The following is a 56661-nucleotide window of genomic DNA, read 5'->3' as shown; positions in this document are numbered from 1 at the left end:
CTATACGGTTCCGGAGTTGACGGCGCTGCTAAACTCAAAGGATTTTTCCGTCGAGTGCTTCGGGGGCAGCCCCATTTCCAGACAAGGACTGAAAAACAAGATCTTCAGTGCCTTAAAAAAATTCGCGGTCACATTCAACCTTATCCCAGGCTCGATGAGCGGCAAAAAGCTTCTAAAAAGGCTCGTCTTCGGAAAGCTGGTCACTATGCCGAAAGAGCTGACCAGCTCTGAGTTAAAATACAAGCCGCCAGTATCCATTTCTGCATCTAAAGAAGATTTCGAACATCAAGTTTTATATTTCAAAGCTACAAAAAAAGGAAAACAATGAAACAGATCCCCTTTTTCAACTATCCTGCCCTTTTCGCAAAAGAAGAAAAGGACCTCATGCCAATAATTAATGATGTCCTCGCTCGTGGCGCGTACATCATGCAAAAAGATCTCTTTGAGTTCGAAGAGAATCTGGCAAAGTATCTCGGGGTTAAACACTGTATCGGCGTTGCCGACGGCACTATCGCCCTGATGATGGGACTTCGTGCCGCGAAAGTCACCGAGGGTGACGAAGTCATCGTCCCTTCGCACACATTTGTCGCCACCGCCGCAGCCGCGCACCACGTCGGGGCAAAGGTTGTCTTAGCGGACTGCGGAAGAGATCATCTTATTGATCCAGAATCCATTCTGAAAAAAATTACCAAAAAAACCAAGGCCATCATGCCCGTTCAGCTTAATGGCAGAACTGCCAACATGGACATGATCTGCAAAATCGCTGACGATCACGGGCTCAAGATCGTTGAAGACTCGGCCCAAGCCTTGGGTTCTAAATTTAAAGGCAAATTTGCAGGAACTTTCGGCGTATCCGGTTCTTGCAGCTTCTACCCTTCAAAGACTCTAGGCTGTTTTGGTGATGGCGGAGCTGTTTTCACGGACAATGACGAAGTTGCTGATTATATCCGCCTTCTTCGTGACCACGGCCGCAGCCCTACCACAGGCAATGTTATCGAGTGGGGCTACAACTCTAGATTAGACAACGTTCAAGCCGCTGTTTTGAATTACAAGCTAAAGACTTACGACCAAGCCATCACCAAACGAAGAGCTTTGGCCTCTATATATACAGAGAGACTGAGTGACATCCCTGAGTTGTTGTTACCTCCTGGACCAAACTCAGACCCAAATCATTTCGACATTTTCCAAAACTATGAAGTTGAAGCCGAACAAAGAGATGCTTTGCGCAAGCATCTTGACGACAACGGTGTCAAAACCATCATTCAATGGGGCGGAAAAACTTTGCATCAATTTAAAGATCTAAAGTTGAACGACGACGTTCCAAGAACTGAAGAAATGACGAAAAAGTTCTTCTTATTACCAATGAATACATCACTTGAGAATTCCGACGTTGAATATATCTGTGATGTGATTACAAAATTTTACAAAAAGAACTAAGGACTATTTTTACATGACAACTGTGAATGTCGAGGCCGGCCTCCGAACAAATGCAGAAAAAGTCGAAGCACAACTGATCAAGGAGTGCTTCGAGAAAAATCCAGAACCCTGGGAAAAGAAACTTGAAAACTTTCCCAAATACGTACGCAGACAGAACCTAACGCGTTTCTTGGCGTTGTATGAAATCTTTAAAAGAGTTCAGCCGGTAAAAGGCTCCATCATCGAATGTGGGGTTTTTCGGGGTTTTGGAACAATGACATGGGCGAAGCTTTCCGCCATCCTTGAGCCAGTGAACTTGACCCGACGAATTTACGGTTTCGATTCCTTTGCCGGCTTTCCTGCGGTTTCGGAAAAAGATCTCAATAACTTTTCAGCGCACGTAAAGCGCGGCGATCTGTATGCGGACTCGCAAGAAGAAATCTTAAAGTTGGCGGAAATCAACGATTCCACAAGATTCCTGGGGCACATCCCTAAGGTCAAACTGATCAAAGGTGATGCCACACAAACCATTCCGAAATTTATCGAAGAACATCCGCACCTTCTCGTGAGCCTTTTGTTCCTGGATTTTGACTTATACGAACCCACCAAGGTGGCTTTGGAGCACTTCTTACCAAGAATGCCTAAAGGGGCCGTCATTGCGTTTGATGAGTTGGATAATCCGCTATGGCCAGGTGAAACCATGGCCATGCTTGAGGCGACGGCGCAGAAGAAATTGCGCATAGAACGCCTTGATTTTGACCCTTATATTGGATTTGCAGTTATCGACTAATCGTTTGGATGGACGTTATGGATTTGGCCAGTCTCGCAAAGAAAATTCGCATTCACGCCTTAAGAATGACCAGCAAAGGTGGAAGTTCTCATATCGGCTCGGTATTCTCGATGGCAGATATCGTTGCCGTTTTATACGGCAAAGTTCTTCATGTTAACCCCGAGAATCCGAAAGACCCCAACCGCGATCGCTTCATCTTAAGCAAAGGGCACGCGGGTGCCGGTGTTTATGCGGCGCTTGCGGAAAGAGGTTTTTTCAGTACGTCGGTGCTAGAAACTCACTACCAAGATGGCTCTATTTTGAGTGGTCACGTTTCTCATAAGGACATTCCGGGCGTTGAACTATCAACCGGTTCCTTAGGGCATGGCCTGCCCGTCGGCGCCGGCATGGCCTACGCGGCGAAGCTCGATAAGAAAAAACATCGAGTCTTTGTTCTGCTCAGTGACGGCGAATGCGACGAAGGTTCAAACTGGGAAGCCATTCTATTCGCTGGCCATCATAAATTATCTAACTTAGTGGCAATCATCGACTACAATAAGATTCAAAGTCTGGCGTCGGTTCAGGAAACTTTGGCTTTGGAGCCTTTCGCCTCCAAATGGCAAAGCTTCGGCTGGAATGTCGTCGAAGTCGATGGACACAATCATCAAGACCTTGAAACAAAAATCACCGAAAATCTTGCGACGACAGAAAAACCTCTTTGCGTGATTGCCCATACGACCAAAGGAAAAGGTGTTTCTTTCATGGAAAACTCGGTTCTTTGGCATTATCGTACGGCTAAAGGAGAAGAGTTCGAATCAGCTCTGGCTGAGCTTGAGGGGAAAAAATGAGAGATCAATTTATAAAAACTCTGACCGAACTGGCAGAAAAAGATCCCAAAATATTCTTGATTACAGGGGACCTGGGCTTCGGTGTTTTAACTGACTTTGCCAAAAGATTTCCGAACCAATTCCTTAATATCGGAGTTGCCGAACAGAACATGGCTGGCGTCGCTGCCGGAATTGCTCTGGAAGGTCGAACGGTTTACATCTATTCTATTGGAAACTTTCCATCTTTGCGCTGTCTGGAGCAAATCAGAAACGATGCTTGCTACCACAACGCCAACGTTAAAGTCGTTTGCATCGGTGGGGGCTTCAGCTATGGCGCTCTGGGAATGTCCCATCACGCCACGGAAGATTTGGCTATCATGCGATCTCTTCCCGGTGTCAAAGTTTTCGCACCAAGCGATCTTTGGGAAACCGCAGAAGCGACGAAAGCCACCGCGAGTACCCCCGGCGTTTGTTATCTAAGACTGGATAAATCCAAGGCGGATACGGTGCCGTTAGAAAACGAATCTTTTAAATTCGGAAAACTTCGCACTTTAAAACAGGGTTCCAGTTTGGCTTTGCTTAGCGTGGGTGGTATTACCGAAGTGGCCTTAGAAGTTTCAAAAAAGCTCGACACTTTAGGTATTAGCAGCTCCGTGATTAGCGTGCACACACTTAAGCCTTTTGATGACGACGGTCTAAAAGACGTTATTAAAAATCATAAGTATCTTGTCACGATTGAAGAACACAATCTGACCGGAGGACTTGCCGGAGCGGTTGCCGAGTCAGCCCTTATGTCGCAAGCTTATCCATCACAATTCTTAAGAATTGGCTTGCAAGATACCTACTCGTCTGTGGTCGGAAGCCAGAATTATTTGAGAAAATATTATAACATGGATGCAGAATATATTCTGAACCGCATCTTGAAGATGGTTCATTAGAATAAATAGGAATTTTTTGTGAAAAGACTTTTAGATATTTTTGTTTCTTTTTTCGGTTTGTTGGCATTGTCGCCGATCCTATTGCCGGTGATGTTTTTCGTCTGGAAGGAAGATAAGGGATCGCCTTTTTACCGTGCCCCTCGCGTTGGCAAAGACGGGAAGATTTTTAGAATGCTAAAGATGCGCTCTATGCGCCTTAACGCCGATAAAACCGGTGTCAATTCAACCAGCGCCAGCGATCCCAGAATCACTCAAGTTGGCCACTTTATTAGAAAGTGGAAAATTGATGAAATTACGCAACTATGGAATGTGCTGGTTGGCGATATGAGCTTGGTGGGCCCAAGACCCAACGTGAAAGTTGAAACGGACGCTTATAACGAAACCGAAAGACAGTTGTTAAGCATCGATCAAGGCATCACAGATTTTGCTTCCATAGTTTATTCCGATGAAGGTGATATCTTAAATGGTGCCAGCGATCCGGACTATGCTTATCACCACTTGATCAGACCTGGAAAAATCAAGTTGGGTCTTTTCTACGTTCATAACAGAACGTTTATCGGGGATATTTGCATCATTTTACTGACTCTTGTTGCTCCGTTTTCAAGAGAAACCGCCCTCAATGGTGTGCAAAAACTATTGAAGTCTATGGGTGCCGATGACAACCTTCTGGAAATTGCCAGCCGAAAAACTCCATTAATTATTAATGGAGCCACTCGCTAAAGAGATTTTATGGAGATATTTAATCATATCTCCATAAACATTTTCTGCCTTGAATCTTTCGTTAAAAACTGAAGACGCATTGTTCTTCATTTTGGACAGCTCGCTCTTATTATTCAAAACACTTAAAAGCTGAGCTGTCAGAGCTTGCGAATCTCCCGCTGCATAAGAAACACCACACTGCTGTTCTCTTAAAAAATCTTCAAAGTAACCGCGCAAACTGGATACGACAGGCAGCCCTGCGGAAAGATATTCGATTGTTTTATTAGGGATATTGCCCTTAAATCCCACACTCTCATAGTAAGGCGCAAGTCCCACATCTGAGATATCCATAAGAGCTTTAATGTCGGCGGCCCCTACCCAACCAGGGAAAATGACAGAATCCAGGTCCTTTGCCAGATTCTTATACCTTTCTAGACTTTCTCCCGCGCCACAAATAACAAACAACGCAGAGGCATTTTTATCTTTAAGCTGTCTTGCAGACTCAATGACCGTTTCGATATCAAACTGTGCCCCTAGGGTCCCAAAAAAACAGGCAATCAAATCGGCCCTGTTTCTAGTGATTCCCTTACTTTGCCATTTCGTCTTTGCACTTTCCAGTTCCGTAGCGGAAATCTTTCCGACACTGTAGCCAAAGGGGAAGTACTTGTCCGTAGGGTTGGCTTTTCGATTTGCCAGATTTAATCCCCACTCCACAAAATCCGGAGCACAACCGGTAATTGCAGTCGCACGTCGACAAGAATGAATAGCCATCCATTTCATCGGAAGCAAAAGTAGCTTAGCTACAAATCTCAATTTTGCAGGCACATGTTCCAAAAATAAATCCGGCCACAAGTCTCTGATATCAAGAATGACAGGGACGCCGTGCTTTCTTCCGTAGGAAACTGTCGCCCAAGATAACTCTAAGGTCGGCAAAGAGCATAGAATCACATCGGGCTTCGACATGTTTCTACTTAATTTTTTAAACTGTCTAGCCACCAGAAGATGATCCCATATTCTGCGCAAAGAAATATTGGCGGAATAGCCGCAGCCGCGAAGTAATTTTATTAAAAAATTGTCCTTATACTGGATGTCCGTATTACTGGAAGCCCGGTGCTTTTTTTGGCTATGATCAAACGTCGAATTCCACCAGACCACCTCGTGCCCCGCTTCGCTCAACATATTTGCAAGAATACCGACTCTCAATAAACGAACACCGCCGCTATCCGTAGGCAGAGGTTCTCCCACTGTGACCAGCCAAACTTTCATACCACTTCTCGATTCCTAAACTTTTTGATTTTAACGAAGACGTAGCGCAGACACAAGAGAGCTAAAATTGGAAGAACTCCTTGCGCCAACAAAATCGCTTGAACAGAGGCCGAGGACCACCATAACCCCATCAACACCAGAGCGATGACGTAAAGCGATTCACCTAATTCTGAGCCATCACGAAAAACCTTAAGAAGGATTCGCAACACCAACACCAGTACACCCGCAAGAACAATTCCGAATATGCCAAATCGAGCATAAGCATCCGCATCAACAGACGCATAGGCTTGGACTGTTTCCAAGTAACGGTTGGGAAATCGTTCCGTATAGGCCCAGTGTCCCACGAGTCTAGCGGGATGTGTTTTGGCGGCGTTTTCTCGGTCTTTACTTTTTAAACCTTGAAGTCCGATAAAACCGTCCGAGTGCTCAGGAAAGTATTGGTACCATCGGCTTGAAACATCTGCCGGGCCTAAGAACACTCGATAAAAGGTGTAATTATAAACTCTTTCAGAAGCACTGAGGCGTTTTTCCAAGTCCAGCGGTGCTAGACGCGAATGGTCCCCGGGAGTGAAACGACTTCGAGGATCTTCCGGCGACAGCTTCAACTGATCGATTTCTGCCTGTGAGGCCTGCCAATTCATCACACTTAAAGGACTGTGAGTGAGGAAATCATAACCCTGATAAAGAAAGGGACTCATCAAGATTAACAAAACAAGATAGCCCAATAAACGCTTTTTAAAGGGCATCTGAAAGAAAATACTTAAGATGATAACGATACCTAAGAACACCATCTGGGTCTTTGCCAGACTCATAACGGCATACAAGGCGGCCATAATAAAAAACAGAACGGCTAATAAATATTTCTTTTTACGAAGTGCCAATACAATACTTACCGGAGCCAGAATATTGGCCGCCCAGTTGAATAAGAATTTAAGCAGACTGGAAACATTCAAAAGTTTTGAAGTGTCTTCGCGCATTCGGCTTAACTCTGTCGGGTCGGTCACACCATGCAAATACTTTTCGATAAGCGGAATATGAGGGATCAAACTCATATGATAAGACGTTATAAGAATGAAGAGACCGGCATAAAGCCAATAGGAGCTAAAGAACTTTTCTGCGGCCGGCATTAGTTTATTCGCACCGGAGTTCGGCTTTATCTTAATTGAATCCGCCACCAACAAACAGGTTCCTATAAAGACAATGCCGGTCATTTGATTCGCAATGGAAACGCTTGGAAAAGAGTCGAACTGAACCCAGAATGGTAAGACCATCAAGAGCAGCCATAAAAAGCTTGGCAGAATCTCAAGATCGTTCTTCCTGAAGAAGTTCCATATCAATCCCAATGCCATAAACAATATATAATAGAGCACAAAATCTTTTTGCATTAGCTATTGATTCCACCATTGCTGAGGGTAGACCTCGCCGAAGAGATCAAAGCACACCCCATAAACCAAAAAATCTTAAAATCAAATAAATCACCCGCGAACATTGATGTCAAAAAAACAAACAACATATATCCCTGTAAAAACACGAACGCCGGAAACTTATCTACAGCACGAGAAACCAATACCAAGAAAACAAACAGACAAAGACCAAAAAGAGCCAACCCCACCAGCCCCGTCGTCGATACCAATTCAAAAAAGATATTATGGGGATATCGATAGGTTTCCATGCCGCCCTTGGCATAATAATTCAGCTCCGTATAGGAGTAATTTCCAACCCCGCCCCCAAACCATCGATGTGCCTTAAAAAGATCGAAAGCCTCCATCCACATTCTTAACCTGGCCGAACCATCATAAATGATGGCGTAACGATCTACGAATCGCAGAAAGCCCGCAAACTCTTCCTGATAGTTGGGATAGTTGTCATAGAAAAAACTGCCAACCGAGATCATCTTTTTCTTCTGATCCACACTTAATTCTTCGAATTTCAAATCATTGCGGTACAGCAGCTTAACGTTGTCGGGAATAAACACAACCTCCGAGGAAGCGCTTTTTTCGACAGAGATATTGCTTATTTCGTTGATTCTGCCAACAAAACGAGTGCCGAAGGTTTTGACAAATAATGTGAACGTCACGACGCCCGACAAAACCAGAAGACCCGCTTTTTTATAGTCCCCCTTGCTTACCAGAATATAGGTTAAATAAACAATGGCGAGCATCGCTGCGGCGGTGGCCATTTTAGAAAGTGACGCAAAGGTCGAGTACAAAGTCACAACAGCAAACAGAAGATGCACGACCTGCTCGCGTCTTTTGGTACTTTTAAAAGCCAGGAAGACGGCGGCACAAAATACAAAAAACTCAATCCGATAAAAGGTGATCGGCCCACCAAAGGGCGCCCAACCACTGCCATTAAGATCGGGATTTCCAAAGCCCACCAGGCAAAGCATAAAAAGGACGCCGCCAAAAAGCTCGGCGGCCTTGCAAAAACGAACGATCCCCTGTTCGTCCTTAAATTGAATCGAGATCAAAATCAAACTGGCGATGACCACCAGGGAATCGTAAACGAGATCATTTCTGTGAGTTTCAGTTCCCCAGTTAAATAGGTTGATAAAGACGTAGGTCAGAAAGACGGCATACGTGCCGAAGAAAAACAGCACTCCTCGTTCCATCTTGAAAAGATCTTTGCGATTTTCCTTAAGAAAAATCATCGAAACAAAAATCCCAAGAATCGCCCAGATTCGCAGTTCTAACCACGGAACCCTGGCTGACTCATCCAAGAACCGGGCAAAAGAAAATTTGCCCGAAAAAAATACGACCACCATTAAAAATGCATTTAGAATCTGCAGAAAATGGCCGCCGAAGTATTGCTCCAAAGCCGTCTTTATGGCTGCGGGCTTTATGGCATTCATCATCAAACTCCTCCTACATTTCTAAGTCCGACTTTTTTAAGTACATTACTGACAATCAGAACGATCCATTCAAACTTCATCTTCCAAAGTATAAACAAATACAGCACGCCGATCAGAAGCTCATACAGGACCCAGGCGATCAGATGGTCACCGATGTACTGTTTAAGATAATAACTTACCAACAAAACAACCAGATTAAGAAAGAAGGCCACCCGCAGATGAACCAAATCTTCTTTCGAGTTGTATGACGTAATTTTTTTAAGAGTGCGGTAGGTTAAAAAACCTAACACATTGATCGAGACCATGATGGCAAAGGCAAATTTAAGAATCAGATTTCCTGGCCAAAAATGAGCTATTACATAAAATGAAATCACCAGGCACAGCAAAGATAAAACCGAATTTATGCTATTAAACGGCTTTACACTGACGGCGTCGATGATATTTCGAACCACAACATAAAAGCCATAGGCATTCAAAGACATAAAAACCAGAATCAGGACAGGAGCGGCATCCGCAAAGTCACTTCCCATCCACACCTTCAGTATCAAATCTGAAAAAATGATGACCTGAATGGAAGTGAATAACAGGATCTGCACCATAGCCCCCACCAAAATGTGCAGGCGCTTTTCAATTTTTCCGGAATGTCCCTCGGTGATCAATTTACTTACATGCGGCAGAAGAACCACTCCGATCGGAGAAAGTGCTCCACCGATCCCCACCAAAAGAGTCAGACACAGAGATAAATAACCCGTTTCGACAATGGAAAGAAAATGGCTGGCAATCATGGGGCCGATCGAAATCAAGCCTGCCGCCGCCAAGGGGGCTGGCACCCTGGGAAATCCATAGACCAGCATCTGACCGACCGTCTGAACCGAAATATGATTCATTCTGTAGGTCATTATCTTCAAAGAAATCAGTCCGAAGACAAGAGCAATAACAGCCTGAGCCCCGCCAATAAGGAAAAGTGCATCGCCCAGATTGCGGTAGTCATGCGACAACATAACGACGATCGGCAAGAGTCCAATATTCAACAGTTGCAAAAGATTCGCCAACTTGATGTTAAGACTGCCTCTTAAACAGGAGTAAAAAAAGGTATGAATGCAGGTTCCTACCAACAAAACCAAAAAAGGCAGCACGTACTGGGAAAACTCTTTATCGCCAAAGATAACCTTGGCGCTTGCTTCCAAATTTACTTGAAAGACAAAGAAAACAATGGCCAAGACTGCGGCTAAGATCAAAGCGGAGCTTGAAATTATTTTTTTAGACTCGTCCGGAGTTTTCGCCATGGCCACGTATTTGCCCAGGCCTTCCGCCAACCCCACCATGGCTAAAGGAAAGAAAATCGCCAGAGCTCGTCTTAACAACGAATAGATACCGACAACTTCTTTGGAAAACTGCTCCGACACCAACCGGTAAAACAAGAAAAAAGACACCAGGATGACGATTTCAGAAATAAAAGTTACGGCGGCGTCAAACATGACGACCGAGAACACGCTTTTACGAGAACCTTCACTCATTTTCATTTTCGTTTTCTTTGGTATTTACAACGAAGCCCCGGCGCTTATGTACACAAGGATGGTTTCTGTCGAAAAAGTGGCCAATGCAGACCGCGATGTCAGTCATCTAGGATTCCCAATTGAAGGCTAATAAATGAATTGCTTTCATGAATATTAGCTTCCCGAAGTGATGGGTTCAACCTCGCCTTTCAATATCTCTTTCCTCCGACGCCCCGTAGACATCGCATCACAATGGCGACTCTTGCATTCACCGAGGGCTTTGCAGTACCTTGAGCCATGCACAAATCAGCGAACATTCGCCAGTTCAGTTTACTCTTTTTAGCTCTCGCTTCCGTCAGCGCATTAGCTTCCTGGAAAATCTTTGATATGACGATGGTGGCACTCGGAATTCTTTTCCTTACCGCGCCTTTGCAGCATGCACGACTGTTCACTTCGTCATTAAAGCCCTTTAATTACGCGGTGCTTTCGTGGCTGGTTATCGTCTTTCTGGGGTATGTTTTCACCACACCACTTGGTTCGGATCAGTGGACGGACCTGCTTAGTTTTCGCTGGATACTGGGCTTCTATTTCTGCGTGTGTGCAGCTCACTATATTTCTATCTCTGAAGATCGATTTCAGAAGTTTTCTATCCTTGCCATCATCACGCTCAGCTTGGGGTTGCTGTGGCAGTTCTATGCCTACAATTTTCTTCCTCTCACGAAGGAATCAGACACCCGCTTCATGGGTTTTTTCCACAACACGAACCACTACTCACTCACGATCTCTCTGTTGTGGGCCTTCACTCTCGGATGGATCTCCTCAGACATGCGCGAAGGAATCCGCCCGGCCAAAGTGGTGCTTTTTCTTTTTGCCTTTTTGTGCTTCTGCCTGATTGGTTCTTTGGGAAGAAGCGCCTGGGTGGGGTGTAGTATTACGGCCTTATTCATGTTGTATTTTTATCGCGATAGTAAGCTGATTCGACGCTTAACTGTTGTTTCGTTTGCCGCAATGGCATTCATGTTCCTCTTCAATATTGGGTCCGTTAAGAATCGAATTATGTACTCATTCAGCCTTACGGATGAAAGCGCCACAGGGGTTCGCTTAATCCTTTGGCGCACCAACTGGGAAATCTTTTTGGATCACCCTCTCTTTGGCGTCGGGTTTTATGAAAATATACGACTCTTGCCTGAATACTATGCAAAGCTGGGGTTTAGTGGACTCCACTATTATGCCCATGCTCACAATCAGTACTTGGAGCTCTTATCGGGCTCTGGCCTTTTTGGGCTTTTCGGCTATCTGACTATTTTCGGTTTGGCTTTGCGCTTCTACTATCGCCATTACCGCAAGAACGAGCAGTTCATAAATCGGAAAATGGCGTTTGCAATGATGCTCGTGCTTTTAACTTTTCTGTTTGAGTCTTTGACGGAAAGTCCCTTTAACTTACGCGAACCCAGAAATCTTTTAATTCTTCTGGGAGGATGTACCTACGCTTGGCTCAGTAGACCTGCAAAATCCGCGAAGCTAGACTGAATCTAGCACGCGGTACAGTAAGGGAAGAATGCGATCACTGGAAAAATCGCGAGCTCGCTGCTGGGAAACTTCAGAAAAATGACGGCGCTTGTCCAAATCATCAATGTAATTGGCAATATGACCGGCTAAAACGTCGGCATCGTTTAACGGGAAAAGCAGACCTGCCTTTCCATCTTGAAGAATCTCGGCGGGACCCACCGGACATCGAGTGGCAATAACGGCCTTACCTAAATACATGGCCTCAACGATGGCTAATCCAAACCCTTCACGGTTGGCAGAGTGAACAAAAAAGTCCGCCTTTTTCATCCAAGGATAGGGGTTTTGTTTCGCTCCCAGCAAAAAAATCTGATTGTTCAGGCCGTACTTATCAATCAATGACTGCAGCTCTTCGCGCAACTCGCCGTCGCCGATAATATAGTGCTTGTAGGAATAGCCCCGCTCTTTAAGAATTCGTCCCGCTTCAATAATCGTTTTAAAATCTTTTCCGGGGACCAAACGCGCCACAGAAACGATATAAGTCTCTGACATCAATTTGCGATCCCCGACCGACAAATCACTTTCCTCGGTGGATTTCGCAAGAATCTTATCGAAATCAAAAGGATTGGGGATAATGCACAGCTTGTCCTGCAACTCAGGGAAGATGGATTGAAATTGGTCTTTCATTTCGTTGCATAAAAGAACAATTTTGTCGTACTGACGAATGCGTAGACGATACTTCAGACGCTCCCAAAAACCCATATGGGATTTATCCCCGTGCATCCACAGGATCATTTTTCGCTTCTTCAAGCGATAGATGATTTTATCCAAGACCGGCGAAAAATCGACAATCACATCCACTTTGCCAAGGCTGTCAACCGCTTCGTCAAAGCGCTTCGCAAACTTTGCACGGAAGTGGCAACTATGGGATTTGATTTCGGTCTGATCAAATAAGGTCTGAACATGAATGTGCGGCGGAACCTCTTTCAAAAGATAGTTCTCGGCCCCACGCCCGTCCCTGACGATCAACGAGATTTTATAGCGGTTCGGATCAATAGATTTCAGATAAGTCGTTAAAACGACTTCGGCTCCGCCAAAAGAGAGATGCTCAGTAACAAAAACAATGTGTTTGGGCTCAGCCATATCCATCAACTTCCATGTACGATCCTAAGAGCATCAAATTATCTCGATGTTATGTCAAAAGCATCCTTCACTGAGGTGAGTTATAAATTATGAAGTTAATTTTACTAATACAGAAAAATATGACTATATAGCGATATGTTGCAGAAAATTGACATCGGCTGCGGTCCTAACAAACAAAACGGCTTCTATGGAGTGGATCAGCACCCCTTTCCCGGTGTAGACAAAGTTTTTGATCTTAATTTACCTGACTGGCCACTTCCCTCTAATACCTTTAGCTTCATCCGGGCAAGTCACGTGATTGAACACGTCAAAGACACGCAAGTTTTTCTAAAGGAAATCCATCGCATCGCTATGCCCGGGGCGGAAGTTTTGATCGAAACTCCCCACTTTTCCTGGATTGATTCTTGGAATGATCCGACGCATTTGTGGCATTTTTCCAGCGGCTGGCATCATTGCTTAAGAAAAGGGCAGTACTTAAGCTTTGTGGTCGGCGAATTCGATATTATCGAAAGTAGAATTGAATTTAACAAGTCTTTCAGAAGTATCATTCCGCGCCTGATAACCAAACTTTTTGGGCAAGACACTTACGAGAAACACTATGCCTTTATCTTTCCCGCAAGAAATATTCACACCAGACTTAAAGTAGTAAAATAAGCTTAAGACTATTCAAACAGAAGATTGCCGTAGATTTCCTCTGCAAACAGGTCTTTCAAAGACGAAGGATCGGCTAAAACTTCGGATGATTCTTTTTGGCAGATATTTTCCAAATAGCTGTAGTAGTCATTATAAACACCAATGTTTTCTGATAAAACTCCTGGCAGGCAGTAAATCGGTTTATCCCGAAGTTCCTGCGCCATGGACTCGCCTTTTACCGAACCACCGACTGATTTGATATATAATGGGACTCGACCGTAAGTTAAACGCTGACGCCCTTTTAGATCTGAAAAAATAAAACCGGCACTTTCTTTGCCACGAGCCAAAAAGAAGTCGTCATTGAAAACGTGGCGTTTATAAAATGAAATGGTCATCGCCGGCTTGTGATCACCGAAAATCAAAAACAAAACTGGCCGACCTTTTTTCTGCGAGTTCTCAGTCACTTTTTCTTGGAACTCCAGGAAGTCCTTCATCGCCTTCGACATTTTTTCCTGATAGTCCGCTTCGCCCCCATCATCATCTTTGTCTTTATAAGGACCGTGGGTCGAAAGTGTGATCAAGAAGGCAAAGGTTTTGCGACCCACATTCAAATTCTTTTTATAAGCCGTCAAAGCGGTCTCATACATAACCCGGTCCGGGGGTCTATTTTCTTTATCACTCCAGTTCATGTGCTCCAGAAAGTAGGATTTTTGAAATCCAAACTTAGGGTGAATGACGTCCCGATGCCAAAAATAGCCCACATTGTTATGAGAAGAAAACGTCTCATAGCCCGCCTTCGCCAGCACGCGGGGAAGACCTTCTGCGTGCGTAGAGAAACTTTCCGCGAAGTATTGGAAATCAATGCCTTTGTAGCGCTGACTTGGAAGCCCCGTCAGAACTTCAAACTCTGCTTCCGCCGTCATCCCGCCATAAACCGGTGAAATGATATTTGTACGCGTAAACCCATGGTCCGCCAGTTGGCTCATAGGTGTGACAAACTTTCCCGACAAACTGGTGTAACAGGATTCACACAAAATCAAAAAAACATCAGGCGACTCGTCACCAATGTGACTTTTGGGCGAGCGCCCCACCTGATAGGTAACTTTCCCTTTAGCTGGCACCTGCCCCATTGGCAAAGTCATGAAAAGGTGATTTAAAACACCATTTTCTTTTATGTTCGTCGCAAAATTCCAATCGACATATTTTACTTTCACCAGTCGAAAAAGATAGCTGACGGGATTCAGGCTTATTTCCGTGGGATGTCGTTCCTGAACACAGGACGTCGTAAGCAACAGCATCACCGGAAAAAACAGAAGCTGACGCTTTTTGAACGTAAGACCTTTGAAAAAACAAAATAGCATCGCCAGGACGATCACCGGCACCAAAATATCCGAATAGCCCTTAAGAAACAAAGCTTGCCGCCAGCCAAAAACATCCGAAGCTTCAAAGGCGGTATTCGTGTAGGACATTTTCATCCAGTGAATGCGCAAAAATAAGGATTCAAGAAGAAAAACAAAACCGACAGCGTAATAAGGCTTTAGAATAAATAAGAACGAGGCGTAAAGTAACCAAGGCAAAATAAGTTTTGTCGGAATGATGAAGTCAAAAACATACCATTGAATAAAAAGACTCAGAATACTTAAAAACAAAAGTCCCCATAAACTCTGATTTTTCTGCGGCAGTCTGATCTTCATAATTTCAACCTGGTAGATATGCTACAAATTTCAGGTGTGTTTGTATAGCCTGCAAAGATTTTTTATTGTGGAGACGACTGAAGACCCGGTTTCAACATTTGAATTATGGCGTAGCAAGTTGGATGCACCCCGTCTTCCCAGAACTTAACTCCACCATCGTCCCCAGGTATACCGGAAAAATAATTGAGCACTTTTACATTTTCGCCTTGGAGACCTTCGACCAATTTCACCCACGTTTTTTGCAGATCTGCACTTCGTGGATCTTCAAGTTGAAGGCGCTTTTCAAAGTCCGGATGGTAGGGAGCAATATTAATGACAACCTCGATCCCTTTCGCCGCTAGCTTCTGAATTTGCTCTCTAAAAATCTGAGAATACTCAGGACTAAGATCCATTCTTAAAAAAGAACTGAAGCGAGGGTAAACAATACTCACCTCGACAGGCAGCATTTCCGCCGAAGTTTTACCGACGAAGCTCTCACTCGCACAGGCCTGAGGATCTAAATCATCGCCATTTCCCAACTTTCGAAACATTTGACTGCGCGCCAGCGAAACGGCCGCTTCAAAAGTATTGTGATCCACCAAGACCTTGGCCTTTTGCAAATATGTTTGCCAAGTCGTGTGGCTTTGAGCCCCGGGCAAGTGGCTGCTCAGTGCCGGATTCCACTTCACCTTGGCATCCGTGGTCATCGCTAGAAGTTCAAAATAGTCTGCCATCCAAATGACTTTCTTTAATTTCGGATTTGTTTCCAGCGCGATGTTGGAAAGTGCAACCTTCAGAAGCAGATCTGCGCCACCTTGGGAAAGATTGATGGTTTTTAAACCCGTAACTTCGCTGATCCATCTTGGCGACACCCGCTCGCCACGTGAGGAACCAAGAATAAGCACCTCTGCCTCGGGATTTGCCGCCAAAGTCTGAGCGGCCTGATAATACACGTTGTGCGTTCGGCGATTCAGATCAATACCTTCACAATGAAAGTAACACATAGGATCTTGGACATAATTGAAAACCGCGACGCCACCCACCAACAGCAAGCAAAAAAAAGCGAAGAATAGAAGAGAACGCAGAGCTGAATCCATCGATAACCCCTAAAACTGGAAGTATAAAAATGGCGATTCTTCGCCCATGTACATTAAACAAATCACAAACATGAACGCCAAAAGAAGAGCGTTTTTAGCTGAAGGCTTAAAAGATATTTGCCAGGTGTTTCGCGCAAACAATGCAATCGCAATTCCGACCACCAAGGCACCAAAAAATCGGTCTTTGTGCTTAAGCGCAATAAAAGACAAATCCCAAGTTAAAGCGCCGTTAAGCAGAAACACTTTTTTCAACCACTCCCCTGCTTGCGCCACCGAGTGGGCTCTAAAAAACACCCAGCCAATATTCACCAGCAAGAACGTCAGAATCCAGGATACCGCGGAACTGCGGATGATATTCCACTTCTGATCTTTACAAAATCGTTCGACGGCAAGGATTCCGCCATGAAAAACACCCCAAACAAGATAAGTCCAGTTCGCTCCGTGCCAGAAGCCCCCGATGGCCATGGTTAAAAGCAGATTTCGATAAGTCTTTAAATAGCCAGCCCGGTTCCCGCCTAAAGAAATGTACAGGTAATCACGAAGCCAGGAAGAAAGACTGATATGCCATCGCTGCCAAAACTCGGTAATAGATCGGGATTTATACGGCGAATTGAAGTTCTGAGGAAACTGAATATTCATCATCAACCCCAGCCCCACAGCCATGTCCGAGTAACCACTGAAATCGAAATAAAGCTGTGTGGTGTATCCAAACATCGCCAGGATCGCTTCGGCGTTTGAGGCCTGCCCCATATTCGCAACCAAAGGGTCCACGACGGCGGCGATGCGATCGGCAATCAACATCTTCTTCGCTAAACCAAAAACGAAGAAGTAACAGCCCTTCCAAAAGTTTTCCGAATGAAAGAGGTAGGTGCTGGAAGCTTCCAGTTGCGGCACGATGGTATTGTGACGAACCAATGGACCCGAGATCTGATGCGGGAAAAGAGTGACATAACCCGCGAATTCCAAAAGATGCGCGTGAGCATCCGAAGTTCTGCGATAAACGTCAATAACGTAGGACATTGATTGAAAAGTGTAAAAGGAAATACCGATCGGCAAAATCAAATTGAAAGTGGGCAGCAAGCTGGGATGCACGCCCACAGTCGAAAACAGTCCATTCAGGGAATCGGCGAAAAAATTATAATACTTAAAAAATCCCAAAATCGACAAATTGGCGATCATCGAAGTCAGCAACAGGGCTTTGCGTGCGCGCTGAGTTTTGGAATAATAGATGCGGTTGGCAATATAAAAATCCAAAACGACCGTAAATAGCAGAAGAAATACGTAAGTCGTGCTCCAGTAGGCATAAAAAAATACGCTAGAGAAAAACAGAAACCAAAGCTGCAACTTCTTTTTCGTGATCAGATAGTAGCCAAGCAAAGTGATCGGCAGAAAAAGAAAGATAAATTCGTAGGAGTTAAAAAGCATTACACTGGCATAACGAAGCTCTCGTAATTTGTCTACAAGGCCCTATATAACGCTTCGAGTGAAAACTTTTGTATGTTTATAAAAACACGGCCGGACGTGACCCTAAGTTAGGCCGAATAATACTCCCGCAGCACCTTCGTCAATTCTTCTGCAGAAGCATGGCCCGCGTAATAACCCTGATACCAGCCGGCGGTTTGTTCCAAAGCCGTCGTCAAATTCCATCGCGGCACCCAGGCTAATTCGCTCTTTGCCAGGCCGCTATCCAAGTGCCCGTGCAACGACAAGGAGGTCTTTGCCGTGGAGGACGAAACGGACGCCCACGTGGCTCCCCAAATCTGACTGAACTCTTTCATCACTTCCCCGACAGCTTCGTATTCAGAAGCCCCGATGTTGTAAGTCGAAGAAGACAGTTTGGGGCCTTTTTCTAATAGACCTTGCGCCACAGCTAAGAGGCCCGAGACTTGATCCAGAACATGGATCCAGGGACGAACTGACTGCGGATTGCGAACTTCAAAAGTCTTTTTTCCCAAGAAACTTTGTACTGCTTGAAAAATCAAAGCTTGCGAAGAAAAGTCCCCACCACCTATCGCAGAAGTCACCCGCGCCGTGGCGACGGCCACCTTGTGTTTGTTGTATTTGTCGGGAGAAAAAAAGGACTCGCGATAAGACAAAGCCACAAACTCGGAACAAAGCTTTGCAGTCGCAAAAATCCCCGAGGGGCCGACAGCGGACGTCTCCGCCGCAGGTGTGTTCGACGGAGAACGAAGATAGGCTTTATCAGAGCCCACAACCAAAACAGCACGGACCGAGGCCGTTTCACGAAGAAGGTCCAACAACTGTGCCGTTCCCATCACGGATTTAGAGAGAATTTCAAGCGGACGCTGTTCGCCTTCTTGCAAAAATCCACTTTCGCCAAGATGAAGAACCACATCTGCTTGGGCGAACTGCAAAGCTTGGCGCAAAGAATCTTCGTTACGAAGATCTCCGTAAGTCATTGCCAGAGATTGCCCCAGATTGGTCAGATCAAAAAGATTCGGAGATACATCTAAGGATTCGCCATAGCCAAAAACCTGCGCCCCCAGATACTGCAAAGACAGCGCGGTCCAAGCCCCTAAAAAAGAGTTCGGCGAGGTCAGAAAGACTCTCTTACCCTGCCAAAAAGAAGTCCGTACAGACTCGTCCATTAAGATCCCAGAAGGGCCTGCTCAATTCCCTGATTGTGATGTTCTGGCAAAACCCAATGCGCAAGAACACGGCCTTCAAATTTCCAATAGAAACCCACCGGGTCCGTATCGTAAATCGCCACGCGCAATTCGCCCTTGCCTTCGGTTGCCTTCATTTTAAGCAAAGTCTGCGCTAAAGATTCTTGATTCAGGTTCCCCGTTCGCGCGGCGGGGATGCAGTGCTCTTCATAAAGACGAGCCAACAAAGACAGCTCGACCAAGTTATACAAGGATTCGCGAATAAAATATTTATCAGAGTGCAATGACTTCATGAAGTTAAGCCTAACGAGGGATGAGTGTCGGAGGTATCTTTTTCCGCAGGAAACAATGCAGCAGGACCTGTCCCTGAGCATTTTCCTGGAGCTTACGACGACAACCCGACAAAACGAAACATTTGAGTCTTCATAAATGGTCTCGCTTCCGTAGCTGTGTCGCGCGGACTCCAAGAAATACTTCAATACCGTAAGTGATCCTTCAGTAAAAGAGTACTTAAGTTCCTGTAAGAATATACATGACGTTTCGAAGTTGCCAAAGGTCAATCACCGGGACTACTCTTTTTGACATGGAAACAGACGGAGAAAAAATCGCCATCTCAGCCAATGTCGGAGATGAACGAACGCAAAACGGAGTCATTTACGTGAAGTGGTTTTCACCGCCGGAAAGAATGTCCCAGGCAATAAAAAAACTGGGCTTGTTCTGGCTGATTGCTGTCGTATCGGTGGTGATTCCCGTCTTTCACTTCGTCAGTATTCCCTTGTTTTTCGGCCTTGGAGTTTTCTTTGCCCTCCGAAGTTATAAGAGCGAAGGGAAAGTGCTCAGCGGTTTGGTTCTGTGCCCGCACTGCCTGACGGAAGTAAAGATCAAACCGACAGAAATTCAGTGGCCGCTTTCCGAGATCTGCCAAAATTGCGCGCGTGTCGTCCGAATGGAAAAATCTGTTGTGTAACCACGCCTAAAACTTCTATGCTAAATGGGCATGAAAAATGTTTTTGGCCTTTTATTCTTTCTTCTTTTTACATCTCAAGCATATTCACAAGGAATGATGGAGGGCTTGACACCCCCAAGCCAGCAAAGAACTTTGCTTTCTTATACGGGGCTTTTTTTTGATAAAGCGGATTTTCCCCAAGAGCGGGCTTCAACGTCTTATCAATCCATGGACTTCAGCACACCCGTTTATCGAACAGAGCAACAATCTATCTCGTTAAACTTAAGTGGCTCGCAATACCTGGTAACACCGGCGCAGAGTGAAATTTCCGGTCTTTATGATATCAAATTCGGCCTGGGTTATACTCGTGTTATTGACGAAAAACGCCTTTGGTCCGTGAATGTCCGTTATGGTTCTGCCAGTGACAAACCTTTTGAAAGCGCGGATGTTTCGACCTTAGGAGTGACGGCGTTCTACTCCTATCCTGACGACGAATCCAGCCGTTGGCTGCTCTTGGTGGATTATTCCAACAACCGCCCTATTTTGAACAACCTTCCTTTGCCGGGTTTTGCCTATTTCTACAATCGGTCCAAAGAATTTCGTTCTGTGATCGGAATTCCCTTTGCGAGCTTTAACTGGCAGTTTGCTGACATGTGGGGATGGGACTTTTTCACTCTGGTACCCTGGGTGGTTAAGACTTCCGTTTATTACAAAGTGACTGACTTCGCAAAACTGTACACGGGTGTGGATTTTTCGCAGATCACTTACTATCTTTACGGAAGACAGAATAAGGAAGATCGACTTTTCTATGACGATAAGAAGGTCTTTATTGGTTTAAAATCCCCTATCAGCAAACAAATCCTTGCGGACTTGGAAGCCGGTCACTCATTCGATCGCCGCTTTTTTGTGGATGAAAACTACGTCATCAGTCCCGACAACGCCATTTCCATCGGCAATTCTTATTACTTAAAACTTTCTTTGAAGTTTATTTTATAAATAGACGTTTACCGTTCCGGTCGTTTTACTAGCCGAAGCGACCGGTGATGTAATTTTCCGTGCGCTGATCTTTCGGATTCGTGAAAATCTGATCGCTGGCGCCAAACTCGATCAAATCACCTAAATACATAAACGCTGTGTAGTCAGAAACGCGCGCCGCCTGATGCAGACTGTGAGTGACGATGGCGATCGTCACGTCCCGGCGAAGCTCGCCGATCAGTTCTTCGATATGACGAGTGGAAATAGGATCTAAAGCGGAGGTCGGTTCATCCAGTAGCAAAATCTCGGGCTCGGTTGCTAAAGCCCTGGCAATACACAGACGCTGCTGTTGACCACCCGACAAAGCCGTCGCCGAAGACGACAAACGATCTTTCACCTCGTTCCAAAGACCGGCTTGTTGCAAAGAACGCTCGACGCGCTCTTCGATAAAGCTTTTCTTTTTCACTCCGCGCACGTTCAGACCGTACGCCACGTTATCGTAAATGCTTTTGGGAAATGGATTGGGTTTTTGAAAAACCATACCAATACGCATGCGCACTTCCATGGGGTCGATTTCTTTACCCAGGATATTTCTTTTATCCGGATAAAGCAGAATTTCACCCTGATAGTTCGCATTCGCATAAAGATCGTGCATGCGGTTAAAACAACGCAGCAAGGTCGTCTTACCGCAACCGGAAGGACCGATCAAAGCTGTGACCCGATTTTCATAAATAGGCAAAGTCACACCGTTGAGGACTTTTTTATCACCGTAGGAAAAAAGCAAATTTTTAACTTCCGCACGAAGCTGTAGTTCCATAGACATTACCATTTCATCTTTTTACGGAAACGAGAGCGTAAGTAAATCGCTCCGCCGTTCATAATAAGGGTCATCAATAAAAGCACGACCCCTGTTGCCGCCGCGTTCACGTGGAATTCAGGCTGAGGGCGGGACAGCCAGTTGAACATCTGAATGGGCATCACTGTAAAAGGATCCATCAGCCACTTAAAGTTCACAAAAGGAAAGTGCCCCTCAATAGGAGGCGTCGGTAAAAAGGCGATAAAGGTCAAAGCGCCGATAGTAATCAACGGCGCGGTTTCACCAATAGCCCGCGACAACGAGATAATAACCCCAGTTAAAATTCCCCCCGAGGAATAGGGCAGAATGTGATAACGAATGGTCTGCCACTTCGAAGCTCCCATCGCATAACTGGCTTCACGTATCGTATTAGGAATCGCGCGAATCGCCTCACGTGTGGTGACGATAATAATTGGCAAAACCAATAATCCCAGCGTCAATCCCGCCGTCAAAATGCTCTGACCCAATTTTAATTTGTAAACAAAAAGTCCCAGCGCCATCAGACCGTAAGTGATCGAAGGAATGCCCGCTAAATTGATGATATTCAATTCGATGATTTGCGAAACCCAGTTTTTCTTCGAATACTCTTCCAGATAAACCCCGGCCGCAACCCCCAAAGGAATCGCGCAAAACGCGGTGGTCAGCATAATACAAAAAGAGCCCACCCAGGCCGACAAAATTCCTGCGCGGTCCGCGAACCGTGACGGAAAGCTTGTAAAGAACTCGTAATTAATTCGCGCCACACCCGTCACGGATAAATCCACGATCAAAGTCAAAAGAGTGATCAAGGCGAACAGCAAAGACATTAAGCCGCAGAAAGCAAAAACAAAATCCCACATCTGACGGCGTTTGATATTCGCCAGGATATCTTGTTGCAGTTCCATTACTCTTTCTCCTGAAACTTCTTGCGCAGATAAAGTCCAACGATATTAAAGCACAAGGTCAAAACCAAAAGACTTAAACCCGCAACATATATAGACTGATAACCGATAGAACCATGCGGAAGATCCCCAAGACTGACTTGCACAATAAAGGCCGTGATTGTCGCCGCGGGTTCGGTAGGATTTAAAGTCAGATTGGGTTGCATTCCCGCCGCAATCGCCACGACCATGGTTTCACCCAAAGCGCGCGAAATTCCCAAAATATAAGCGGAGGTGATTCCTGAAAAAGCGGCCGGGATCACAACCCGAAACGCTGTCTGCATCCGCGAGGCCCCGACCGCAAAAGAAGCCTCACGCAGGTGTCCTGGCACGGATCGCATGGCGTCTTCACTTAAAGAGCTTACGTAAGGAACAATCATCACCCCGATCACCAGGCCCGCACTAAGCACATTGAAACCGCCTAAAGACGGAATTACTTTTTGCAAAAGCGGCGTCACAAACAAGAGCGCGAAATAACCATAAACGACCGTGGGAACTGCCGCCAGAAGTTCAAGAATGGGTTTCAAAATTTCGCGATAAGACGGACGGACGTATTCGCTTAAAAAAGCCGCCGCGACCGTTCCCATTGGAATGGCTACCAACAACGCGATGATCGTCGATAAAAAGGTTCCGCACAACAACGGCAAAATGCCATAGCGAGGATTTTCAAAAAGCGGCGTCCACTGCGTGTCTGTTAGAAAGTCGACTAAAGACACGGTTTTAAAAAAAGGCAGACTTTCAGTCACCAGAATACCAACGATTCCAATAGTGACTAAAACAGAGGACGCGGCGGCAAGAAACAAAACTGTTTCAATCGCGCGCTCTCTTAAACGACGCATCCGCCGAACCGGGTGGTCAGCGGATGTAAACTCATTAAGTTTTTTGAGTTGATTTTTATTCACAGACGTAAACTACAACGAACCTTCGCGTTTCAGCAACTCTTCAATTTTTAAACCGACTTCCGAGTGACCGCCGAAAACAGTGCCCAGCTTATTCTTTTTCACATGTTCTTTGCCCAATTCGTAGGCTTTTGCTGGAAGTGGTACGTACTTCACTTCAGGAACAATCTGCGCCGAATTGCTAAGGTAGAAGTTCACAAAGTCTTTCACTTCTGCTTTTTTCATCGAAGCTTCGTTTACGTAAATGAAGATTGGACGAGAAAGTGGGAAGTACGTGCCCGCCTCCACAGTTTGACGTGAAGGAGTCACTGCTTCTTTTTTAGGAGCTTTGTCGCCGCCAACAATGCCCACAACTTTCAACTTCGCTTTATTTTCTTCATAGTAAGCCAGTGGCACATAGCCTAAAGCGTAAAGGTCATTGGAAACGCCCGTGACCAAGGTGTTGTCGTCTTCGCTGGCCGTGTAATCACCGCGAGAAGATTTAGACTTACCGACGATAGCCTCTGTAAAGTAATCAAAAGTTCCCGAGTCAGAACCTGCGCCATAAAGCTTAAGATTTTCTTTAGGCCAAGCAGGATTGATATCACTCCACTTCATGACTTTACCCTGAGCTGCGGGCTCCCACATTTTTTTCAGATCAGCGACGGAGATGGATTTCAACCAGGTGTTCTTGGGATTTACAACCACAGCAGTTGCGTCATAAGCAACTGCCAGCTCCATAAACTTAACGCCTGCTTTGCGACAAGCCTCAAGTTCACTGGCTTGAATCGGACGAGAGGCGTCTTGAATATCGATTTCGCCACGGCAGAACTTTTTAAAACCACCACCCGTCCCAGAGATGCCCACCGTCACGCGCACTTTGCCTTTTTGTGCCGTTTGGAATTCTTCAGCCATCGCCTCTGTGATAGGGAACACAGTGCTCGATCCATCGATTTTAATAACTGGAACTTGCGCATGAGCTGCAGACGCGCCGACAACTACACACAATGATAGAATTGCATTCTTAAGCATACACACTCCTGTATGGCTAATGGTCTAGCACTAGATTGCTGCTCTGTATTGTTAAGGTTTTATTTAGATTTAGCCATTTCGCGTTAGCAAAAGCTCAAGTAAACTCAAATTCGCATGGACACAAAGTCGCCTAAAGAACAAGCCAGCCTTCTTGAACAAATCCATAAGACGATGTCTGACAGCGTTTATATCTTCGACGTCAATGAAGAAAACCTTGTCTGGCTGAACGAACGCGGCGTCACCCGCTATGGCTACACACTGGACGAGATCCGCAAGATGGGGCCAGAGTATTATCAGCGAACCATGCACCCCGAGGACATCGACTCGCTTCGCCAAAGTATTAAAAAATCGCGAGACCTAAAAGATGGCGAGGTTCTGACTGTCGAGTACAGATTTCGCGATCACACCGGAAACTATCATTGGTTGAGTGATCGTATCACGGTCTTTTCAAGAAATGATAAAGGCGAGGTTGCGAGCCTTCTAGGGGTCGCGACCGAAGTGGACGCACAAAAGGCCTACGAAGAAGCCCTGAAGAAAACCATTCAGAAATTGAATCTTTCTTTATCCGCCGCACACATGGGCACATGGGAATGGGACCTGGAAAAGAATCTTCTTCTCTGGGACCCACAGATGTATCGCATTCACGGCGTCCCGGAAAACTCGCCCCTATCACCGATGGAAGAAGTTTGGAAAAGAGCCCATCGGGTTGACATGGAAATCGTCAACCTTCGCGCCCGCGAGGCGGCAGAAAAGCGTCAGGACTTCTATGTCTCTTACCGGGTGACCTGGGACAATCAGGAAGTTCATCACATCCGCTGCTATGGAAAATTCATGGCGGATGAGTCTTCGCGAATGTACGGCGTCGCATGGGATTCGACGGAAGAAGTTCTGACCGAACAACAAATCGCGGATGCCAAAGCAAAATTAATTTCTTCTACGAAAATGGCCGCCCTGGGAGAAATGTCCGGAGGCATCGCTCACGAGATTAACAATCCTCTCACCGTGATCCAAGCCCGAGCTTTTCAACTCACACAAATGGTAGAACACGAAAAGCTAGATGCGGAAAAAATCAAAACCGCCGCGGAAAGCATCAGTCGCACCGCCGACAAAATTGCCCGTATCATCAAATCCCTTCGCTCTTTTGCCCGTGAAGGATCGGACGACCCGTTTGAAATCGTTCCTGTTAAAAAAATCGTCGATGAGACTTTGGAATTTTGTCGCACAAGATTTTACAATCACGGAGTCGAGGTTGAGGTTCCAGAGATTGATCCCGAGCTGGAAGTCGAATGCCGTCTTGTGCAAATCGAACAAGTTCTATTAAATCTTTTGAACAACTCGTTTGATGCCGTGGCTCTGCTTGATGAAAAATGGATTCGCATCGAGGTCAAAGAAACGGACGACACTGTCGAATTCCATGTTATCGACTCGGGCCAGGGAATTCCTGAAGAAATCGCGGATCAAGTCATGCGCGCTTTTTTTACCACCAAAGAAGCCGGCAAAGGAACAGGACTGGGACTTTCTATTGCCGCGGGAATTATCAAAAAACACAAAGGATCTTTAACCCTCAATCGCCATGCCAAGAACACGACTTTTGTGGTGAGCTTACCAAGAACTCAGGAGTAAATTACTGACAGCGTGAACAAACGCCGAAGAAATCCAGACGATGCGAAACCTGTTTGTAGCCCATGGTTTCGACCATCTTAATATGCTGATCCAGGTCGCAAATATGAATAGGCTCCACCCGTTGGCATTGACGACAAATCACGTGGTGATGGTGATGTCCCGATTCTAACGCCAATTCAAAACGGGCCACCCCGTCACCGAATTCCAAGCGAGAGACGATCGCGGCTTCCTCGAATTTTTTAAGAATACGATAGATGGTGACCAGATCCATTCCACCGGATTTATCATCGATTTTTTTGAAGATTTCGTCTGCGGAAACAGGATCCGGTTGTTCTAAAAGAATTTTTAGCATTTGTGTCCGCTGCTGGGTGAGCTTCATCCCCGCCTTACGAACCCTTTCGTTCAAGGATTCAATATCGATATTTTTGCGTTCACTGCCACATTTAGACATAGGCGAATAGATACACCACTTGCCTTGCGAAATCCACTAGGATTCGGCTTTTCGCAGGGACTGTAAAGCATTTAAACAGTAGTACGTATAAGAAAGAGCCAATAAAACCGGCACAAAGAAAAATGCGAGGGGGACATACGATAGAAGGCCTAAAATCAGGCCCAATCCATAAAGAGACTTTGCCTCTTGGTGGGCAAGAGTCCGACGCTCTTCCACGCTCGCGTAATCCTGAAGGACATCGTAGAGAAAGATTCTTTTATTCAGCCACGAGGTCAAAAGAAGCGGAAGCACCACTTGCATTCCCGGTAAAAACCACAAAGGCAAGGTGACGACAAAACACACCACAAAAAGCACCGTCGTCGAAACCGTATTCCATAAGCTTCCTAAAAAAGAGCCTCCCCTTTTCTTTTCTAGCCCCTTAAAATCCGCCTCACCCACCCATTTAAGAATGATGGGCATGAGCAAAAGAGAGGTGATCAGAATGGCTGACAAAAACACCGCCGGAATAAAAAGCAGGATCAAAAATACAACCGAGCACCAATAGGCGAAGTCAGCAATCCCCGTCACTCCCATCATCCATTGCACTAAGGTCAAAGAAGAAAAAAAGGAACTGATTCCAGCGACCCAGGAAGGCCAAAAGTTCGCGAAAAAGGCAAAAAGAACGACGAAGGAAAGAACCGGAGGCAAGAATATTAAAAGGGCCATCCGCGGACGAGCCAAAGCTTGAAGAGATTTGCGCAAAGAAGATAAAATGCTGCTCATATTCTCATCTTTTCGCTTTATGGATCGAGAAGCAAGTGATTCAATAGAACCTTATGTTAAAGACCCTGCATCTTTTTCGTCATGGACAGACTGATTGGAACGCCCTACGTCGTATCCAGGGCCATACTGACATTCCCCTGAATGCGGAAGGCCAAAGCCAGGCGCGAGGCCTTCAGGCTTATTTTGACGAAAACCCGGTGGATTTATTTGCCGCCAGCGATCTTTCCCGGGCACAGGAAACCGCCCGCATCGCCAACTCCGTTTTAGTCAAACCCTTGCATATCTCCGTCGGTTTGCGTGAAGTCTATCTTGGCGACCTAGAAGGACTCACTTTGCAGGAAGCGCACGAAAAATTTGGCATGGAATCTTGGCAAAAATGGACATCCACAGATCCGGCGCATTTGGATTTCTGTTTTCCGAATGCAGAAAGCCCCCGGCAATCGATCCTGCGTTTCACCCAGGCTTTGACGGATTTCTGCTGTCAGCATAGCTTTTCTAGTGCTGGTGTTTGTACTCACGGCCTGGTGATGCGACGATTTCTCCACAGCCTTCGACCAGAGCTCCAAGAGCTTTTGCCCATTCCCAACTGCGTGGTTTACAAAGTGGCTTGGGATTCTGATAAAAATGTATTCTATTTCAATTCGTAACGGGTCAAATCCAGGTAACCGAAGTTTACCGGATCGACTCGTTTAAAAAGACTGTTCAATTCATCATAGTGTACCCAGAAAGATTGATTGGAACGACGAATACCAAAGGTCGTGACTAATTTCTGATAGTCTTTTTCCGAACTCACTTTACTTACCGCCGTCACGAAAGTTTTTAAATCATCTTCTTTCACGTCAAAGATCATATTGGGATAAGGCGCCCCAAAACCTTCATAGATCGTTAAGGTGTCTTCTTCCGGAGCCATTCGCAAAGACTCTGCCAAAATCCAGGAAACACTTTCGTGCTCTTTATTATGGATCAAGGAATACACTTTGATTTCGCCGGACTTCATAAGAATTTTCAAATAAGCCACATCCGGAAAGAAGCGAGCAAAGGGAGTTTTACTTCCCGCCGGGACCGACGCAATCTTGCGCAGTTCCGCCGGAATTCCTTTGACACTCCATTTCGTCTTCATGCTGTCCGGAAGCTGCAATGACTTCCAATTCACCATGTCCACGGGACCCCGCACTTTTTCATTGAAATGGAAAAAAAGAATCTTTTGAGCCATTTGTTTTTTGGTGTCCTTTTCTTCCTCAACAAAACGCACGGCGGTGGGCTCAGACGATCCCACCGTAGGATAAACATAAGTCATTTTTACTTGCGTCAGAAATCCTTTATACCACTCGCGGCGGTATTCAAGACGCTGTTCCGGTGGGAGAAACATGAGAAACAGTTCCTCGGCTTCCATGCGGATCATATCCATGTAAACCCGCGTGAGAAGCTGATGACTGACATTGCCAAAAACGTCGAAGTTAACGACAAGATTGTACACCAAGCGTTCAAACAACGGGTAATCCAAAACAAACATCGTTTTAGAAAGATCGCCGACGGCCCCTTTTAAAACCACTGCATTGTCGTCATGTCGAAGCACCGTCAGCACGGCATTGGGATTTTCGCTATCCCCGTTCCAAATATCAGAAAGCGCATAACCTTCGGGTTTAAGTTTTTTAAATTCGTCAGTACGCGCTTTGCGATAATTTTCGCGATGATCGACAAGCTTCTTATAAAAGATCGGGGTTTCTTTGATGTCGACGTCACTGCCAAACACCCCGGGAAGCATCAAAAGCGCTTCAACTTTCGTATCGTAGTCTTTTGAAAGAACCATATTGTCTGAACGAGGATTCAAAAAGAAAACATAGAACTGTTCTTGTATCGAGTTCACCGCCATACTGCCGTTACAGACCGGGCCCTTGATAAAGGTGCTGACGTGATATTGCGCATCGTCCAGTAAAAACTGGTAGCGCGCTTTCACCGGAATATCTTTGTAGGCGACGAAAGGATTTTCGGCCACGCCCGCATCATAGCTTGGAAAGTTTGCAACTTTCCAAGACTCTTCCCAGAACAGTTTTTTTATTCTTTCTAGTTTTGCCGGACTTAACGCATAAGGAATATGTGTTTTCATCACGATGGTCCCTGGGAACTTCTCAAAACAATAAAAGAAATTTTTAGTCTTGGGATCATCATTGGGTCGACGGGTGGCGATCAATTGAATCCCCTTCTGGCACTGTGTTCGTGAGCGCACCAGTCTGAAGAACATGTCTTTGCGCTCGGGGAAGTGCAGGTGTCCCAAAAACAAATGCTCATATAAATAGCGACTGACAAGTTTATGGCGAAGATCCTTGTGATTCAGAAAGGCTTCCCATTGCCCAATTTGCTTTTGTATCTCGGCAGGAACTTCCGTACGTCCCTTTCCAAGCTGAACAGAAGGCCCGGGGGCACCACCTGCCAACCATGTTTGAATCGTATCGATTTCCTGCGCACTTAACGGCGGCAAACCATAGGGCATGCCTAAATAAGGAGCCTGTTTTTGCATCTTTTTAACGTCGTCCTGAGGCGCGACGCAAACTTGCGATTGCGCCACCTGCTTTTCTACTTCAACGCTGGGATGCTCTGCGCGCAGCTTAAGAAAGCTTAAAAATAAATTGTCCGTGGCATTGCGAGACGTGTTCAGGTCGAAAAAACCCCGCTTGCGCCATTCTTCAGACGTGTGCGCGTCCACCCAAAGTCGCGAGGGCTCTACACTCTGGGTTCGGGTTCCGTCATAGACATTCAGCTTATTGGCCCCCCTTTGAAATCCTTCAAAACTTTGCAGATTAAGCTGGCAGGGAGCATTAAAACAGCTATGGCAGGCCAGACAACGATTGTCAAAAATCGGCTGAACTTTACGGGTGTAAAAATCCGGAGGAAGCTCCTCCGCTTTTGAGACGCTTGTCATCACAACTGAAATAAAACAAAGCACAAGCCTGTTAATAAATTGCATACAGCCTTACTCCCCGTGTATTCTGCAATCATAAAGCTCTTTCTTGCTTAATGGAAAGACAAACGCGCAAAAAATGAGGTCGGCGATGGAGAGAATTCCGTTTCAAACAGTGCAAAACTCAATTGATGATATCTGCGGCATCACGGAAGAAAGTGATCTTGAAAAAGCGTCTCAGCATCTTTTTGACGTTCAGCCCGACCTTGCCGGGTTCTTTATGGAGTTTATCGAAGACATGAGTGAAGGCGCCCAGGATTTGGGTTTTATGATGGCTTTGATCCTGAACCGCTCTTTTGAAGACCAATACAAAGACCTTCGCGCCATGACTGAAGAGGAAGTGGTTTCTCGCTTTGAAAAAAATGAAGCCGAGTTTGAAAAATACCTTCAGTTGAATGATGACATGATTGCCGATCTTCAGGCCAAATCCAATTCTGAAGGTCAGCCCGAGATTCTCAACTACATCATCGAAGAACTTTTCATGTCTCCAGAGTTGGAACCGACTTTGGCCGCCAATGAACAAGTTCACTTATTCATTATCTGCAAATTCTTTGTGGATTGTTTAAATGATCTTGCCAACGAAAAAGCTCCTGAGCTTGTTCGTCACTAAATCACTTTTTTGACGGCGATGGCGGCAGGTCCTTGCAGGGCCTGCTTCAACGCCTGAAATGCCGGCTTATGAAACGGCTGCCCCAAGGTGATTTCGATATAGGCCACCGCCTGAATCGGTGTTTTAGGATGGGGATTATTCACAGACTCCATCACCACATCAGCAAAGCAGTCCGCTAAAGCCACCACTCTTGCAAACGGATTCATTTTAATGTCGCGCAATCGGCGCGGATATCCCTGCCCCGGCGCATTTTCATGATGTTCCAGAACAATCGAGATGATGTCATCCGAGATGGAAGGCATACTTCGCAGGATTTCCACGCCACGGTACACGTGGGACTCATAAGCCGCCGTTTGTTCACGGCTCATAGCATGTCTAGGAGTATCCAGAATTTCATCTGGAAGCTCTTTCATCCCCACATCGTGCAACAAAGCCCCCAGAGCTAATTTTTCCAGATTCTGCGCTAGCGTCCATTTCATATTTCGCGCAATGATCACCGAAATCGCTGAGACCATCATCGCATGGCGGATCAATTCGTCATTGAGGTTGGACATCATGTTGATAACTGCGGAGATATCCGGCTTATTGTCCACCAATGTTTGGATGGAACGACTGACAATTTTGGAATGTTCTAAGGCTTGATGATCGAACCCCAGATGTTCAATCTCTTTAAAGATCGAGTCCGCCGCTTTGGATAAAAAGACGGTCTTTTTTTCGAAACTTATTTTATCACTTTCCAACACGATACCGGCAATACTGAGACTTTGTCCCACGCATTTGTGATAGTCACTGCGTCGAACATACAGCCATTCCGCCTTTTCAGGAAAGTGCATTTGATCGAAGTGCACCTTGGCTCCTTCTTTCAAAATCATCACATAATTAGTTTCAGAGAGCTTAAGAAAGATATCCACAGGCACTTGCATGCCGGCGACAAACTCATCCCTTGATACCGCGACGTAATCTTCCTGATTGTTATTCATATCCATAGGAAGCTTATCGGCTCTCGACCTTAGTTCCTAGAGGACGCGTCTCAATTTAAGACAGAGTTTGTTATTCCAGAAAGCGGCTTTTCCACTGATCGCGTTCTACCGCGGTCAGGGCATATTCCCGCTCGAAGAAGGCATCATAGCTGCCGTAACGAGACGTGATTTCCTGTAAAGCCGTTTGCAGGAAGTCTTCTTGGGCCGACATCATGTACTCAAAACGCTCTTTAGCTTTGGCACTGATACGTGGCTCGATGGTCGCCAGGATTTTCAACTTGAAAGGCAGCAAGGTCTGCTCGGTGATGAGATAATCATGCAGAACTGTTTGTTGCGGAACCCCCAAAGACAAAAGCAATAAGGCGGACCCCACTCCCGTACGATCTTTGCCGACAGCACAGTGTTGCACCAACGCCCCGTCATTCAATGATTCCACTTTATGAAACAGCTTTTGATAAGCCACATTGCCAAAAGGAAGTTGTCGGTACAGCGATTCCATATAATCTGTCGGCAAGGCCTCCAAGCTTTCGGAAGTAAAAAAATCTTTGTGATCCGCGGTGGTCGCATGACTGCTGGGGTTGGCAGGACAGCATTCATACTGCACGCCCTCCCACAAAACATCGCGGTCCTTTTCTGCCTCGTGCTGATCCCGATAATCCACGATGTGCTGAATAGAAAAGGCCTTCAGATACTCACAATCCTGAGGGGTCAAGCGCGACAAAGAGCCCGAACGAAAAAAGAAGCCTTTACGAACTTTGCGTCCGTCAAAAGTTTCATAACCGCCGAGGTCTCTAAAATTAATGCCGCCTTCAAGTCTCATGAATTCTCCCGATAAAATAGAAGTTTACCATGACAGGATGTGGAAGAGACTCACTATTCTAGCTTTTCATAAATTCCATAAGCGGTGCGTAGCTTCCACTGCGATCGGCGATTTGAAGTGAGTGAATATACTGGGCTCTTTTTTGTCCCATTTTTCCCAGATTTGCCTTTCCCCAAGTGGGTCTCGACTGCCCAACCTGCTCCATAAGCAAGTCAGCGGCAAGACGAGAAAAACGGCCGTTGCCATTCGGAAATGGGTGAATCCATACCAGGCGGTGATGAAACCGGGCCACAATTTCTTCGACCGAAAAAGTGTCATGTGCCAACCAATATTTGACGTCACCTAAAAGAAGCCCCAGTTCGTTCTGAATTCTTTCGGGGGTGACACCAATGTTTGTTTCACGTCGACGAAAAGTACCGGCCCAAGCCCAGGTGTCTTGAAACATTTTTTTATGCAGAAGACAAAGACCGGAAGCCGAAAGAAGATCTTTCTTCAATGTACGACTGCCATAAGCCCAAAGAAGAGCGCGAGCAATTCCAGCGGCCTCATACTCGTCCAACTCGGAGTGCGTTGTCAGACCGGGAATCAATCCCAGCAAAGTTTCATCGTCGAGAGGAGTGGCCCCTGGAGGACTTTGAATTTTCATGCTGACTTCTCCATATCTTTCGATCTTCTTTCAATAAAAGTTCAGCCGCGACACTTTCCACCAAATGCTGCTGCGACTGACGTGAAGTATCCTGCTCTTCCAATCCCATGGTGTGTTCCGTGTCCTTAACAATCTCACGGGCTGCTTTCAGAGCTTGTGTTTCCAGTAGCTTTTGCAACCCTTGCCCCTTCGGAACCAAGAAATAAACCAGTTCACAATCTAAGGCCTCCGCCGTGTCACGCAGAGTTTGCAAGGTCACCTTGCCGGCCACCTCGTCTTTTTCAATGCGCTCAATCCTCTGTTTGATCACACCGAGCCGCGTCCCCAGATCTTGCATTGTCATACCAAGAGCTTCGCGAATCTCTTTCACCCACCCGTACTTAGGGATTTTCGTTGTAAGGACCGATTCGCTCTGATGAAAAAAACGGTCTAACTGGTGGCGACGAAGTTTTGCTGTTTTTGCACCCACGGAATCCTCGCTTTAAGGTCTACTTATAAGTAGACTTATTATATCTTATCGTCTATTTATAGATAGACCTTTAGATATTATATATCTACATATATATAGACTAAATTTGTGGGTTTTTGAATATCTTGCTCTTACTGAGCTCACAATTACGGTATAAAGTAGTAATTCTTCTGTCAAACAAATATGTAAATTATGTGTAATTGAAACAAAAGGTCTAGGTTTTCTAAAAGACCCTGTTTGACGACCGGCGCGAGAGCTTGTTCAATACGACGCCATCGAGTACTGTTTTGACAGACAAATCTGCGTGTGGCTCAGCTTGGTAGAGCACTTGCTTGGGGTGCAAGAGGTCGCTGGTTCAAATCCAGTCACGCAGACCACTCTTTTTTAGTATGGAATGGGGCTCTACGATTCTACTCATCTTTAAGCCACCTTCCGCGCCCACTTCATTTTCACTGAGCGACTGAGATAGGTGCCCAAACCTCTTCCCGCGAATCGCCATCTTGAATAACTTACCGCCCGTACCCGCACTCATCCGCCCACATTGCCGTCACGGAACAACGGGGATTGATAGCATAACCGCCTTCGCCTTTCCGATTCACCTTACAGACAATATTCTTGGCCCCAATGTTGACGTGACTCATGCCACCTTCGGGCATCACACCCATTTCAGAAAGAGCCTCAAAGAACATTTTAGATGCCAGTAAGCCCGCCTTGGCAGGCTTTGCACAACTGAATGTCGGCAGCAAATCCGTATTCACACCACGGATCGTCTGCACACACTGCAGTTCCGCGAGTGTCCAGACAATGTCGTAGCCGACGTTGGTCTTTTTCGCAAAGTTCGAATTCTTGAGAAGATATGTCATCGTCACAGCTTCATCGCCGTTAAAGTCGCGCGCTAAGACATCCTGGCAGTCCGCCCTTGCGACAAAAGAAAACAGAGAGACAGCAAAAGGTATGACGAACTGGATTTTCATAAAAACTCCTTCGTCCTTCCAGGATGAGAAGCTTTTTTGCATGCTGCAAGAGTGAAAGCCACTTGCAAGCAAAAAGACAAAAAGAAACCCGAACTCCTTTTTTGAATTGAGAAGTCCGGGTTTACTATTTCTATCAGTTTATTTTTTGACCACAGTCAGACAGCTTGAAGCGCCAGCAGACGGTTTTTAAATCAAATCACTTTTTGATGCCAAATTGATTTAAGACAAAGGCGTATTCTTCTGCATTCTCGTACAGGTGATCAAAACGCCCCGTGCTTCCGAAATGCCCGGCCCCCATATTGGTTTTAAACACGATCAAATTGTCATCGGTCTTTCTATCGCGCAATTTTGCGACCCACTTTGCGGGCTCCCAATAGGTGACTCGCAGATCATTCAGGCCACAAGTCACGTACAAAGTCGGATAATTCTTTTCTTCCACATTATCGTAGGGCGAATACGACTTCATATAGAAGTAGTACTCTTTATCCTCAGGATTTCCCCATTCTTTATACTCAGTTTGCGTCAGAGGAAGATCTTTATCCAACATGGTATTAATCACATCGACAAAGGGCACATGGGCCACGACGACATTAAAAAGATCAGGGCGCATATTCATACAAGCTCCGACCAGCATGCCTCCGGCACTCCCTCCGGCGATCGCGAGCTTTTGGGGATGCGAATAACCTTTCTTCTTCAAGTATTCCGCACACGCGATAAAATCTTTAAACGTGTTCATCTTCTTCAGGAATTTTGCCTCTTCGTACCACGCTCGTCCCATCTCTCCACCCCCGCGAATATGGGCCATGGCAAAGACAACGCCGCGATCGACCAGTCGAAAAATATCACGCCTTTCAGGAAACCCATCAGGAATAATGGCACCATAAGAACCATAACCATAGAGGTAAGTCGGATGTGTCTGGTCTTTTTTTAGTCCTTTTTTATAAGTCAAAACCACAGGGATTTGCACGCCATCATGCCCTGGCACCCAAACCCTTTCGCACACATAGTTCGAAGATTTATGCCCTTTCACCTGTTTGGTCTTCAAGGTCTTCGTCGTTTTCGTGCGCATATTGTATTCAAGAACTGTGGGCACTTGAATCGGCGATGAATAGTTCAATCGCACCGTCTCGGTTTTATATTCATAATTATCCGGGGCCACGACGACACTGAACGCCGCATCTTTAAACTTGATTGTATGATCTTTCTGTTTTTGCAAATCGCAGATGCGAATTTGCGGCAGCCCGTTTTCACGCTCGGAAAGCACCAGGAAGTTTTTGAACAGATGGAATTCATCGACAAAGATTTCGGGTTTATGAGGAATGAATTCTTTCCACTGGTCTTTTTCTGTCCGCAAAAGATCTGCGGTCATTATTCTGAAGTTTTGTGCATTTAAATTGGTGCGGATCCAGAATTTATCCCCAGCGTGCTCAACATCGTATTCCAAACCTTCGATCCGCGGTTGCAGACAACGCGCAGGAAGACTCGGGTTGTGAGCGTCCACACACCACACTTCCGAAGTGATCTTGCCGTAACTGCCTATGAAAATAAAATTATGCGATGCGGACTTCCTAAGACCAAGAAATTGCTTCGGATCCTGTTCGTGATAAATCAGCTCATCTTGTTCAACTGGCGAACCAAGTTTGTGACGGTATACCTGATAAGGACGGCGATTTTCGTCCAAGCGCACATAAAAAACTGTTTCGTTGTCTTCGGCGAATGCGACCGAGCCATTGCAATTCGGGATCGTATCCGGCAAAAGTTTAGCGGTTTTTAAATCTTTGAAATAGACCGTGTAGCGTTCAGAGCCATCATAATCAGCACAATAAGACAGAAGATCGTGTTCGGGACTGACCTTGACCGCCGTAACATCACAATATTTTTTACCCTTCGCCAAGGCGTTTCGATCCAAAAGAATTTCTTCTTTGCCACCGGCTTTGGGTTTTCTACACTCGTAAGAGTACTGCTTTCCTTTTTTAAAACGAGTGTAGTAAAGAAAATCATCATAAGGGGCTGGAACAGACGAGTCATCTTCCTTGATCCGCCCCTTCATTTCTTTAAACAGCTTATCCTTCAAAGACTTCAGCGGCTTCATGTGCGTTTCGTAGTACGCATTTTCCGCTTTGAGATACTTCAAAGTTTCAGGGTTTTCTTTTTCGCGTAACCAAAAGAAGGGATCGACACGAATATCCCCATGCAGTTCAAGATTTTTCAATTTTTGAGGAGCTCTCGGAATTGGTGTTTTATTTTTCATGAGGCTACTCTATACACAAGAAATTGGACACTCAATGAGAATCACAGCGAACACCTTGTATTAAAATAAAAGCCGATCCCTCGGGAGCACCTCGGACGCAGAGAAAATGTCCCCATAAAAATTAGAGAGAAGACAAATTGAATATCGGACAATTTCAGTGTAAACTATTTTTTGTGGTAAAACTCTTTCTTACACTTTCACTCTGGTTCTCTTCTTCTTATGCGCAGGAAAAAGTTCTGACGCTCGGAGTACCCTTTCAAATCAAAAGAGTCGGCGCCATCGTGGAATATCAAAAACTTGTTTCTAATGCCTTGAAGGATGCGGGATTTGAAACGCAAACCAAAGTCACTGCGGGCAAAGTGCCTTACGAAGAAATGCTGGCGGGGAAAATCGATGGCATTCTGTATGACGATCTTCATATTAAAAAGGGTCGGAAGCACACCATTTCCACGTCGTTCCCCCTGATCAAAACCAAAAGTCGGATTTTCTATTTGAAAGAAAATCCCCGATTTAAAAATCACGACTTTTCAGACACTGGCCTGGCAAAGTACAAGGGCTCCATTTCTTCTGCTAATAAATCCATCGAAGCAGAGGCTTTGCGCAGAAACCTCAGCTTTATTAACTCAAATAATCCTTTGCATAACGTGACCGCCCTCTTAGAGGGCAAAGTGGACTATTTTATTGCGATTGAGGAAGTCGGAAAAAGCGCCGTCATTGCGCATCCCGGGGCTAAGGATAAAATTAGCTCCAGTGACACTGTGTTTACAGAAGTCCCCTTGTATCTGACTTTTCATAAAAAGCACGGCAAGGAAATGGCAAAAATAGAGCAGATTCTGATAAAACATCTGCGAGGGGATCTTCGCCAATATCCGCAGATATCGGAAAGTTTAAATAAAGACCCGTAAAAAAAGGGGCTAAGAAAGGCCCCTATTTGAACATTTGGCGAACGCGACGGATATCCATAATCAGCTCTTCAACCGTGTCGTTGAAGTTTTCCAGCTTATGAATCACCTGACTCATGTCCTTTTCTTTACGGACGTGAGCTTTGAGTTCCTTCATCGCGTTTCTTGCACCCTCAATTGAAAAACGATCCCGGTGCAAAAGTTTTCGGATCAACAAAGCGTTTTCCACATCTTTTCGTGTGTACATACGTTGATTGTTTGAAGCTTTTTTGGGACGAAGGATTTCAAACTCAGTTTCCCAGTAACGAAGAACGTACTGCTTGATTCCGAGAATCTCGGCAACATCGCCAATCTTAAATCCCATTTTATCAGGAATCGCATTGATCTCTTCCAAAAGCTTGTCATCACAAAGCATCGCAGGAATCGAGATCGGAGTGGTCGCAATGACCGGAACTGCTGCCGACTCTTCCACGAAATCAACGTGACTGTCGCCCAAAGACAACTCGGAACTTTCTATTTCGAGTTGGTCTGGCTCGCTATTCGTTGTCATCATAGTCGTCGTCATCATCGTCCTCATCCTTTAAGTGAGCGTACTCTTCCCCGTTCAACATCGCTTTTAAAACTTGCGAAGGACGGAACGTAAGAACACGGCGAGCGGAAATCTTGATCTGCTCCCCTGTTTGGGGGTTGCGACCAATACGCTCGTTCTTGCCGCGAACAACGAAGTTACCAAAACCAGAGATCTTAACTTTGTCGCCGTTTTGTAAAACGTCTTTCAAAGTATCGAAGCAAAGCTCAACAAGCTCGGAAGCTTCTTTTTTCGAGAAGCCGATCTTTTGGTAGACGTTCTCGACGATATCGGCCTTAGTCACCGTTGATTTACCTAAGTTCTGGCCAGCCATGATTTATACTCCATTTCCGCCCTCGCACTGGGTGCTTCAGGCGGGATTAACCATTTCTCTTACAAAGGGTAACAAGTAACTGAAAACAATCAAGAATTTATCTCACAGAAAGATCAAAATTCTTTTTCAAGCTCTCTAGCACCTTATTTGTCGTCTCTGCGATTTGCGCTTCCTGCAGCGTGGCATTTTTATCTTGAAGCCACAGGCGAATCGCCACGGATTTCTGACCCGGCTCCATTTTTTCGCCTTCGTACAAGTCAAAGACATCCACGTTCACAAGCAGCGAACCCGCGGCTTTGCGAATATCCTTAAGCACATCGCCCACTTTCAAAGTTTTTGGCATCACGAACGCGAAGTCGCGCTCCACCACCGGGAACTTGGAAATACTTTGGATGCGGTAAGGGCGAGGTTGCCCCTTATAAAGCTGATCTAAATCAAGCTCAGCTAATACCGCAGGCACGCGGATTTTATTATCATCTAGAAGAACCGGATGAAGTGTACCAATAAAACCAACTTTTTTTCCTTCAACCAAAAGTTGCGCATATTGCCCTTGGTGCAAGAACGCGGGTACTTCCACCTTGTTTGTCGGTGTGACCCAGGTATAAGCCGAAATATTCAACGACTTCAGCAACACTTCAACCGCTGCTTTAAGTTCAAACACCACAGGGTAATCCAGTGACTTGTTCCAAAGATTCGCGGCACGTCCCCATAGCGCCAAGCCCAAACGACTGGTTTCGCCATAAGTTCCGTCGTCTTTCATAAAGAAAGAACTGCCGATCTCAAACAAACGTCCTTGCATATTGCCCGCGTGGAAGTTGGTATTCAGATTTTTGAAAAGACCAAAGCTTAAAGAAGTTCTCATCACATCCATTTCTTCATTCAATGGATTCATAATGCGAATCTCTTTGCCTGACACGGACAAGCCCGCCGCCTTCAAAGCTTCGATGGGACCCAAAAAGGCTTTTTCCCCTTTAGAACCGACAAAGGCAAAGTTCACGGCTTGTTGGAAACCTTCTGCGCGCATCAACTCGCTTGTTGTACGGTTCAACATAAATCCCTTGTCGTGATGTGACGGCATTGTCTTAAACACCGGCAAGGACTCGGGGATGTGTTCATAGCCATTGAGGCGGGCGTACTCTTCAACCAAATCCATGTCCTGCTCAAGATCAAAACGGAAGGTGGGAGGAAGAATTTTGTAAGTACCTGCCCCCGCTTGTTCCAACTGGCATCCCAAACGCTTCATAAAATCCACGAATTTGTGCTCTTCCGCCTGGTAACCCAAACGGTCCGTCACCGTTTGCACCGCAATCGTCACAGGCGCTTTTTTCACTGGATTTGGATAAAAATCATGGTGATCGCCAAAAGCTTCGCCACCAGCAACTTCCAAAATCAGGGCCGTTGCACGATTTAAACCGCGAAGAGCTCCATCCGGATCAACGCCTCGGGAAAATCTGTAGGCTGAATCTGTATCAATTCCGTGAGTACGCGAAGTTTTGCGTGCGCTCATCGGCAGAAAGTAAGCAGATTCCAGGAAAACTTCTGTCGTGGCCTCTGTCACACCCGAATTCTTGCCGCCGACAACACCCGCAAGGCAGGCCGGATGAGAAGTATCACGAATTGTCAGCTCTTCACCGGTTAAACTGATCTCTGAACCATCCAGCGTGATGAATTTTTCACCTTTCGTCGCCCGATCCACAATCACTTTTTTCCCCGCGATAAAAGCAGCATCAAAAGCATGCAGAGGCTGTCCCAACTCCATCATCACGTAGTTTGTCACGTCGACGATGTTGTTGATCGAATTCATGCCCACACTTTCAAGACGCTGAACCAGCCATGCTGGCGAAGGCCCCACTTTAAGACCCTTCAGGTAACGACCCGTATAGCGAGGACACAAATCAAAGGCCTTCACATCCAAAGAAATTTCGCTTTTTGTCGACTGAGAATTGACCTTGGGTTCCGCCGTCGGAGCCTTCAATTCTTTTCCATATAGACAAGCCACTTCACGCGCCAAACCATAGTGACTTAAGCAGTCCGCTCTATTGGGCGTTACTTTCAATTCAAAAGTGATGTCGTCATAGCCCGCGTACTCGGCATATGGTTTTCCGACGGGGGCGTCCGCAGGAAGAATGGCAATGCCTTCTGACTCTTTAGCCAAGCCCAGTTCTTTCAAAGAGCACAGCATCCCTGCCGAATCGACACCGCGAACCGCTGACTTTTTAATCGCGAAATTTCCCGGCAACACAGCTCCCGGCAAAGCCACGATCACACGGTCGCCGGCTTTGTGATTTTGCGCCCCACAAACGATTTGGTGCACAACACCTTCGCCCGTAGATACGCGACACAAGGAAAGTTTATCCGCATTCGGATGTTTATCTTTTTCCAGGATGTGACCGACAACCACGTGGTTAAAGTCTTTTGCCCGATTGGTGATCTCTTCCACTTCAAGACCGGCGCGAGTCAGAGCTTCGCCCAACTCTTCCGGCTTTTGAAAGAATTCCGTCACATCAACATAATCTTGGAGCCATTTTAAACTGATCTTCATTTTACAAACTGCCTTAAGAAACGCACATCATTTTCAGGGAACAAACGAATGTCTTCGATGCCGTATTTAATAATTGCCATACGTTCAACACCAAAGCCGAACGCAAAACCTTGCCATTTTGGATATTCGATTTTTGCGGCTTGAAACACTTTCGGATTCACAAGTCCGCAACCGCCGATTTCAATCCAGCCGGAATGCTTACACAGACTGCAGCCTTTGCCTTTACAAATAGGGCAAGAGCAATCCACTTCTGCCGATGGTTCAGTGAAGGGAAAAAAGCTCGGACGGAATCTTGTTTTCAAGCCCGGACCAAAGAACTCACGAACAAAGAAACTGATTGTGCCCTTCAGATCCGCCATAGAGACTTTCTCATCCACACACAAAGCTTCAATCTGATGGAAGTTCGGAAGATGCGAAATGTCGCTGTCGCAACGGAAAACCGGCCCCGTACCAATCACGCGCAAAGGCAACTGTTCGGTTTCCAGAGAGTGAATCTGAATCGGAGACGTGTGCGTGCGCAGCACATGGCTTTTGTCGATAAAGAAAGTGTCTTGCATATCGCGCGCAGGGTGATCCGCCGGAATATTCAAAGCCTCAAAGTTATAGTAATCTTTTTCAATCAGTGGGCCCGTGCGAACGCTGTAACCCAAACGTGACATCACCGAGAAGATTTCCTCCACGACGATATTGACCGGATGAGCAGAACCTTTTGCTTGCGCTGCTGCAGGCAAGGTCAGATCGATTTCTTCGGCCGCCATTTTTGCCGAGATTTCTTTTTTCTTTAAAGCTTCTTCGGCCTCCGTGTAAGCGGCTTCAAGGAGCTGCTTCACTTCGTTCACCTTTTTACCAAACAGAGGTTTTTCCTCTTTCGGCAAAGAAGCCATTTCTTTCATAATCTCAGTCAAAGAACCACTTTTTCCCAGGTATTGAACCTTGAGATCATAGAGGTCTTTAGAGGTGGGAGCAGCTTTAAAAGCCGCCAGGGCTGTATCTTTAATAGAATCAAGTTTGGTCGTGGACATAGGGTCTCATAATCACCTCAGAGGCTCGTATTTTCAAGCATTTAGCTTTTACACACAGCGCAGAAAAGCCTTGAGGTTTCCCGACTTTCCCTCTATCTTTCCCAGACTCTTATGGCGCATAAAAATAAAACGAACTACAGTCCCTATAAAGCCCGTCAGGAAGCCCGTGGCAACTTCTCCCCTTCCAATCTGGGCCGCCACAAGAAGCCCGAGCTTATTTATGAGCTGAATGAGGCCAATGATCGCCTTGCTGATGTCTTCCGCAATCACAATTTCGATATGGTGAATCACCAACAACGCCTGCAATTGGCGCATTTTTACCGCCTTTTGATGTTGAATCAGGAAAAAGAGAACTTTACTCGCCTGCTGAAATTGCGGGACATCGCTATTAAACATTTTATCGATAGCATCATCATCCTGAAGCACACCAAACTGCAATTTCCGCTTTTAGATGTCGGCACGGGACCTGGCTTCCCTGGAATTCCCCTGAAAATCATGTTCCCGGAAGAAAAAATTCTTCTGGGCGAAGGCGTTCAACGTCGGGTGGAATTTTTAAAACACGTTCGCGCTGAGATGAAGCTGCAAAACCTGGACATTCTGGGTCGCAATATCAACCAGCACTGCATGTATCCCGTCAATGGAGCAATTACTCGCGCAGTGGAAGACATTGGCAACACCCTTGGTAATGTGATTAGCTGTCTGCAAACCGGTGGACGCGTGTATTTCATGAAAGGTCCCGGTGTTGACCCCGAGATCAAAGCTTTTAAAAACACCGAATGGTCCGAGTACTATAAATTGGTTGAAGATGTGGCTTACACTCTTCCACAAACACCGCACGAACGTCGCCTTGTGGTTTTCGAAAAAATAAAAACCAAACCTCTTCCCGAAGAAGATGAAGGTGAGGAACTTTTGCTGGAAGAACTTTCTGGCGAAGAACGACGACGGTGGGCGCATTACACTTAGTGCGCTGAAGATTTAAGCTCGATATAAGACATTGACTGACTACGAATAGAAGGAATACAAAATTCGCTGATGAACGCGATTCCAAAGACTCCCCCTCTTCTCCAGCTCGCGCGCTTGCAGGTCCGTCAAGGTGACTTGCTGGAAGCCCGTGCCACAACGACAGAGTGTTTGGTCACGTTCAACAAAGAAGCGGAACTGCCTCTCTGGTTCGAAGCCGCCCGCATTCATCTGCAAGCCAACATCGAACTTGAAAACGTCGGCGGCGCCGATGTCGTCATGAACGAGGTTCTGCAACTGCTTTCCGCAAAAAATCTTTCCGCTGCAAACGAAGCCAAAGCTGAAACTATGCTTGGATCTTGGTTACGAGCTCAGGGAAAAACGGAAGAATCTCAAGCCTACATCGACTCGGCGATCACCAAGGCCACTGGTGCGCGCGATTTGGAAACTCTGGCCCGCGCCCTGCTTTTTTCGGCTTTCAGTCTTTTATTAGAGCCGAAGAAACACAATCACACGCTTTTAACCTTGGACAAGGTCGACGTCCTTTTAAGTGAAGCGGAAAACACGGAATTGACGCTCACCTCGCTTTTATTGCGCGGTTATATTTACACACAAAGCGTGCAATTCGATCGTGCCATGGATGTTCTTTGGCGCGGTTATGAACTGGCGAAGCAGCATGGCTTTCAACTTTTAATTTCAAGCATTCTGGCGCAAATGGCCCGCGTCTATCGGGATCAGAAGCGGGACGAACAATATCGCATCTATGCAGAGCTGGCGATAAAGGGCGTCAGCCCCATCAAATCGCCGCGTCTGTATAAATTTATCACTCAGGTATGCCCGCACGATTTGGACAGCCTTCGTTCGCAATACGACTTTCAGGTAGATGAAAAATCCCGCCTGGTCCTTGAAAAAACGAAGGGTGTGATTAATTTCAAGAATCAACACATCCTTTTAGACATGGCGCTGTTGTTTATTAAAAATCCCGGCCAGCGTTACTCGAAAGAAGACCTCGTAGAAAAAATCTGGGGTCAGGCCTATAACCCCGAGCTGCACGACAATTTGATCTACGTCTCGATCAAACGACTCAGAACACTGCTCGAACCTGATTTGGAAAGCCCCCGCTATATCCTGCGGGATCGCAAAGGTTATTTCTTCAATCCTCAAGCCACAGTGCAAATGAAATATTTGGAGGAAGCAACTCTATGAAGTTCTTAAGCACTCTTCTTCTTATTCTTTTTAGCTCGTTCGCTTTTGCCGGTCCCGGTGATGGCCCCATTGTTCCCTGGCCAACCAGTGTGACTCGCGAGGCTTTGACGGACACTCAGGTGTATGGTCGCTGGGTGGCTTACGAGCATCACGCTATTTGGTTTGTGAATATTCAAAAAGATCCTTTGGAAATCGGTCGATCTTATATCTCGATTTCTTCTGACGCTCTTTTCACCCACAAAGCAGTGGGCTCTCTGTACACAGGCGACAATGTCATGTGGGGCAAACTTATCATGGATGCCACTCATTCCGCGGCCATCGTTCTTTACAAAGACGCCGAGGGCACGAAGCTGCGTATTGCCAAAGGTCGCAATCGCTATGTTGAATTAAAGCTTTCTCGATAAAGAGAGGACGTGACGCTGTGATTGAGATCAGTTCAAAAAGCAATGAGCACTTTCGCCGCTGGCTGGATCTGGCTTCCGCCCGCGGGATCAAGAAGCATCAAGAATTTATTCTTATGGGCGAAAAGCTGATTGCCGAGTTCTTGGAAAATCCCAATTTCAAGGTGAAGGCCGAGCTCGTCCACGAGGACCTGAAGTCTTTGACCATGACGGCCTCTTCCCTTAAGGGTCAGCGCATTCCCGTTTTTAAATTGCCCAAGGCCCTCTTTAATGAGGTCGATGTTATTGGCACCCACTACAATCTTTTAGTTTTAGAACCGAAAGAAATACCGGCACTGCCTGCCAGCCCGACCCAAGGATTGGAAGTTGTTTCTCCTTTAGGTGATCCTGCCAATTTGGGATCTCTGGCCCGTTCGGCTTTGGCCTTTGGCGCCAGCAAAATGATTCTTACGGAAGAAAGCTGCAATCCGTTTCATCCGAAAGCCATCAAAGCTTCGGCGGGCACTCTTTTAAAGTTACCGCTTTATCGGGTCGGTAAATTCACCGAATTTGTTGCTGGCAACGAAGATCTTTATGCCCTGGACATGAAGGGCGAAAACGTCGCCACATTCAAATGGCCCAAAAATATTCGCCTGGCGATTGGCGAAGAAGGTCCCGGATTTGGTGGATTAAAGGGATTAAAGCGACTGGCCGTGGCCACTCAAGGGGTCGAGTCTTTGAACGCCACTGTGGCCGCCAGCATTGCTCTTTTCAGCTATTCGGTCGTGCCAAAGTAAGCACGACCGAAGACATCTAGTGACACAAAAGGCTTTTGATTTCCGGCTCGGTAACGAGCTGACTGATCTGACACATCTTCTGATCCAGAATTCCGTAAACATCCCAGTTCGAAAACAATGTCTCGGCCCGTCCCTTTGTCACGCCGATCTGTTTCCACTGTGTCCCAATTCTAACAAACAAGGGGGCGCCGCTGTCGCCGGGTTGCACGCGGGCCGCTGACTTGGATTCATAAGTGCTAGAGCTTTTACCGATTCGATCCAAACGGGCCCTTCGCTTCGTATCGTTGGTGGCAATCTCTTCAATCGGATTGATCGTGACCACCGTCGGCCAATAAGTTAAAAGATTGGAATTGATCGCCGAAAGCTCTTGCTGTGATATCACGGGAACGTATTGGAAGTCCGCTTTTAAAGGCAAAGGCTTTTCAAAAATCACCACGGCAATATCTTCAGCAGGTCCGATACGCAAGCGCAGACCTTGCATATCCACACGTCGTTTTAAATCTGCGGTGTAGACGAAACGAGCCTTCACCGTTTCACGGTATCGAGTCACATAACCGATACGACGAGTCTCTCCAGTGGGTGTGGTACGATAGACATACTCTCCAACATGCAGGTCGATCTCCCAGGATTTAAGAACTTCTGACTGGTATACGCAGTGGGCCGCCGTCAGCATCACCCGATCAGAAAGAAGATTGCCATTGCAAAAGCCAGGAACCGAGTCCTTGCTTTCCGGGTCGTACCCTAGGGCACTAAAAAACACCGCGGATTCAAACTCAGTGCCTTCTGCAGGGATCGCATTCGTTAACGCCCACGAGTTTGCAGCCAGAAAAAGAATGGATAAAAAGATCTTCATTAAGCCCCCTTAAGGGAAGGACCTATTTCGGGTAGAACCTGGGGTCATCAAAAAAAGCTCTTTGACACCACGTGATTACGGTCATCACGGTTTATTTGCTTTTAAGCTTCAGATAATACTGACGATCCGTCGCTGGCAGCCTTTCGATTGCATAACGAAGCATGGTGCGAGGCATTTTCGGGGCATGCACATCTAAGAATTTGCGCATATCTTGCTCGCTGACTCGTTTTCCGGCTTCCCGCAACATCCAGCCGACCGCTTTGTGAATCAGATCATGAGGGTCGTTAAGCAAGATCTTGGCGATTTTCAGCGTGTCTTTATATTCCCCGCGCTTGATAAAATGAAAGGTGGAAAGCATGGCGATTCGTCGCTCCCAAAGACTGGGAGATTTTGCGAGTTCGCATAAGATCGAACGATCGCGTTCGTAAAGATAACTTCCGACGATATATTCAGCCGAAGAGTCCACAAGATCCCAATTGTTAATATATCGCGTGTTTTTTAAATAGAACTGATAGATTTTTTCTTGCTCTTTTTCAGGACTTTTTGCGAAACGACCCACAAGAATCAAAAGACCGATCAACCGTTCCTCGTGAATTTTGGATTTAATAAGAACACGGACATCTTTTAAAGAAAGATCCGCATATTTTTTTGCGATACTGCGACTTTCAGGAACAGTCAGCCCCCAAAAGATATCACCTTCGGCATACTCGCCGGGGGCGGTTTTAAAAAATCGCTGAAGGGTTTGTGCCCGAGCGGGCTTGCGCTTCTTTAAGATGTCTTTTTGGATTTTTAACATTCTTTAAAGTTACAAAACCCTGAGTCAGGGGGCAACGTCTTAACAAGGAATCAGTTTTTCTAGAACTTCCGCAGCAGGCTCTTGCTCCCATAACGACAGCACGTAACCTCCGCCACCCGACCCCGTCGGTTTTACGGCCAGGGCGCCCTTCTCTTTAAGCCACTGAATATGCAGACCGGGAGCTCCTTCGTTCAAGCCCCACTGTTCAAAACACTGACCACCTTCTTCAATTGCTTGCGCTAAAAGAGGCAATCCTTCTCGCGAATCCATCTGCAGAGCCTTCTGAGCCAACGTCACCGCGTGGGCCATTTGTTGGTCGATTTTTTCACCGACCTCTGGATTCTGCAGTAGCAGGTCTTTCACCTTGTTCACCGCATCCACCGTCACGCCACGCTTGCCCGAATAAGAAATATACCAGCGGGGTTTCCACGCGGACGCCAAAGGTTTGCGCTCGCCATTGCGAACGAAGTACAGACCTTCGCCTGACAATGCCACTGCGATATCCACGCCACTGCTTTCACCGTGAAAAAGATTTTCCAAATCACGGGCGAACTCGTAGTACTCACTTTCAGGTACATAGCCCAGATACCCCAACCAACGAGTCAAAGCTACACACAGCGCCGCCGAAGCGCCCATACCCGCGCCAACGGGAATTGACGACTCTAGAAGTAAGACACCTTTGATATCATGGCGTGGGATTTTTTTTAGTTCGCAGGCTTTCTCTAAAACACCCCAAACTAAAAGCTGCAGGTCTTTTCCGTGATCGCCGACTAGACGCAACTCTAAAGGAGATTCTGTGCGCGAATAGTTCAATTCCAGATTTCGGGATTGAATTGGAAAAACCAAAGCCGGCACACCACGCAAAACAGCATGTTCGCCAGCAAGAATCCATTTGCCAAAGGACTTACAGGTAAAATCAATGGACATCGGGTTTAACACCTTCAAAGGCTAAAACTTTATACTCTTTTTGGAAGAGCTCTCGGTAGGTCTCGAAAGACTTCTTTTGGTCGTTTCTAAATAGCATATGCACATTGGCGCCGGCATCCATTGTCACCAACGGACCGTCTTGCCATTTGTTCCAAAGCTTTTGGCACTCCTCCAAAACCTTCTTGGATTCATCTGTCATATAGCTAAACGACGGCGTGCTGGTCTCAAACAAGCGATGCATATCAATAAACTCGTCCCAGACGATCTGACGGGCCATGTGCCAGTCATCAAATTGCAAAGCTTGGGAAAGATCCTTCAGACGAATTTCCGCGCGTTCCACGCGACCTGCAAAACGGGGGCTTGTCGTTACAAGTTTATGCGCTTCTGAACTGGAAACCTCTTTTTTGCTATCTTCCACCACGACGACGATATGATGCAGATCCTTCACCGGCAAATTCATCGGCTCTGCGTATTCGTGCAACCAAAGAGCCCACGGCGAAAACAACGAACGACAAGAAGATCCCGAACCTTGCCGAGAAAGCTCTGACAAAACTTTTCTATCCGCCCCCCAAGGCTGAGGATTTATTTTCTGAAACATTTCCGCCGCGGCTAAAGTCAAAGCCGCGAAACTCGAAGCGGAGCTAGCCAGCCCACAGTCGGAAGGAAAATTATTCGCCGACTCGACAAGAAAGTTTTGAGTCACGCCCCACTTATCTTTAAGATTTTGCAGATGTTTTAAAAAACGCTGCTGCCCTTTTTCTGACAAATTCATTTTTTCAAGATCTTCACGAACCAATAGCTTCCACTGATCTTGAGCTTCATCAATCTGGGTTAAACGCACATAGGTTCTTAAGTTTTCCAGGGTATAGGACAAAGAGCCGTTCGTCGGCTTATTGCCAGACCCCTCGATCTTACCCATGTACTTTATAAGAGCGATATTAGAAGGAGCAGACACTAAAACTTGTTTCATAGAGTTCCTCGAACTTGTAAACCGTTGGCGATTTTCTGCGAGGACGCCGTCAAAGACAGACGACGCGACTGACAGAACTGAGCCAGATGTTCGGATTCATTTTTCCGGGTGATAACAAGAACCACATCGGCACCAAGAGCGCCACAGCCCTTTGCCGTCATCACCCCGGGGATTTGTTGGATTTCATTTAATAGGAAAAGAGTTTCGTTGCAGGTAAAGCCTAATTTTTTTAAGGCCTCGCCATAAGAAGTGATTCCCGCAATAAAAGCCGCACTATCATGATCTTCAAAAGACGCACGAATCGCCGCAAAGCTTTTTTCAAGATCCGTCACGTCGAACGTCTTAAGATTTTTTAGATGTTCATGGGTTGCGACTTTGTTCCCGGTGTGCAGCAGATGCATTTCAAGATCGGTAAAAGGCCAGCTCTTCACAGAAATCAAACCTTGGCGCTTCTCAAAGAATGTCAGCGCGCCTTTTAGCTGCCCCACGAGGTCGGCGCCACTAGGACGCTGTCCTTCACCTTTCCAGGCCACTTCATAATAAGCTTCCAGAAGATGTTTGAAGTCCAAAAGTTTTTCCATGTCCTGCTGAGAAGCCTCTTGATAAAGCCACAAAGCATAAGCACCCAAAAACTGCGCCGTGGAGGCACCAAAGCCCCCTTTGCCCGCATAAGGGTCCTTAAAGACCAGATCGAACTGCGAGAAATAATCCTGATGTTTACGTGTAAACAAGCCTGCCGGAGAATCGGGATGAATGCTTCCCAGGCTGCCACGTCCCCTATTCACTTCCAGCTCAAAATAGGGCTGCGACAGAAAGACCAGTGTCGGTCCTTCTTGCAAAGCCAGGTATTCACCTGCGATAAAAGTTTTGCCGGGAACAGAGAAGACCAAGGACATGGCCTCTCCTAACTATGTGTGCGTGTGGTCGTCGTCGCTCTTTGTGAAGAACGAAGCTCTTTAAGCACGTCGATTGCATTGCTTAAAGAGATGCGTTTACGAACCGCCAGGATCTCTTCGAGTTTCTTTTGCACCAACGGAATTTCTTTTTCTTCAGCACCCGCACCCAAGGCCAGGTTTTTTGTGTGAAGCTTCATGTGACCTTCGATGATTCCTACGGTCGTCAGCGCTTTTAAAGCGCCCAGGTTTTGGACCAAACCCACCGCCGCGATGACTCGAGAAAGTTCGTTCGCAGAAGTCGTTCCCAACATCTTCATGCACATCATTGCCGTCGGATGAAGAGTGGTCACACCCCCAACGGTGCCAACGATGAGCGGAGCTTCGAAAACACCTTTAAGGCCGCCTTCCCCATCACGGAACCAACGAGTGATAGAGCGATACTGTCCGTCGCGAGAAGCGTAAGCATGAATCCCAGCCTCGACCGCGCGCCAGTCGTTTCCAGTCGCGATAAGAACCGGGTCAATGCCGTTAAGAACACCTTTGTTGTTGGTCGCTGCACGATAGGGATCTTGCTGCGCAAACAAAGAGGCCTCTTCAATTTTTTCTGCCAACTCAGGATCAATGTCCTTGATGTGAACCGTCGCGCGAGTGATTTTGGAATCCACAAGATTCGACAGAATACACATCGTCACTTTTTCGCCGGTAAATTGTTCGATCGGTTCCTTTAAGAACTCGCAAACCTGATTCATGATGTTGGCACCCATTGCGTCGCAAGGGTCCATCAAAACATGAACCACGGCCATGTCGCTGCCATCACCGCGCGGCACTCGGCGGACCTGGATGTCGCGAACACCACCACCACGGCGAACTAAACCGAACGCCACTTCACGGTTGGAAATTTCAATCAGGAAGTTTTTCTGAGCCAGGATTTGTTTTTCAAACTGAGTGAAGTCTTTGATCTTCGCACATTGGATCTGTCCGATGATATCGTTACCGACCACTTCTGTCGTAATCGAACCTGATTCCCGAATCCATTTGGCGGATTTGCACACTGCCGCGACGATCGAAGTTTCTTCAACAGCCATGGGAATTACGTAGTCTTTGCCATCGATATTGAAGTTCGTCGCAACTCCCAAAGGAAGCTGGAAGTAACCGATCACGTTTTCGATGAACTTTTCACCCAAAGAAGTGTCGCGCAACCCGCCCTTCGACAGATACTCAACATCAGAATCATGAAGAACGCCCACGTCCATCAATGCTTTCAGTCTTTCTTCACGAGAAAGTTTAGAGAAACCTTTAAAGATGTCTAGAAGCTGCTTTTTCATCGAATCACCCTCTTTGTCTGAAGGTCTTTAAGATTTTTTGATCCTGTACAGAACAAAGCAATCTTAAGCTCAGTTTCTAATTTATTCATAAGCTCTTCCAAGGCCTCATCGCCTTTGAGAGCGGCCTCCAAGAAGGGCCTTGCGAGCCCGACTTTGTTGGCCCCCAGAGCACAAAGTTTTGCGACTTCCAATCCGTTGCGAACGCCCCCGGAGGCCCAGATTTCATAACTGACCCGGGCTTCTTTGGCATTCAGAACCGACTGTACTGTACTAATACCCCAGTTTGCGAAAGTTTGCGCTACTTTATACAGTAAATCATTCTCTTGGGAACGATAGCCTTCAACCCTTCCCCAATGCGTGCCGCCCTTGCCCGCCACATCAACAGCATAGATGCCAATGTTTTCAAGGCGTTTCAGGGTTTCCACGGAAAATCCACATCCCACCTCTTTGACGACAACGGGAACGCCGGCAATTTTCACCAGATTTTCTAGAGCTTCTAGTCCATGTCGAAAGTCACGAGTTCCTTCGGGCTGCAAGGCTTCCTGAAGAGGATTGACGTGGACAAAAAGGGCCACGGCCTGCGTGGACTCAATCAGACGTTGAACTTTATCGATAGGGCTTTTGATGAGCTGAGCGATTCCAATATTGCCCAACAAAAGAGCCTTGGGCGCCTGACGACGCACACGGTTCCATTCTTCAGCCGCATTGGAATCTTCCAACTCTCTTCTTTGTGATCCGACACCCATTAAAATCTGACGACGATCACTGAGACGAGCCAAGGCCTCATTGATTTCGCGGCCTTGTTCATGCCCCGCGGTCATCGAAGAAATAAAAATAGGAGAAGAAAGCGAAAAGGAATCTTTGGTAACAGGGTCTTTTAAAAACAAAGAGGTCGATATATCGACCTCTTTAAAATCCAAATTAGGCAAAGCCTCATGAATCAATTCGATCGAGTCTAAACCATTTTGTCCTTCAGTCTGCGACCTTGGATCCAGCGCGATTTTTATGTGATCGCGCTTTCTTTGTTCAAATTGGTTATTAGACTCTTCCATGGGTTGCTATTGCAGACCTTACGCCAAAGCGTGTTTGCAAAGAGCAGTGAATCCTGCTGCATCGTTGATAGCAAGGTCAGCCAAGATTTTACGATCTACTTGGATGCCAGCTTTAATCAAGCCACCGATCAAACGAGAGTATGTAGTCCCGTTCAAACGAGCTGCTGCATTGATACGTTGATTCCACAATGTGCGGAAGTTACGTTTTTTAGCTTTACGGTCGCGGTAAGCGAAGGCCATACCACGGTCGTTTTTCTCTACCGCGTGGATGTACGCGCGAGAACCAGCTGAATAGTAACCTTTTGCTCTTTTAAGAACCTTTTTGTGACGAGCACGATTTGTTTTACCACTTTTTACACGAGCCATTTTCTACCTCAAATTTACTGTACATCTTCGAACACCGTCGAAGTTACGTACGGAAAAGACATTTAAAATTTTTAGATTAATTCCTAGAACACCAAGCAACGACGAACTTGTAGCATGTTCGCGTCTTCTACGTATGATGTCTTACCTAGTTGTCTTTTCGTTTTTGAGCTCATGTGCGAGTTCAAGTGACGCATGCGAGTGCTTTTTTTCTTAACTTTACCGCTTGAAAGAACTTTCAAACGTTTCTTAGCGCCTGAGTGAGTGCGCATTTTCATAATGTTTACCTTCCACCGATAAGGCGTCTTTCCCGTTGGGGCCAGCTCTTAACCATTGCCTTAGACAGTCATAATTATGGACTCATCGTTTTAGGTCGGATGCGGGGTAAAAGCAAGCTTTTTTAAGGGGTTAGACAGAATTTCGAGCCCTAGACACGGATCGAAGACATCTCTTGTTTCATCTATGATTTCAATAATTTAAGACAAAATAGAGAGTTTTTTAAAGAATTTCATAAAAGGCTTTGATACAAGGCACCTGCTTAGAAAAAAGGCTCGCAACTTCAACTCTTTAAGGAATTCCCCATGATTAAGATGATTAAAATGATCCTCCCCCTTCTTGTCCTTTCTTTAACCGCTCAGGCTATTGAACCCAAAAAGATATCCAAAACTGGCGCCAATAGTGCTCTGGTTCGCATTGAAACTGAAGAAAAGGACGGAACTCAGGCCGCTGCCTATATTGACGCCGCCGAGATGCCCGACTTCATCCAGATGATGTTGTCAGACTCCACCTCCGAGTTTGCAAAAATCAAACATGAACTGGAAATGGAAAACTGTCAGGAAACCAGCACCACACCCGACGGACACATTCCCGATTGTGGCGCCGTGGAGTGGACAAACCTGGTGCAAACATCTTTTGGCCGTGGCGGCTGGATGTCTGCCGGCGCCGCCTATACGCTGTTCATTGGCTTTCGCTTTGATGGCACGGGACATTTTTTTGAAGCCAGTCACATGGTGGTTTTAAGCGAATCCGCAGAGGCCCTGGTCGACGGGAATATGAATTATACAGGCTTTATCAACAAAGAGCTGCGCTTGGAAAAGGCGGAACGACTGCCCCTGATCCCAACACGATAAGCGTTGCGTGCGGATTCGTAAGGTGACAGACTTTTTGTCATGATCACCTCGGAATTATTAAAAAACTATCGCGCCTACGAAGTTCGGCACTTTCAAATTGAAACTTTGCAAATCGAAAGTGCCGCGCTGAAAAACAATCCTCTCAACGACCCGTCGACTCGTTTCAATCCACTTCTACTTCCGCGCAACGAAGGCCCCTGGCCGGTGGTGATGGTCTTGGGAGGTTTCACCGGCAACTCGCCTTTTTATTTTAATCCCAAATTCAACGAACCAAACGCGGTGCAAGTGATCGATCAAGCCTTCGCGCGCGGCGAAGCGCCCGAGGCCTTGTATATTTTTATTGATGCGTTGACCGCGTGGGGTGGTTCGCAGTTTCTGAATTCCTCGGCGACCGGACTCTATGAAGACTACATCATCAAAGAAATTTTGCCGGCGCTCAAAGACCATTTTCCTGTTTCGCAACAACCCCAGGACTGGTGCGTGATGGGCGGCTCCAGTGGAGGATACGGAGCTTTACATCTCGCCTCTAAATATCCCGAAATTTTCGGCTACACCGCGGCCATCGCTCCGGATTGTTTTTTCGAGGCAAGTCTTTTACCGGAACTGTACCAAGCCCATCCGTTCTGGGAAAAATATAAAGAGTCTGCCACACGTATTCTGGAAGACTTGCGGAATAAAAAATTAATGAAGGCACGCAACTGGCACTCTGTGGTGAATGCCTTTGGCATGGCCGCCTGTTACTCTCCTCAAGGCGGCGCTGGGGACTTCAACTGGCCTTTGGATCTTCACACGGCGGAAAAGATTCCGGCGCTATGGGAAAAGTGGCTTGAAAAAGATCCTTTGCATTTCTTACCGACTCGTCTTGCGAATTTAAAAAAGCTTTCGGGCCTGTATTTAGATGTCGGTAACAAAGACAGCTTTCATCTGCAATACGGAAGCCGACAGATTTCAAGATTTTTAAAAACCAACGGCATCGCCCATGACTATGTGGAGTTCGATGGAAATCATTTCGATATTGGTGAACGCAGAGTGGAAGTGTGGAAATGGCTTTCCTCTTTGTGGAGAACTTAATGAAATGGTTCCTGACCCTGGCAGTTCTTCTTGGCATTCCCTGCGCGCTGGCGCAAACCACCGTGGATGAGACGAACCGATTTGAAGACTGGAGCTGGACCCCACAATCCCCCGACACGCTGAAGGTCAAACTGGGTATCGCGGTTCCTCGCTATAACTTCACAGTTCTTTCACCGTCAGGTCTTGCCGATGCCAAGTTTTTACCGAACTCCCCATCGAAAACCAGCCTAGGATTTTCTTATCGCAATCTGGGTTTCACAGTCTCCGTGCAAAATCCTGTTTCGGAAGATGATAAGGAACAATTTGGCTCGTCTGCTGCCGTGGATTTTCAACTGCGCTTTTTCGGCCAGCGCAGTTATGAATTCTTTCTGCAGTCCTACGACGGCTACTATCTTGATAATTCCGCAGATCTGGATCCTGCCTATGTGAACTCGGCGAAGAAGATTTTTCGCGAGGACATCAAAACACGCAACTTCGGATTTAATTTCTATTGGAATTTCGATGAAGACACGTTCTCGCAAGCCATGGCGTTTGATCAAGCGGGATTCCAAAAGAAAAGTGATTGGGGCCTTTCCGGTTACTTTCACGCCAGTCGCAATTCCATCGCGGCAAAAGACGCGTTTATTCCAGCGGCCTCGGCAACACAGTTCGGAACTTTAAGTGACGTCGATGGCATGCAACGAGACACGGCAGGGCCGGGAGTCGCCATTGGAGGCATTGCCGTTTATCAAAACTTCTACGTCACTGGCTTCATCGGCCTGGGCGTGGGTTATCAACGAGTGAACCTGGAATATGTTGTGAAGGACGATGAAGTCAGCGAGTCGGTCGGGACATTCAGTACGGGACGTTTAGGCATTGGCTACAATGGCCAACGACATGCTCTGGGTTTGCAGGTTTTGTCGGACTCGGTTTCCACAACCATCGAAGATGGCAATATCGATGGCAGCAACAGCGAGCTCTTGGTATTCTACTCGTATCGATTTGAAAATGTGAATATTCCGCCGGCGAACACCCTCTCCAGTTGGTTCGATTAAAGGCCCCGTGTAAGGCAACATAGAGCTGCAGTCTGCGGATCACTTTGACCCGGGTCTCCGAATTCACTACAGTGACTTCATGACAGACCTGATGGCTGCCCGCTCAACGATGGCTTTTTCTTTAGGGTTTCACATAATCTTCGCTGCTATCGGCATGACCATGCCTTTTTTTATGTCGACGGCTCACTATCTTTTTTTAAAAAAGAAAAATCCTGAATATCTTGAGCTGACCAAGATGTGGATGAAAGGAGTCGCCATCTTGTTTGCCGTAGGCGCGGTTTCCGGTACGGTTCTGTCCTTTGAGTTGGGTCTTCTTTGGCCGGGATTTATGAAGTACGCTGGCCCCATTATCGGCATGCCTTTTTCCTGGGAAGGAACGGCCTTTTTTCTTGAGGCCGTCGCCATCGGACTTTTTCTTTATGGCTGGAAGAAAATGCGCC

58 protein-coding genes and 1 tRNA gene (1 of these 59 only partly in view) are annotated in these 56661 nt (G+C 46.3%); 23 read left to right on the top strand and 36 right to left on the bottom strand.

Annotated features, from left to right (window positions below; translation table 11 throughout):
• The 6 genes in view from OM95_RS00295 to OM95_RS00270 are tightly spaced (at most 56 nt apart) and all read left to right on the top strand, a layout consistent with a single transcriptional unit that may run on beyond the window.
• Positions 1–328: the 3' portion of a class I SAM-dependent methyltransferase gene (locus OM95_RS00295; protein ID WP_041869010.1), read on the top strand. 458 nt of this gene lie to the left of the window's left edge; 328 of the gene's 786 nt are visible here — the last part of the coding sequence; its start codon lies off the left edge, out of view; it ends in the stop codon at positions 326–328.
• A gap of 56 nt (positions 329–384) precedes the next feature.
• Complete coding sequence (locus OM95_RS00290; protein WP_363228070.1) at positions 385–1437, top strand: DegT/DnrJ/EryC1/StrS family aminotransferase; 1053 nt, start codon at positions 385–387, stop codon at positions 1435–1437.
• Positions 1438–1450: 13 nt separating this feature from the next.
• The gene (locus OM95_RS00285) at positions 1451–2206 is read left to right on the top strand and encodes a TylF/MycF/NovP-related O-methyltransferase (RefSeq protein WP_041869006.1); all 756 of its coding nucleotides are present in this window, start codon (positions 1451–1453) and stop codon (positions 2204–2206) included.
• A gap of 17 nt (positions 2207–2223) precedes the next feature.
• Complete coding sequence (locus OM95_RS00280) at positions 2224–3033, top strand: transketolase (RefSeq protein ID WP_041869001.1); 810 nt, start codon at positions 2224–2226, stop codon at positions 3031–3033.
• On the top strand, positions 3030–3950 hold the full coding sequence (locus OM95_RS00275) for a transketolase C-terminal domain-containing protein (RefSeq protein ID WP_041868998.1): 921 nt from the start codon (positions 3030–3032) through the stop codon (positions 3948–3950). Before OM95_RS00280 ends, OM95_RS00275 begins: the two co-directional genes overlap by 4 nt.
• 18 nt (positions 3951–3968) lie before the next feature.
• Positions 3969–4670 carry a sugar transferase gene (locus tag OM95_RS00270; protein WP_041868991.1) on the top strand — a complete coding sequence of 234 codons (702 nt, stop codon included), beginning with the start codon at positions 3969–3971 and terminating at the stop codon, positions 4668–4670.
• Here the strand turns inward: OM95_RS00270 and OM95_RS00265 are convergent.
• The 4 genes from OM95_RS00265 to OM95_RS00250 are packed head-to-tail and all read right to left on the bottom strand — an operon-like array spanning position 4644 to position 10289.
• Positions 4644–5915, bottom strand: a complete 1272-nt coding sequence (locus OM95_RS00265) for a glycosyltransferase family 4 protein (RefSeq protein WP_041868990.1) — start codon at positions 5913–5915, stop codon at positions 4644–4646. The two genes, OM95_RS00270 and OM95_RS00265, sit on opposite strands and share 27 nt — an antisense overlap.
• Positions 5912–7264, bottom strand: coding sequence for a hypothetical protein (locus OM95_RS00260; RefSeq protein ID WP_291515380.1), 1353 nt, complete (start codon positions 7262–7264; stop codon positions 5912–5914). Before OM95_RS00260 ends, OM95_RS00265 begins: the two co-directional genes overlap by 4 nt.
• A gap of 35 nt (positions 7265–7299) precedes the next feature.
• Entirely contained in the window at positions 7300–8769 is a 1470-nt protein-coding gene (locus OM95_RS00255) for an O-antigen ligase family protein (protein WP_041868984.1), read from the bottom strand.
• The gene (locus tag OM95_RS00250) at positions 8769–10289 is read right to left on the bottom strand and encodes a hypothetical protein (RefSeq protein WP_041868981.1); all 1521 of its coding nucleotides are present in this window, start codon (positions 10287–10289) and stop codon (positions 8769–8771) included. The genes OM95_RS00255 and OM95_RS00250 overlap by 1 nt, the downstream gene beginning before the upstream one ends.
• A 270-nt stretch (positions 10290–10559) precedes the next feature.
• On the opposite strand from OM95_RS00250, the gene OM95_RS00245 reads away from it, so the two are divergent.
• The gene (locus OM95_RS00245) at positions 10560–11792 is read left to right on the top strand and encodes an O-antigen ligase family protein (RefSeq protein ID WP_041868975.1); all 1233 of its coding nucleotides are present in this window, start codon (positions 10560–10562) and stop codon (positions 11790–11792) included.
• On the opposite strand, the gene OM95_RS00240 is transcribed toward OM95_RS00245, so the two are convergent.
• Entirely contained in the window at positions 11784–12911 is a 1128-nt protein-coding gene (locus OM95_RS00240) for a glycosyltransferase (protein WP_291515379.1), read from the bottom strand. The two genes, OM95_RS00245 and OM95_RS00240, sit on opposite strands and share 9 nt — an antisense overlap.
• A 135-nt stretch (positions 12912–13046) precedes the next feature.
• On the opposite strand from OM95_RS00240, the gene OM95_RS16960 reads away from it, so the two are divergent.
• Positions 13047–13565, top strand: coding sequence for a methyltransferase domain-containing protein (locus OM95_RS16960; protein WP_291515378.1), 519 nt, complete (start codon positions 13047–13049; stop codon positions 13563–13565).
• 8 nt (positions 13566–13573) lie between these two features.
• Here the strand turns inward: OM95_RS16960 and OM95_RS00230 are convergent, their stop codons facing one another.
• From OM95_RS00230 to OM95_RS00210, 5 genes are all read right to left on the bottom strand, one after another.
• Entirely contained in the window at positions 13574–15238 is a 1665-nt protein-coding gene (locus tag OM95_RS00230; RefSeq protein WP_041868972.1) for an LTA synthase family protein, read from the bottom strand.
• Positions 15239–15300: 62 nt separating this feature from the next.
• Entirely contained in the window at positions 15301–16314 is a 1014-nt protein-coding gene (locus OM95_RS00225; RefSeq protein ID WP_041868969.1) for a hypothetical protein, read from the bottom strand.
• A gap of 9 nt (positions 16315–16323) precedes the next feature.
• Positions 16324–17739 carry an MBOAT family O-acyltransferase gene (locus OM95_RS00220; protein WP_041868966.1) on the bottom strand — a complete coding sequence of 472 codons (1416 nt, stop codon included), beginning with the start codon at positions 17737–17739 and terminating at the stop codon, positions 16324–16326.
• A 107-nt stretch (positions 17740–17846) separates the two neighbouring features.
• A complete protein-coding gene (locus OM95_RS00215; RefSeq protein ID WP_291515377.1) occupies positions 17847–18923 on the bottom strand; it encodes an NAD-dependent epimerase/dehydratase family protein in 1077 nt (358 codons plus the stop codon).
• Complete coding sequence (locus OM95_RS00210; protein ID WP_041868963.1) at positions 18923–19234, bottom strand: hypothetical protein; 312 nt, start codon at positions 19232–19234, stop codon at positions 18923–18925. Before OM95_RS00210 ends, OM95_RS00215 begins: the two co-directional genes overlap by 1 nt.
• A 290-nt stretch (positions 19235–19524) precedes the next feature.
• Here OM95_RS00210 and OM95_RS00205 point away from each other — a divergent pair, with 290 nt between their 5' ends.
• Together OM95_RS00205 and OM95_RS00200 are read left to right on the top strand one after the other, a co-directional pair.
• Positions 19525–19908, top strand: coding sequence for a hypothetical protein (locus OM95_RS00205; RefSeq protein WP_291515376.1), 384 nt, complete (start codon positions 19525–19527; stop codon positions 19906–19908).
• Positions 19909–19938: 30 nt separating this feature from the next.
• Complete coding sequence (locus tag OM95_RS00200; protein WP_291515375.1) at positions 19939–20883, top strand: hypothetical protein; 945 nt, start codon at positions 19939–19941, stop codon at positions 20881–20883.
• A gap of 28 nt (positions 20884–20911) precedes the next feature.
• Here the strand turns inward: OM95_RS00200 and pstB are convergent, their stop codons facing one another.
• The 4 genes from pstB to OM95_RS00180 all read right to left on the bottom strand — a co-directional run bounded on the left by pstB (position 20912) and on the right by OM95_RS00180 (position 24548).
• On the bottom strand, positions 20912–21679 hold the full coding sequence (gene pstB / locus OM95_RS00195; protein ID WP_041869171.1) for a phosphate ABC transporter ATP-binding protein PstB: 768 nt from the start codon (positions 21677–21679) through the stop codon (positions 20912–20914).
• Between the two features lie 5 nt (positions 21680–21684).
• A complete protein-coding gene (pstA, locus tag OM95_RS00190) occupies positions 21685–22602 on the bottom strand; it encodes a phosphate ABC transporter permease PstA (RefSeq protein ID WP_041868958.1) in 918 nt (305 codons plus the stop codon).
• Positions 22602–23477, bottom strand: coding sequence for a phosphate ABC transporter permease subunit PstC (pstC, locus tag OM95_RS00185; protein ID WP_363228072.1), 876 nt, complete (start codon positions 23475–23477; stop codon positions 22602–22604). Before pstC ends, pstA begins: the two co-directional genes overlap by 1 nt.
• A 72-nt stretch (positions 23478–23549) precedes the next feature.
• The gene (locus OM95_RS00180; protein WP_041868953.1) at positions 23550–24548 is read right to left on the bottom strand and encodes a PstS family phosphate ABC transporter substrate-binding protein; all 999 of its coding nucleotides are present in this window, start codon (positions 24546–24548) and stop codon (positions 23550–23552) included.
• A 114-nt stretch (positions 24549–24662) separates the two neighbouring features.
• Between OM95_RS00180 and OM95_RS00175 the strand changes: the two genes are divergently transcribed.
• Positions 24663–26171, top strand: coding sequence for a PAS domain-containing protein (locus tag OM95_RS00175; RefSeq protein WP_041868952.1), 1509 nt, complete (start codon positions 24663–24665; stop codon positions 26169–26171).
• A gap of 1 nt (position 26172) precedes the next feature.
• On the opposite strand, the gene OM95_RS00170 is transcribed toward OM95_RS00175, so the two are convergent.
• Together OM95_RS00170 and OM95_RS00165 are read right to left on the bottom strand one after the other, a co-directional pair.
• The gene (locus OM95_RS00170) at positions 26173–26622 is read right to left on the bottom strand and encodes a Fur family transcriptional regulator (RefSeq protein WP_041868951.1); all 450 of its coding nucleotides are present in this window, start codon (positions 26620–26622) and stop codon (positions 26173–26175) included.
• A gap of 36 nt (positions 26623–26658) precedes the next feature.
• Complete coding sequence (locus tag OM95_RS00165; protein WP_291515374.1) at positions 26659–27384, bottom strand: EI24 domain-containing protein; 726 nt, start codon at positions 27382–27384, stop codon at positions 26659–26661.
• Between the two features lie 53 nt (positions 27385–27437).
• On the opposite strand from OM95_RS00165, the gene OM95_RS00160 reads away from it, so the two are divergent.
• On the top strand, positions 27438–28031 hold the full coding sequence (locus tag OM95_RS00160; protein WP_291515373.1) for a histidine phosphatase family protein: 594 nt from the start codon (positions 27438–27440) through the stop codon (positions 28029–28031).
• Here the strand turns inward: OM95_RS00160 and OM95_RS00155 are convergent.
• Complete coding sequence (locus OM95_RS00155; RefSeq protein WP_291515398.1) at positions 28016–30304, bottom strand: fatty acid cis/trans isomerase; 2289 nt, start codon at positions 30302–30304, stop codon at positions 28016–28018. The two genes, OM95_RS00160 and OM95_RS00155, sit on opposite strands and share 16 nt — an antisense overlap.
• Positions 30305–30434: 130 nt before the next feature.
• On the opposite strand from OM95_RS00155, the gene OM95_RS00150 reads away from it, so the two are divergent.
• A complete protein-coding gene (locus tag OM95_RS00150; protein WP_041868948.1) occupies positions 30435–30953 on the top strand; it encodes a hypothetical protein in 519 nt (172 codons plus the stop codon).
• On the opposite strand, the gene OM95_RS00145 is transcribed toward OM95_RS00150, so the two are convergent.
• From OM95_RS00145 to OM95_RS00130, 4 genes are all read right to left on the bottom strand, one after another.
• Positions 30950–31939 carry an HD domain-containing phosphohydrolase gene (locus OM95_RS00145; RefSeq protein ID WP_041868945.1) on the bottom strand — a complete coding sequence of 330 codons (990 nt, stop codon included), beginning with the start codon at positions 31937–31939 and terminating at the stop codon, positions 30950–30952. The two genes, OM95_RS00150 and OM95_RS00145, sit on opposite strands and share 4 nt — an antisense overlap.
• 64 nt (positions 31940–32003) lie before the next feature.
• Entirely contained in the window at positions 32004–32753 is a 750-nt protein-coding gene (locus OM95_RS00140) for a tyrosine-protein phosphatase (RefSeq protein WP_041868942.1), read from the bottom strand.
• A gap of 58 nt (positions 32754–32811) precedes the next feature.
• The gene (locus OM95_RS00135) at positions 32812–33399 is read right to left on the bottom strand and encodes a mobile mystery protein B (RefSeq protein ID WP_041868940.1); all 588 of its coding nucleotides are present in this window, start codon (positions 33397–33399) and stop codon (positions 32812–32814) included.
• A complete protein-coding gene (locus OM95_RS00130; RefSeq protein WP_291515372.1) occupies positions 33356–33868 on the bottom strand; it encodes a mobile mystery protein A in 513 nt (170 codons plus the stop codon). The genes OM95_RS00135 and OM95_RS00130 overlap by 44 nt, the downstream gene beginning before the upstream one ends.
• A gap of 300 nt (positions 33869–34168) precedes the next feature.
• Between OM95_RS00130 and OM95_RS00125 the strand changes: the two genes are divergently transcribed.
• A tRNA-Pro gene (locus OM95_RS00125) sits at positions 34169–34245 on the top strand.
• A gap of 132 nt (positions 34246–34377) precedes the next feature.
• Here OM95_RS00125 and OM95_RS00120 read toward each other — a convergent pair.
• Both OM95_RS00120 and OM95_RS00115 read right to left on the bottom strand, forming a co-directional pair.
• On the bottom strand, positions 34378–34842 hold the full coding sequence (locus tag OM95_RS00120; protein WP_041868938.1) for a hypothetical protein: 465 nt from the start codon (positions 34840–34842) through the stop codon (positions 34378–34380).
• A gap of 196 nt (positions 34843–35038) precedes the next feature.
• Entirely contained in the window at positions 35039–37093 is a 2055-nt protein-coding gene (locus OM95_RS00115) for a S9 family peptidase (protein WP_041868936.1), read from the bottom strand.
• Positions 37094–37266: 173 nt separating this feature from the next.
• Between OM95_RS00115 and OM95_RS00110 the strand changes: the two genes are divergently transcribed.
• Positions 37267–37998, top strand: coding sequence for a transporter substrate-binding domain-containing protein (locus tag OM95_RS00110; protein ID WP_041869163.1), 732 nt, complete (start codon positions 37267–37269; stop codon positions 37996–37998).
• Positions 37999–38020: 22 nt separating this feature from the next.
• On the opposite strand, the gene OM95_RS00105 is transcribed toward OM95_RS00110, so the two are convergent.
• The 4 genes from OM95_RS00105 to pheS all read right to left on the bottom strand — a co-directional run bounded on the left by OM95_RS00105 (position 38021) and on the right by pheS (position 42461).
• Positions 38021–38563 (bottom strand): MerR family transcriptional regulator, encoded by a 543-nt coding sequence (locus tag OM95_RS00105; protein ID WP_291515371.1) that lies wholly within the window; start codon positions 38561–38563, stop codon positions 38021–38023.
• Positions 38532–38867: an integration host factor subunit alpha gene (locus OM95_RS00100; protein ID WP_041869158.1), complete on the bottom strand. Its 336-nt coding sequence runs from the start codon at positions 38865–38867 to the stop codon at positions 38532–38534. The genes OM95_RS00105 and OM95_RS00100 overlap by 32 nt, the downstream gene beginning before the upstream one ends.
• A 127-nt stretch (positions 38868–38994) precedes the next feature.
• Positions 38995–41439, bottom strand: a complete 2445-nt coding sequence (pheT, locus tag OM95_RS00095) for a phenylalanine--tRNA ligase subunit beta (RefSeq protein WP_041868934.1) — start codon at positions 41437–41439, stop codon at positions 38995–38997.
• On the bottom strand, positions 41436–42461 hold the full coding sequence (pheS, locus tag OM95_RS00090; protein ID WP_291515370.1) for a phenylalanine--tRNA ligase subunit alpha: 1026 nt from the start codon (positions 42459–42461) through the stop codon (positions 41436–41438). Before pheS ends, pheT begins: the two co-directional genes overlap by 4 nt.
• A 111-nt stretch (positions 42462–42572) precedes the next feature.
• Between pheS and rsmG the strand changes: the two genes are divergently transcribed.
• From rsmG to OM95_RS00070, 4 genes are all read left to right on the top strand, one after another.
• Positions 42573–43424, top strand: coding sequence for a 16S rRNA (guanine(527)-N(7))-methyltransferase RsmG (rsmG, locus tag OM95_RS00085; protein WP_041868931.1), 852 nt, complete (start codon positions 42573–42575; stop codon positions 43422–43424).
• Positions 43425–43493: 69 nt separating this feature from the next.
• The gene (locus OM95_RS00080; RefSeq protein ID WP_041868929.1) at positions 43494–44627 is read left to right on the top strand and encodes a helix-turn-helix domain-containing protein; all 1134 of its coding nucleotides are present in this window, start codon (positions 43494–43496) and stop codon (positions 44625–44627) included.
• Entirely contained in the window at positions 44624–45031 is a 408-nt protein-coding gene (locus tag OM95_RS00075) for a hypothetical protein (protein ID WP_041868926.1), read from the top strand. The genes OM95_RS00080 and OM95_RS00075 overlap by 4 nt, the downstream gene beginning before the upstream one ends.
• A 17-nt stretch (positions 45032–45048) precedes the next feature.
• Positions 45049–45804 (top strand): RNA methyltransferase, encoded by a 756-nt coding sequence (locus OM95_RS00070; RefSeq protein WP_041868924.1) that lies wholly within the window; start codon positions 45049–45051, stop codon positions 45802–45804.
• 16 nt (positions 45805–45820) lie between these two features.
• Here OM95_RS00070 and OM95_RS00065 read toward each other — a convergent pair whose 3' ends face one another.
• The 9 genes from OM95_RS00065 to rpmI form a co-directional block, all read right to left on the bottom strand.
• Positions 45821–46657: a trypsin-like serine protease gene (locus OM95_RS00065; RefSeq protein ID WP_041868921.1), complete on the bottom strand. Its 837-nt coding sequence runs from the start codon at positions 46655–46657 to the stop codon at positions 45821–45823.
• A gap of 91 nt (positions 46658–46748) precedes the next feature.
• On the bottom strand, positions 46749–47453 hold the full coding sequence (locus OM95_RS00060; protein ID WP_041868918.1) for a DNA alkylation repair protein: 705 nt from the start codon (positions 47451–47453) through the stop codon (positions 46749–46751).
• Between the two features lie 39 nt (positions 47454–47492).
• The gene (locus tag OM95_RS00055) at positions 47493–48380 is read right to left on the bottom strand and encodes a membrane protein (protein ID WP_041868915.1); all 888 of its coding nucleotides are present in this window, start codon (positions 48378–48380) and stop codon (positions 47493–47495) included.
• The gene (mvaD, locus tag OM95_RS00050) at positions 48370–49350 is read right to left on the bottom strand and encodes a diphosphomevalonate decarboxylase (RefSeq protein WP_041868913.1); all 981 of its coding nucleotides are present in this window, start codon (positions 49348–49350) and stop codon (positions 48370–48372) included. The genes OM95_RS00055 and mvaD overlap by 11 nt, the downstream gene beginning before the upstream one ends.
• Positions 49347–50246, bottom strand: coding sequence for a hypothetical protein (locus OM95_RS00045; RefSeq protein WP_041868910.1), 900 nt, complete (start codon positions 50244–50246; stop codon positions 49347–49349). Before OM95_RS00045 ends, mvaD begins: the two co-directional genes overlap by 4 nt.
• Before the next feature lie 8 nt (positions 50247–50254).
• On the bottom strand, positions 50255–51571 hold the full coding sequence (locus tag OM95_RS00040) for a hydroxymethylglutaryl-CoA reductase, degradative (protein ID WP_041868907.1): 1317 nt from the start codon (positions 51569–51571) through the stop codon (positions 50255–50257).
• Positions 51568–52623, bottom strand: a complete 1056-nt coding sequence (gene fni / locus OM95_RS00035) for a type 2 isopentenyl-diphosphate Delta-isomerase (protein WP_041868906.1) — start codon at positions 52621–52623, stop codon at positions 51568–51570. Before fni ends, OM95_RS00040 begins: the two co-directional genes overlap by 4 nt.
• Positions 52624–52641: 18 nt before the next feature.
• Positions 52642–52989 carry a 50S ribosomal protein L20 gene (gene rplT, locus OM95_RS00030; protein WP_041868904.1) on the bottom strand — a complete coding sequence of 116 codons (348 nt, stop codon included), beginning with the start codon at positions 52987–52989 and terminating at the stop codon, positions 52642–52644.
• An 83-nt stretch (positions 52990–53072) separates the two neighbouring features.
• Complete coding sequence (gene rpmI / locus OM95_RS00025; RefSeq protein WP_232469313.1) at positions 53073–53258, bottom strand: 50S ribosomal protein L35; 186 nt, start codon at positions 53256–53258, stop codon at positions 53073–53075.
• 309 nt (positions 53259–53567) lie between these two features.
• On the opposite strand from rpmI, the gene OM95_RS00020 reads away from it, so the two are divergent.
• The 4 genes from OM95_RS00020 to OM95_RS00005 form a co-directional block, all read left to right on the top strand.
• Positions 53568–54116 carry a hypothetical protein gene (locus OM95_RS00020; RefSeq protein WP_041868899.1) on the top strand — a complete coding sequence of 183 codons (549 nt, stop codon included), beginning with the start codon at positions 53568–53570 and terminating at the stop codon, positions 54114–54116.
• 39 nt (positions 54117–54155) lie between these two features.
• Positions 54156–55187, top strand: a complete 1032-nt coding sequence (locus OM95_RS00015) for an alpha/beta hydrolase-fold protein (RefSeq protein ID WP_041868897.1) — start codon at positions 54156–54158, stop codon at positions 55185–55187.
• Positions 55187–56221 (top strand): DUF4421 family protein, encoded by a 1035-nt coding sequence (locus OM95_RS00010; RefSeq protein ID WP_041868894.1) that lies wholly within the window; start codon positions 55187–55189, stop codon positions 56219–56221. The genes OM95_RS00015 and OM95_RS00010 overlap by 1 nt, the downstream gene beginning before the upstream one ends.
• 79 nt (positions 56222–56300) lie before the next feature.
• A partial coding sequence (locus OM95_RS00005) for a cytochrome ubiquinol oxidase subunit I (protein WP_041868892.1) occupies positions 56301–56661 on the top strand: 361 nt, incomplete at its 3' end.

It is taken from the genome of Bdellovibrio sp. ArHS, assembly GCF_000786105.1.
Classification (GTDB): domain Bacteria; phylum Bdellovibrionota; class Bdellovibrionia; order Bdellovibrionales; family Bdellovibrionaceae; genus Bdellovibrio.
The sequence above is the reverse complement of the archived record's forward strand: the minus strand, read 5'-3'. Positions and strand labels throughout refer to the sequence as shown.

What these genes read in the sequence shown, in the direction of transcription:
- OM95_RS00290 (WP_363228070.1), top strand. Translation starts at nt 385, where the DNA reads ATGCCAATAATTAATGATGTCCTCGCTCGTGGCGCGTACATCATGCAA.
- OM95_RS00285 (WP_041869006.1), top strand. Translation starts at nt 1,451, where the DNA reads ATGACAACTGTGAATGTCGAGGCCGGCCTCCGAACAAATGCAGAAAAA.
- OM95_RS00280 (WP_041869001.1), top strand. Translation starts at nt 2,224, where the DNA reads ATGGATTTGGCCAGTCTCGCAAAGAAAATTCGCATTCACGCCTTAAGA.
- OM95_RS00275 (WP_041868998.1), top strand. Translation starts at nt 3,030, where the DNA reads ATGAGAGATCAATTTATAAAAACTCTGACCGAACTGGCAGAAAAAGAT.
- OM95_RS00265 (WP_041868990.1), bottom strand. Translation starts at nt 5,915, where the DNA reads ATGAAAGTTTGGCTGGTCACAGTGGGAGAACCTCTGCCTACGGATAGC.
- OM95_RS00260 (WP_291515380.1), bottom strand. Translation starts at nt 7,264, where the DNA reads ATGGCATTGGGATTGATATGGAACTTCTTCAGGAAGAACGATCTTGAG.
- OM95_RS00255 (WP_041868984.1), bottom strand. Translation starts at nt 8,769, where the DNA reads ATGATGAATGCCATAAAGCCCGCAGCCATAAAGACGGCTTTGGAGCAA.
- OM95_RS00250 (WP_041868981.1), bottom strand. Translation starts at nt 10,289, where the DNA reads ATGAAAATGAGTGAAGGTTCTCGTAAAAGCGTGTTCTCGGTCGTCATG.
- OM95_RS00245 (WP_041868975.1), top strand. Translation starts at nt 10,560, where the DNA reads ATGCACAAATCAGCGAACATTCGCCAGTTCAGTTTACTCTTTTTAGCT.
- OM95_RS00240 (WP_291515379.1), bottom strand. Translation starts at nt 12,911, where the DNA reads ATGGCTGAGCCCAAACACATTGTTTTTGTTACTGAGCATCTCTCTTTT.
- OM95_RS16960 (WP_291515378.1), top strand. Translation starts at nt 13,047, where the DNA reads ATGTTGCAGAAAATTGACATCGGCTGCGGTCCTAACAAACAAAACGGC.
- OM95_RS00230 (WP_041868972.1), bottom strand. Translation starts at nt 15,238, where the DNA reads ATGAAGATCAGACTGCCGCAGAAAAATCAGAGTTTATGGGGACTTTTG.
- OM95_RS00225 (WP_041868969.1), bottom strand. Translation starts at nt 16,314, where the DNA reads ATGGATTCAGCTCTGCGTTCTCTTCTATTCTTCGCTTTTTTTTGCTTG.
- OM95_RS00220 (WP_041868966.1), bottom strand. Translation starts at nt 17,739, where the DNA reads ATGCTTTTTAACTCCTACGAATTTATCTTTCTTTTTCTGCCGATCACT.
- OM95_RS00215 (WP_291515377.1), bottom strand. Translation starts at nt 18,923, where the DNA reads ATGGACGAGTCTGTACGGACTTCTTTTTGGCAGGGTAAGAGAGTCTTT.
- OM95_RS00210 (WP_041868963.1), bottom strand. Translation starts at nt 19,234, where the DNA reads ATGAAGTCATTGCACTCTGATAAATATTTTATTCGCGAATCCTTGTAT.
- OM95_RS00205 (WP_291515376.1), top strand. Translation starts at nt 19,525, where the DNA reads ATGGAAACAGACGGAGAAAAAATCGCCATCTCAGCCAATGTCGGAGAT.
- OM95_RS00200 (WP_291515375.1), top strand. Translation starts at nt 19,939, where the DNA reads ATGAAAAATGTTTTTGGCCTTTTATTCTTTCTTCTTTTTACATCTCAA.
- pstB (WP_041869171.1), bottom strand. Translation starts at nt 21,679, where the DNA reads ATGGAACTACAGCTTCGTGCGGAAGTTAAAAATTTGCTTTTTTCCTAC.
- pstA (WP_041868958.1), bottom strand. Translation starts at nt 22,602, where the DNA reads ATGGAACTGCAACAAGATATCCTGGCGAATATCAAACGCCGTCAGATG.
- pstC (WP_363228072.1), bottom strand. Translation starts at nt 23,477, where the DNA reads ATGCGTCGTTTAAGAGAGCGCGCGATTGAAACAGTTTTGTTTCTTGCC.
- OM95_RS00180 (WP_041868953.1), bottom strand. Translation starts at nt 24,548, where the DNA reads ATGCTTAAGAATGCAATTCTATCATTGTGTGTAGTTGTCGGCGCGTCT.
- OM95_RS00175 (WP_041868952.1), top strand. Translation starts at nt 24,663, where the DNA reads ATGGACACAAAGTCGCCTAAAGAACAAGCCAGCCTTCTTGAACAAATC.
- OM95_RS00170 (WP_041868951.1), bottom strand. Translation starts at nt 26,622, where the DNA reads ATGTCTAAATGTGGCAGTGAACGCAAAAATATCGATATTGAATCCTTG.
- OM95_RS00165 (WP_291515374.1), bottom strand. Translation starts at nt 27,384, where the DNA reads ATGAGCAGCATTTTATCTTCTTTGCGCAAATCTCTTCAAGCTTTGGCT.
- OM95_RS00160 (WP_291515373.1), top strand. Translation starts at nt 27,438, where the DNA reads ATGTTAAAGACCCTGCATCTTTTTCGTCATGGACAGACTGATTGGAAC.
- OM95_RS00155 (WP_291515398.1), bottom strand. Translation starts at nt 30,304, where the DNA reads ATGACAAGCGTCTCAAAAGCGGAGGAGCTTCCTCCGGATTTTTACACC.
- OM95_RS00150 (WP_041868948.1), top strand. Translation starts at nt 30,435, where the DNA reads ATGGAGAGAATTCCGTTTCAAACAGTGCAAAACTCAATTGATGATATC.
- OM95_RS00145 (WP_041868945.1), bottom strand. Translation starts at nt 31,939, where the DNA reads ATGGATATGAATAACAATCAGGAAGATTACGTCGCGGTATCAAGGGAT.
- OM95_RS00140 (WP_041868942.1), bottom strand. Translation starts at nt 32,753, where the DNA reads ATGAGACTTGAAGGCGGCATTAATTTTAGAGACCTCGGCGGTTATGAA.
- OM95_RS00135 (WP_041868940.1), bottom strand. Translation starts at nt 33,399, where the DNA reads ATGAAAATTCAAAGTCCTCCAGGGGCCACTCCTCTCGACGATGAAACT.
- OM95_RS00120 (WP_041868938.1), bottom strand. Translation starts at nt 34,842, where the DNA reads ATGAAAATCCAGTTCGTCATACCTTTTGCTGTCTCTCTGTTTTCTTTT.
- OM95_RS00115 (WP_041868936.1), bottom strand. Translation starts at nt 37,093, where the DNA reads ATGAAAAATAAAACACCAATTCCGAGAGCTCCTCAAAAATTGAAAAAT.
- OM95_RS00105 (WP_291515371.1), bottom strand. Translation starts at nt 38,563, where the DNA reads ATGATGACGACGACTATGATGACAACGAATAGCGAGCCAGACCAACTC.
- pheT (WP_041868934.1), bottom strand. Translation starts at nt 41,439, where the DNA reads ATGAAGATCAGTTTAAAATGGCTCCAAGATTATGTTGATGTGACGGAA.
- pheS (WP_291515370.1), bottom strand. Translation starts at nt 42,461, where the DNA reads ATGTCCACGACCAAACTTGATTCTATTAAAGATACAGCCCTGGCGGCT.
- rsmG (WP_041868931.1), top strand. Translation starts at nt 42,573, where the DNA reads ATGGCGCATAAAAATAAAACGAACTACAGTCCCTATAAAGCCCGTCAG.
- OM95_RS00080 (WP_041868929.1), top strand. Translation starts at nt 43,494, where the DNA reads ATGAACGCGATTCCAAAGACTCCCCCTCTTCTCCAGCTCGCGCGCTTG.
- OM95_RS00075 (WP_041868926.1), top strand. Translation starts at nt 44,624, where the DNA reads ATGAAGTTCTTAAGCACTCTTCTTCTTATTCTTTTTAGCTCGTTCGCT.
- OM95_RS00065 (WP_041868921.1), bottom strand. Translation starts at nt 46,657, where the DNA reads ATGAAGATCTTTTTATCCATTCTTTTTCTGGCTGCAAACTCGTGGGCG.
- OM95_RS00060 (WP_041868918.1), bottom strand. Translation starts at nt 47,453, where the DNA reads ATGTTAAAAATCCAAAAAGACATCTTAAAGAAGCGCAAGCCCGCTCGG.
- OM95_RS00055 (WP_041868915.1), bottom strand. Translation starts at nt 48,380, where the DNA reads ATGTCCATTGATTTTACCTGTAAGTCCTTTGGCAAATGGATTCTTGCT.
- mvaD (WP_041868913.1), bottom strand. Translation starts at nt 49,350, where the DNA reads ATGAAACAAGTTTTAGTGTCTGCTCCTTCTAATATCGCTCTTATAAAG.
- OM95_RS00045 (WP_041868910.1), bottom strand. Translation starts at nt 50,246, where the DNA reads ATGTCCTTGGTCTTCTCTGTTCCCGGCAAAACTTTTATCGCAGGTGAA.
- OM95_RS00040 (WP_041868907.1), bottom strand. Translation starts at nt 51,571, where the DNA reads ATGAAAAAGCAGCTTCTAGACATCTTTAAAGGTTTCTCTAAACTTTCT.
- fni (WP_041868906.1), bottom strand. Translation starts at nt 52,623, where the DNA reads ATGGAAGAGTCTAATAACCAATTTGAACAAAGAAAGCGCGATCACATA.
- rplT (WP_041868904.1), bottom strand. Translation starts at nt 52,989, where the DNA reads ATGGCTCGTGTAAAAAGTGGTAAAACAAATCGTGCTCGTCACAAAAAG.
- rpmI (WP_232469313.1), bottom strand. Translation starts at nt 53,258, where the DNA reads ATGCGCACTCACTCAGGCGCTAAGAAACGTTTGAAAGTTCTTTCAAGC.
- OM95_RS00020 (WP_041868899.1), top strand. Translation starts at nt 53,568, where the DNA reads ATGATTAAGATGATTAAAATGATCCTCCCCCTTCTTGTCCTTTCTTTA.
- OM95_RS00015 (WP_041868897.1), top strand. Translation starts at nt 54,156, where the DNA reads ATGATCACCTCGGAATTATTAAAAAACTATCGCGCCTACGAAGTTCGG.
- OM95_RS00010 (WP_041868894.1), top strand. Translation starts at nt 55,187, where the DNA reads ATGAAATGGTTCCTGACCCTGGCAGTTCTTCTTGGCATTCCCTGCGCG.